The sequence below is a fragment of the Komagataeibacter sp. FXV3 genome, assembly GCF_015155755.1.
Lineage (GTDB): Bacteria > Pseudomonadota > Alphaproteobacteria > Acetobacterales > Acetobacteraceae > Komagataeibacter.
This window is the reverse complement of the sequence record NZ_VWPI01000067.1, coordinates 1-49,851: the sequence shown is the minus strand read 5'-3', so window position 1 is coordinate 49,851 and position 49,851 is coordinate 1. Positions and strand designations below refer to the sequence as shown.

The following is a 49,851-nucleotide window of genomic DNA, read 5'->3' as shown; positions in this document are numbered from 1 at the left end:
CGGGGGCTGGGGCCACCGCCTTCTTTGCGGATCGGGCCGGGGCGGAGGGCGTTTTTTTGGCGCTCAAATTACTCTCGAACGTATCAGCAGATGAATATGGCCCCGTCCGATTGCCACCGTGTCGCGCTGTATCAGGCTGCCGTCCCTGATGTACCTGCAGCAATGCAGGGAAGGGGAGTGCGGCATGTCCGGGTCAGATACCCTGCTGTGCCACATTCCCTGTGCCTACCCATATTTGCAACGGAAATCAAGGGGACGTGAGGATTGTCCCCGCAATTTCAGAACGGATGGGCCAGGCAGCCACAGATGATGGTCAGCACGCCGATGCCGGTATTGAGCATGACCAGCGAACGGATCGAGTCGAACGTGCCCTGCTGCGGGCGCAGCGCGCGGCGCGCCTTCTGGTAGGGACCGAAATAGATGCGGGCGAAAATGCCGGCCATGATCAGCCCGAACAGCTGCATGAGGTTGATCGGCCATGGCACCACCGCAAACCCGCCATCGTGATAAATCAGGAGCCAGCCCGTAATCAGCACCGTCGGCATGGTATGCCATACGATACGGAAAAAACGGTTGAGCGTCTGCAGGTGGACGGAGGCGCGCTGCGTTCCATCCAGCAGGTTGAGGCTGGGCTTGAGCACGAAGGCCGCATAGATCATGCCGCCAACCCAGGCCGCCATGCCGGTTATGTGGAGTGCGAGCACAAGGCTCCAGACTATGGAATAGGACATGACGCCTCCTTGCGGGGGATGAATGGGTAAAGAAAGCAGTCCCTGCCACGGGGGCAGGATGCGGAATGCTTGTTTCCCCATTCCTGTATCATGCGCAAGGCCAGTCATGCAGCCAAAGTTGCCAGAAGGGAAATGACATCATGACCATGGATGACACAGCACGGACGGCCGCACGCCACCTGCTGCTGCCCACGCCTGATGAAATGGGGCGGATCGATGCCGCGGCCGCCCGCCACGTGCCGGTGGCCGTGCTGATGGAAAACGCGGGCCGGGCCGTCGCCCGCGCCATCCGGCGGCACATGCGCCCGTGCCGCGTGCTGGTGCTGTGCGGTCCCGGCAATAACGGCGGTGACGGTTACGTGACCGCGCGCCGACTGGCGGAAGAAGGCTGGCCGGTATCGGTTGCTGAAATGGCACCGCCCCATCCCGGTGGGGATGCCGCCGCGGCCGCCGCGCTGTGGCAGGGGCCGGTCGTGGCGTTCACGCCCGAAAGTGCCGCCCGTTTCGACCTGGTGGTCGATGCGGTGTTCGGCGCGGGGCTGAGCCGCGATATCGGCCAGGACGTGGCGGATGTGCTCAATGCCGCCCCCCGTCTGGTTGCCATTGACATGCCGACGGGCGTGGACGGGGCGACGGGTGCTGTCCGGGGATATGCGCCACAGGTCGAGATGACGGTCACATTCTGCCGGCTCAAGCCCGGGCACCTGCTGCTGCCGGGGCATACGCTGTGTGGCCGGACCGTGCTGGCGGATATCGGCATCGGGGAAGGCGCGGTGGCGTCGGTGCCGATTCGGACATGGCATAACGAACCGGGGCTGTGGCGCACGCCCGCGTGCGGGCCGACGAGCTATAAATACAGCCGCGGTGTTGTCAGCATATGTGGCGGGCGTGAAATGCCGGGTGCGGCGCGCCTGTCGGCGGCGGGCGCGCGGGCGGCGGGCGCGGGTCTCGTGCGGCTGGCGGTGGGCGACAGCGCGGAGGTGTACCGCATGACCGCGCCGCCGGGGCTGATTGTGGATTCCGGCGCGCTGGATGACCTGCTGCGCGATACGCGGCGTCACGTCTGGGTCTGCGGGCCGGGCCTGTCGGTGGCGGAAGTCGCGGCGACCTTCCCGGCGCTGGTGCATGCGGGGCGGGACGTGATTGCCGATGCCGGGGCGTTCACCATGGCGGCGGGGCAGCCCGACCGGTTGAAAGGGGCTGCCATCATCACCCCGCATATAGGCGAGTTTTCGCGCGTGTTCGGCAAGCCGGGGCCGGATCGCGTGGCGGCGGCACGACATGCGGCGGCGCGGACGGGGGCCGTGACCGTCATGAAGGGGCCGGACACCATCATCGCCAGTCCCGACGGGCGTGTCGCGATCAACAGCCACGCCACCCCCATGCTGGGCACGGCGGGGTCGGGCGATACGCTGACGGGAATCATCGCGGCCCTGCTGGCGGCGGGCATGCCACGCTGGGATGCGGCGTGTGCAGGGGTGTGGATGCATGGTGATGCGGCGCTGCATGCCGGCGAATGGCCGGTAGCCGAGGATTTTGACCGCCATCTGGGTGCGGCAAGGGCACGCGCGGAAGCGGAGGCAAAAAAAGTTTTCGGCTGAAAACGCCATTCGGGCCGCGTGGGATATTGCCCCATGGCCAATGGTGCGCTAAAGCCCCGCGCTTACAGCCTGGGCACAGTGCGGGCGTGGTGGAATTGGCAGACACGCCAGATTTAGGTTCTGGTGACGCAAGTCGTGGGGGTTCAAGTCCCTCCGCCCGTACCAAGATCCCGGCAAGTCGCGTTATGCGAGCAGACGTGGTGGCCTGACCGGCCTATTGCGTTCTTTGACACGTTCTGACCGAGAGGATGGCCTGGCAGATGCAGGTTACTGAAACGCTTTCCGATGGCCTGAAGCGCGGGTTTACCGTTACGGTGCCTGCCACGGAAATCGAGAGCAAGCGCACCGCGCGCCTGAAAGAAGTTGGACAGTCCATGAAGCTGCCGGGCTTCCGCCCCGGAAAGGTGCCGATGAGCATCCTGCAGCAGCGTTTTGGTGAATCTGTTCAGGGCGAGGTCCTGGAGCAGGTTGTAAGCGACGCGACCCGCACCCTGCTGGATGAGCGCGGCCTGCGCCCGGCCATGCAGCCCAAGGTTGACCTGGTTTCCGGCAGCGAGCCGGGCAGCAAGGAAGACCTGAAGTTCACGGTCGAGTTCGAGGTCCTGCCCGAAATCACCATCCCCGACCTGTCGGACCTGTCGCTCGTGCGTCTCAAGTCCGAAGTGAACGCCGAGACCGTGGACAAGGCCCTGACGGAAATCGCCAGCCGCCAGCGTGAGTTCGAAAAGGTCGAGGAAGATCGCCCCGCCGCCAATGGCGACGTGGCCGTGGTTGACTTCGTGGGCAAGATCGACGGTACGGCGTTCGAAGGCGGTTCCGCTGATGATGTCAGCGTCGAACTGGGTGGCGCAGGCTTCATCCCCGGCTTTGCCGAGCAGATCGAGGGCATGAAGGTCGGTGACGAAAAGGTGATCACCGTGACCTTCCCCGCCGATTACGGCGCGGAACACCTGGCGGGCAAGGAAGCCAGCTTCGACATCAAGCTCAAGGAACTCCGCCGTCCGGTCGAGGCCAAGATTGATGACGAACTGGCCAAGAAGCTTGGCTTCGACGGGCTGGAGCAGGTGCGTGAACTGATCTCCAAGCAGGTTGGTCAGGAATACGAACAGCTGTCCCGCCTGCGCCTGAAGCGTGAACTGCTGGACAAGCTGGCGGAAAAGACCGATTTCGAAGCCCCTCCGGGCATGGTCGATGCCGAGTTCACCCAGATCTGGAACCGCATCGAGGAAGACCGCAAGGCCGGTCGCCTGGATGAGGAAGACAAGGACAAGGACGAGGACACGCTGCGCGCCGACTATCGCAAGATTGCCGAACGCCGCGTGAAGCTGGGTCTTCTGCTGGCGGAAATCGGTCGTGTGAACAACATCACCGTGACGCAGGAAGAAATCGTGCATGCGGTGCGCGCCGAAGCCGCGCGCTACCCCGGTCAGGAACAGGCCGTGTTCGAGTATTTCTCCAAGAACCCGCAGGCCGTTGACGGCCTGCGTGGCCCGATCTTCGAAAACAAGGTCATCGACTATATCGTCGAGCTTGCGAAGGTCGAGGACAAGGAAGTGACGCCGGAAGAACTGGCTGAAATGCCGGAAGCTGACGTCTGATCCGCTTTCGCGGCATAGGTGGCGCATGCGGCGCGCGGAAGGGGACTTCCGTGCGCCGTATGTGTTTGCGGACAGGTGAATACGCACAGTTTGTCACCCCCGTTCATGGCAAAATGACAGGGGTGGGGTGGTATCTGGCGTGTTTGTCTCTATTTTGTCATAAGTAACCGGGAAGGGTCCGGCTGCGTCCGCGTTGTCCGCGCATCTCTTGCCGGTGATCGCGCGCAGGGCGGATCCTTGCTTTTCAGGACGGGAATATGGCTATGAGGGATCGGGATCCCGTAGAGATCTTCAATAACGCTCTGGTGCCCATGGTGGTGGAGCAGACCTCCCGCGGGGAACGGGCATTCGACATCTATTCCCGCCTTCTGCAGGAACGGATCATCTTTCTGACCGGACCGGTCTATGATCAGGTTTCCGCCCTTGTGTCGGCGCAGCTGCTTTATCTGGAAAGCGTGAACCCGAGCAAGGAAATCTCGTTCTACATCAACAGCCCCGGCGGCGTGGTGTCGGCGGGACTGGCGATTTACGACACCATGCAGTACATCCGCTGCCCCGTCAGCACGGTGTGCATCGGGCAGGCGGCGTCCATGGGGTCGCTGCTGCTGGCCGGTGGGGAAAAGGGACGGCGATTCGCCCTGCCGAATTCCCGCGTCATGGTGCACCAGCCTTCGGGCGGCGCGCAGGGACAGGCCAGCGATATCGAGATCCAGGCACAGGAAATCCTGACCATCCGCAAGCGCCTGAACGAGATCTACAAGGAGCATACCGGCCGCACGCTTGAGGAAATCGAGCAGAAGCTGGAACGCGACAGCTACATGTCGGCGGAAGAAGCGCAGGCATTCGGTATTGTCGATGAAGTGGTCCGTCGTAACGTTGCATCAAAACCTGCGGAGTAATCTGCACAAGGAAGCGCGCGCGCAGGTGCGCTTCCTGCCCCTGTGGGTGAAAATCACCTGCGGCGTGCCGTGCCCCCGTGGCCCGGTCGCAAGGTATGGAGAAGTTCCCCCGCGTGGGAATAGGAGCGGTTATGAATAACAAATCCGGCGATTCCAAAAATACGCTTTACTGCTCGTTCTGTGGCAAGTCGCAGCACGAGGTCCGCAAACTGATCGCCGGTCCCACCGTGTTCATTTGCGATGAATGCGTCGAATTGTGCATGGATATCATCCGTGAGGAACACAAGACGCATCTGGTCAAATCACGCGATGGCGTGCCGACACCACGGGAAATCTGCAAGATTCTGGATGATTATGTCATCGGGCAGGGCCACGCGAAAAAGGTGCTGTCGGTTGCGGTGCATAACCACTACAAACGCTTGGCCCATGCCCAGAAGAACAATGATGTCGAGATTGCGAAGTCCAACATCATGCTGATCGGGCCGACGGGTTCGGGCAAGACGCTGCTGGCGCAGACGCTGGCCCGCATTCTTGACGTGCCCTTCACCATGGCCGACGCCACGACCCTGACCGAAGCCGGTTACGTGGGTGAGGATGTGGAGAACATCATCCTCAAGCTGCTGCAGGCGGCGGATTACAACGTGGAAAAGGCACAGCGCGGCATCGTCTATATCGATGAGATCGACAAGATCTCGCGCAAGTCGGACAACCCTTCGATTACCCGCGATGTCAGCGGTGAAGGCGTGCAGCAGGCGCTGCTGAAGATCATGGAAGGCACCGTCGCTTCCGTGCCGCCGCAGGGCGGACGCAAGCACCCGCAGCAGGAATTCCTGCAGGTCGACACCACCAACATGCTGTTCATCTGCGGTGGCGCGTTCGCGGGGCTGGACAAGATCATCAGCGCGCGTGGCAAGGGTTCGGGCATCGGCTTCGGCGCCGATGTGCAGTCCCCTGACGAACGTCGCATGGGCGCGGTGCTGCGTGACGTGGAGCCTGAGGACCTGCTGAAATTCGGCCTGATACCTGAATTCATCGGTCGTCTGCCCGTGGTTGCGACGCTTGAGGACCTTGATGAGGCTGCCCTGATCGAGATCCTGACCAAGCCCAAGAACGCGCTGGTCAAGCAGTATGCCCGCCTGTTCCAGATGGAAGACGTGCAGCTTACCTTTACCGAGGACGCATTGCGCCAGGTGGCCCAGCGCGCCATTGCGCGGCGGACCGGTGCGCGTGGCCTGCGCGCCATTCTGGAAAGCATCCTGCTGTCGACCATGTTCGAACTGCCCGGCCTGAAGAACGTCGAGGAAGTCGTGGTCAACAAGGAAGTGGCCGAAGGCAAGGCACAGCCTGTCTATGTGTATGGGAAGAACCAGCCGGCCGAACAGTCTGCCTGACGGCAGGGCCGGTTTACGCCGAAATGCCATCGCCGGACTTGTGGTGATGGCGCGTCGTGACAACATGAAGTGAAGTTGTCGCATATGCGGCGCAACGGATGGGCAGGCCGCAATGTTTGGGTGCCCGTCCGGGATCGTCCATCAGGAGGTCAAAAAATAACATGTCTGAAACTGACAGGCTGAATCCCGTCCCCGACGGGACGGAAACGACGGACAACAACATGGTAGCCAATCCGCCCCCCGCCCAGCGTGAGACGGAAGAAACGACCAGCGCACATGATACGATTGCGGTGCTGCCGCTGCGGGATATTGTCGTTTTCCCGCACATGATCGTGCCGCTGTTCGTGGGACGCGAAAAATCAGTGCGGGCGCTGGAAGCGGTGACGCGCAGCGACAAGCAGATCCTGCTGGTCGCGCAGAAGAACGCGGCACAGGATGACCCGACGCCAGACGATATCTATCGCTACGGCACCGTGTCCACCATCCTGCAACTGCTCAAGCTACCCGATGGCACGGTGAAGGTGCTGGTCGAAGGGGGACGTCGCGCCCACATCACCGCCCTGCATGAGGTCGATGGCCATTTCGAGGCCGAGATCGAGGACGTGCCGGAACAGGAAACCGACGGCAAGGAAGCCGAGGCCATTGGTCGCACGCTGATTGGCCTGTTCGAGCAGTACATCAAGCTGAACAAGAAGATCGCGCCAGAGGTGCTGGTCTCCCTCAACCAGATTGATGACCTGTCGAAGCTGGCGGATACCATTGCCAGCCATCTGAACCTGAAGATTCCCGAAAAGCAGGAAATCCTCGAAATTCAGGACGTGAATGCGCGTCTGGAACGGGTTTTCGCGCATATGGAAGCCGAAATCGGCGTGCTGCAGGTGGAAAAGCGCATCCGCAACCGCGTGAAGCGGCAGATGGAAAAGACACAGCGCGAGTACTACCTGAACGAGCAGCTGAAGGCGATCCAGAAGGAACTGGGTGAAGGCGAGGACGGCAAGGACGAGACCGCCGAGCTTGAGGAAAAGATCGCCAAGACCAAGCTGAGCAAGGAAGCGCGCGAAAAGGCGGTGGCCGAGCTGAAAAAGCTGCGGAGCATGAGCCCGATGTCTGCCGAATCGACGGTGGTGCGCAACTACCTCGACTGGATCCTTGGCATTCCATGGAAGAAGCGTTCCAAGGTGCGCCATGACCTGTCCGAGGCCCAGAAGGTTCTCGATACCGACCATTACGGTCTGGAGAAGGTCAAGGAACGCATCATCGAATATCTGGCGGTGCAGAGTCGCGCGCAGAAGCTGAAGGGGCCGATCCTGTGCCTGGTGGGACCGCCGGGCGTGGGCAAGACCTCGCTGGCCAAATCCATCGCGAAGGCGACAGGGCGGCAGTACGTCCGCATGTCGCTGGGTGGCATGCGTGACGAGGCCGAGATCCGTGGTCATCGCCGGACCTATATCGGTTCCATGCCGGGCAAGATCATTCAGGGAATGAAGAAGGCCAAGACTTCGAATCCGCTGTTCCTGCTGGATGAAATCGACAAGCTGGGTGCGGACTGGCGTGGCGATCCGTCCTCCGCGCTGCTTGAGGTGCTGGATCCGGAGCAGAATTCGACCTTTGGCGATCACTATCTGGAAGTCGATTACGACCTGTCGGATGTGATGTTCATCACCACGGCCAACAGCCTGAACATGCCCCAGCCACTGCTGGACCGCATGGAGATCATCCGTCTGTCCGGTTACACGGAAGACGAGAAGGTCGAGATCGCCAAGCGCCACCTGCTGTCCAAGCAGACGGAGGCGAACAACCTGAAGCCGGGCGAATGGTCGGTGTCGGATGATGCACTGCGCGAACTGATCCGCAGTTACACGCGTGAAGCGGGCGTGCGTAACCTGGAACGTGAAATCGCGACCCTGGCACGCAAGGCCGTGACCGAAATCGTGACGGGCAAGGCCAAGACCGTGGCGATCACGGCCGATAACCTTGAAAAATATGCTGGCGTGAAACGCTTCCGCCATGGCGAGACCGAGTCGGAAGACATGGTCGGAGTCGTGACCGGGCTGGCATGGACCGAGGTGGGTGGGGAAATCCTGACCATCGAAAGTGTGATGGTGCCCGGTAAGGGCAACATCAAGCTGACCGGCAAGCTGGGCGATGTGATGAAGGAAAGTGTCGCCGCCGCCCTGTCCTATGTCCGCAGCCGCGCCGTGACGTTCGGTATCAGCCCGGATCTGTTTGAAAAGCGTGACCTGCACGTGCATGTGCCCGAAGGGGCCACGCCCAAGGACGGTCCGTCCGCCGGTATTGCCATGGCGACATCCATCGTCAGCGTGATGACGGGTATCCCGGTGCGTCGCGATGTGGGCATGACGGGCGAAATCACGCTGCGTGGTCGTGTCCTGCCCATTGGCGGGCTTAAGGAAAAGCTGCTGGCGGCCCATCGTGCGGGGCTGACCACCATCTTCATTCCCAAGGACAACGAGAAGGACCTGGTGGACATTCCAGAAGTCGTGACCAGTGCCATGACCATACTGCCGGTCTCGCATGTGGATGAGGTGATCGGGCAGGCGCTGGTGCACAAGCCGGAGCCGATCGAATGGACGGAACCGGTGGCATCGGGCACCAAGGAAGGCACGGCTACCCCTGCATTGACGCATTAAGCAGGGTTGCGTGGTCGCAAAATTGTCATGATGGAGGGGAATGACGGATTTTCTCTGTCGTTCCCCGAATTCTGTCGGTTGACGTGAGAAAAAACAGCGGCATAGTGCGTGCAGAAATGCGGCGCGACTTTTAAATGATTGCGTAGGCGCACAGTACAAAGAAAGGCGTAAAATGGAGAAGCCACTTAACAAGCAGGAACTCGTCGCTGCGGTAGCCGAGGAAGCCGATCTGGCCAAGGCAAAGGCTGGCGAAGTGGTTGATGCGGTTTTCGGTGCGATCGAAAAGGCGCTTGCAAGCAAGCAGGAAGTCCGTCTGGTTGGTTTTGGTACGTTCGTGACCGCCACCCGCAAGGCGGCCAAGGGGCGCAACCCCCGCACGGGTGAGCCGCTGGACATTCCGGCTTCCACGTCCGTGCGTTTCAAGCCGGGCAAGAACCTGAAGGAAGCTGTCAGCAAGTAAGGCTGACTGTTTTTTCAGGAAAAAAAGAAGGGGCAATCCATTTTTTGGGTTGCCCCTTTTTTTGCAATCGCTTAGTAGGGTCGCGGGCGATTAGCTTAGCGGTAGAGCATCTCGTTTACACCGAGAGGGTCGGCGGTTCGATCCCGTCATCGCCCACCATATTTCCCATGCTTTTATATAAGCAGGGATATGCACCACGCGGGTGTAGCTCAGTTGGTTAGAGCGCCGGCCTGTCACGCCGGAGGTCGCGGGTTCGAGCCCCGTCACTCGCGCCATTACGGCACAATCCATATGTTTCCGTACCACGCCAGATGCAGCCGCACTGGCGTTTTTTTGTGCCCATATTTTTACACGGGAAAATGAAAACAATAATTCGTGCCATATAAGTAACGGTCACGTAATATTGACGGAAATGGTCCGGTATACATCCTCACAGTAATGTTCACCCAAGAACACGGTTAAGTAACTGTTCCCCCCAGCATGTTGGGTCTAGCATCCCCGAAGCCATACATAAGTCGATCAAGACAGCCGATGGCGCATTAACAGGTTGGGAACACGGAAGATGCATTCCGTTATCGCTGATTATTTGCCCGTACTCATATTCGGGTGCATTGCGGTGGTGATCGCAGGCGCGATGCTTGGCAGTTCACTGCTGTTTGGCCACCAGAAACCCTATGCCGAGAAAACGTCCGCATACGAATGTGGTTTCGAGGCATTTGATAATGCACGTCATCGTTTTGACGTGCGGTTCTACCTGGTGGCGATCCTGTTCATCATTTTCGATCTGGAGGTCGCGTTCCTGTTCCCGTGGGCGGTCAGTCTGTCACGGATCGGGTGGTTCGGTTTCGCGTCCATGATGGGCTTCCTGGGCATTCTGGTGGTCGGCTTCATTTATGAATGGAGCAAGGGCGCGCTGGACTGGGATTGAGCATGACAAGGGGGAGGCGCGCCAATGGGTAGCAACGATACATCCGGGCCGGACCGGCCTGCCGACAGTATTGCATGGAACCGGGAAATGCTGCCGCCGGGGCCGCAGCAGGACGCGGTGATCAAGGGCATTACCGGTGAAATCACCGAAAAGGGTTTTGTGGTCGCAAGCCTGGACAAGCTGGTGAACTGGGGCCGGACCGGCAGCCTGTGGCCCATGTCCTTCGGGCTGGCATGCTGTGCGGTGGAAATGATCCACGCCTACATGCCGCGCTATGATCTGGACCGCATGGGCATCATCCCGCGCGGATCGCCACGCCAGTCGGACGTGATGATCGTGGCGGGCACGCTGACCAACAAGATGGCGCCCGCCCTGCGCCGGGTTTACGACCAGATGGCCGAGCCACGCTGGGTCATTTCCATGGGGTCATGCGCCAATGGCGGCGGGTATTACCATTATTCCTATTCGGTGGTGCGGGGCTGTGACCGTATCGTGCCGGTGGATGTGTACGTGCCCGGCTGTCCCCCCACGGCGGAGGCGCTGATCTACGGCATTCTGCAACTGCAGAAGAAAATCCGCAGGACAGGGACAATCCGCCGTGGCTGATCCCGCAAGCATCCCCCCCGTGGCCGTGCCGCGCGCCGTGTCGGGCCCGCTGGGCGCCATTGCCTTCCGCCTGTCCACAGCCGTGCCGGGCATCATGTCCGCCGGGATCGAGAAGGGTGAACTGGTGGTGCGCGCCACGCGCCATCGGCTGCTCGAACTCATGACCATGCTGCGTGATGACCCGCGTTACGCCTGCCAGCAGGTGATGGACATATGCGGCGTGGATTTTCCTGAACGGGCCGAGCGGTTTGATGTGGTCTACAACCTGCTGTCGGTTACCCATAACCACCGCATCCGCGTGATCGTGACAACGGACGAGACATCGCCCGTGCCATCAGTCCACCAGCTATGGCCCGCGGCCACGTGGTGGGAACGCGAATGCTACGACCTGTTTGGCGTGCTGTTTACCGATCAGCCCGACCTGCGGCGCATCCTGACCGATTACGGGTTTGAAGGGCATCCGCTGCGCAAGGACTTCCCCCTGACCGGTTATGTCGAACTGCATTACGACGAGGAACGCCGTCAGGTGGTCTATGGGCCGGTCGACCTGGTGCAGGATTTCCGCAATTTCGATTTCGAATCCCCATGGGAAGGCATCCTGACGCTGCCGGGCGATGAAAAGGCACATGCCGACCGCCAGGACATGAAACGACAGGGATAGGCGACAGATGAGCGACGTAACCCTTCGTAGTGATACGGACATTCCCGACAGCATGCTGCCGGAGGACCATGATGGTGAGGTCAAGCGCCATGTGGTGGAAATTGATTCCCATGCGCTGAACTTCGGTCCCCAGCATCCTTCCGCCCACGGTGTGTTGCGGCTGGTTCTGGAAATGGAGGGCGAGGTCGTCGCCCGCGCCATTCCCCATGTCGGCCTGCTGCATCGTGGCACGGAAAAGCTGATCGAATACAAGACGTATCCCAAGGCGCTGCCGTATTTCGACCGCCTCGATTACGTCTCGCCCATGTGTGAGGAGCAGGCCTTCGCGCTGGCGGTGGAAAAGCTGCTGAATATCGAGGCCCCGGAACGCGCCAAATGGATCCGGGTCATGTTTGCCGAGATCACGCGCATCCTGAACCATATCCTCAACCTGACCTCCTTCGGGCTGGACTGCGGCGCGCTGACACCCGCGCTGTGGGGATATGAGGAACGCGAAAAGCTGATCGAGTTCTATGAAGCCGCATCCGGCGCGCGCTTCCATGCCAATTACGTTCGCCCCGGTGGCGTGGCGCGCGATCTGCCTGCGGGACTGGAGGAACGTATTGCCGACTGGGCGCGGACCTTCCCCAGATGGATTGATGACCTTGAATCACTGCTGACCAGTAACCGCATCTGGAAACAGCGCACGGTGGGCATCGGTGTTTTCACCACCGAACAGGCGCTGGCCTGGGGTTTCAGCGGCCCGTGCCTGCGGGCATCGGGCGTGCCATGGGACCTGCGCCGCAGCCAGCCTTACGACAATTACGACAAGGTTGAATTCAACGTGCCCGTGGGCCGTCAGGGCGACTGTTATGATCGCTACCTGATACGCGTCGCCGAAATGCGCGAGAGCGTGAAGATCATCAACCAGTGCCTGGAACAGATCCGCCCCGGCCCGGTCAAGATACGCGACCACAAGATCACGCCCCCGCCGCGCCGCGAAATGAAGCGGTCGATGGAAGCGCTGATCCATCACTTCAAGCTGTTTACCGAAGGCTACCACGTACCACCGGGTGCGACCTACACCGTGACCGAAACGCCCAAGGGGGAATTCGGGGTGTATCTGGTGGCTGATGGCAGCAACCGGCCGTATCGCTGCAAGATCCGGCCCACGGGTTTTTCCCATCTCCAGGCAATCGACGAGATGTCGCGCCGGCACATGCTGGCGGATGCCGTGGCCATTATCGGGTCGCTCGATCTGGTATTTGGCGAGATTGACAGGTGACCGACATGTCCGTCCAGCCCAACGCGCCTGAGGGCGTGGAACCCACCCATTTTGAATTCGACCACGAGAGCGAACAGCAGATTGCGACCGTTCTTGCCAAATATCCGCCCGAGCGGAAGGCAAGCGGCGTGCTGCCGCTGCTGTATGTGGTGCAGAAGCAGATGGGCCGCCAGACCGGCAGCGCGTGGATCCCCCGCGTGGCCATGGATGTCGTGGCCGAACGTCTGGAAATGGCCCCGATCCGGGTATACGAGGTCGCGACCTTCTACCTCATGTTCAACACCAAGCCGATCGGCCGGTACCACCTGCAGGTCTGCACCACCACGTCGTGCTGGCTGCGTGGGTCGGATGACGTGACGGCGGCGTGCAAGGCGGCGACGGGCATCAAGGCGTTTGGCGAGACCAGCGCCGACGGCCTGTTCACCCTGACCGAGGTCGAATGCCTGGGTGCGTGCGCCAATGCCCCGATCCTGCAGGTTGATGATGATTACTACGAAGATCTGGACGGCCCGCGTACCGAGGAACTGATTGCCGCACTCAGGCGCGGTGAACGTCCCAGGCCCGGCCCCACCATCGACCGCCTGAACGCCGCCCCCGCCGGTGGGCGCAAGGTGCTGGTGGATGACGTGGCGCGCAAGCCGCAGGGGCAGGGGTAGAGAACATGTTGCAGGACAAGGACCGTATCTTCACCAACCTGTATGGCCAGAACGACTGGACGCTGGCCGGTGCCCGCGCACGCGGTGACTGGGACGGCACGGCCGACATACTGGCGCGCGGGCGTGACGCCATCATCAGCGAGATGAAGGCATCCGGCCTGCGCGGGCGCGGTGGCGCGGGTTTCCCCACCGGCGTCAAATGGTCGTTCATGCCCAGGAAGAATGACGGGCGGCCGCATTACCTCGTCATCAATGGTGACGAGTCAGAACCCGGCACCTGCAAGGACCGCGAGATCCTGCGCCATGACCCGCACAAGCTGGTGGAAAGCGCGCTGATCGCTTCCTTCGCCATGGGGGCGCATGCGGCCTACATCTACATCCGTGGCGAGTTCTATAACGAGGCCATGCACCTGCAGCACGCCATTGACGAGGCGTATGCGGCGGGCCTGATCGGAAAGAATGCCTGCGGGTCGGGCTGGGATTTCGACTTCTACATCCACCGTGGCGCGGGTGCGTATATATGCGGTGAGGAAACCGCCCTGCTGGAAAGCCTGGAGGGCAAGAAGGGCCAGCCGCGCATGAAGCCGCCTTTCCCGGCGGCGATGGGCCTGTATGGCTGCCCCACCACGGTCAACAACGTGGAAAGCATTGCCGTTTCCGCCACCATCCTGCGCCGGGGGGCGGCATGGTTTTCGGGACTGGGGCGGCCCAATAACGCGGGCACCAAGCTCATGGCCATATCGGGTCACGTCAACACGCCCTGCGTGTTTGAAGAAGAGCTGGGTGTCCCGATGAAGGAACTGATCGAAAAGCACGGCGGTGGCGTGCGCGGCGGGTGGGACAACCTGCTGGCGGTCATTCCCGGCGGCTGTTCGGTGCCCATGCTGCCGCGTGACGTGTGCGATACCGTGCTGATGGATTACGACAGCCTGCGCGCCGAAGGTTCGGGCCTTGGCACCGGCTGCATGATCGTGATGGACAGATCCACCGACATCATCGCCGCGATCGCCCGGTTCTCGAAATTCTTCAAACATGAAAGCTGCGGCCAGTGCACCCCATGCCGCGAGGGCACGGGATGGATGATGCGCATCATGGAACGCATGGTCGAAGGTCGCGCCGAAATCGAGGAAATCGACATGCTGGAACAGGTCACCCGGCAGGTGGAAGGGCACACCATCTGCGCGCTGGGTGATGCGGCGGCGTGGCCGATACAGGGGCTGATCCGCAGGTTCCGGCCCGTCATGGAAGAACGCATCCATGCCTACAAGGCCGCCCATGGCGGCACGCGGCCCGTGCAGGTGCCCGTGGGCCTGGTTGAAGCTGCGGAGTAGGAACAGTGGTAAAAGTAACCGTTGACGGTATTCCGGTGGAAGTCGCGGCAGGTTCCTCCGCGCTGCAGGCGTGTGAGGCGGCGGGCAAGGAAATCCCGCGTTTCTGTTATCATGAACGCCTGTCGGTGGCGGGCAACTGCCGGATGTGCCTGGTTGAAGTGGCGGGCGGGCGCAAGCCGGTCGCCTCATGCGGCTTCCCCATAGGGGAGGGGATGCAGATCTTCACCGATACCGAGGTCGTGCGCCGCGCCCGCCGCGCGGTGATGGAATTCCTGCTGATCAATCATCCGCTGGACTGTCCCATCTGTGACCAGGGCGGTGAATGCGACCTGCAGGATCAGGCCTTCGGTTATGGCGCGGACCATTCCCGCTACCGTGAAAACAAGCGCGCGGTAACCGACAAGTATCTTGGCCCATTGGTCAAGACGGTCATGACGCGCTGCATCCAGTGCACGCGCTGCATCCGCTTTTCGACCGAAATCGCGGGCGTGCCCGAACTGGGCGGCATTTCACGTGGCGAAAACCTCGAGATCACCAATTATGTTGAAAAGGCCCTGACATCCGAACTGTCGGGCAACCTGATCGACATCTGTCCCGTGGGCGCGCTGACATCGCAGCCTTATGCGTTCACCGCCCGTTCATGGGAACTCAAGCGCACGGATTCCATCGATGTGTGTGACGCGGTGGGAACCAATATCGTCATGCATGCACGTGGGGCGGCGGTGCTGCGCATCGTGCCGCGCATCAATGACGAAGTGAACGAGGAATGGCTGTCGGACAAGGGACGGTTCGTGGTCGATGGCTTCCGCCGCCGCCGCCTTGACCGGCCATGGGTGCGGGTGGATGGCAGGTTGCAGCCCGCAAGCTGGCAGGATGCCTTTTCCACCATCGCGATGCGTCTGAAGAACGTGCCGGGCGAACGCATTGGCGCGATTGCAGGCGACATGTGCGATGCCGAAAGCATGATGGCGCTGAAGGACCTGATGGAAACGCTGGGGTCGGGCAATATCGACTGTCGGCAGGACGGGGCGAAATACGACACGTCACGCCGTGACTTCTACACATTCAATACGGGCATTACCGGCATAGAGGACGCGGACGCGCTGCTGATCGTGGGATCTGTCCCGCGGCAGGAAGCGCCCGTGCTGAATGCGCGCATCCGCAAGCGCTTCCTTGCCGCCGGGCGCGGTGGCTTTCCCATCGCCATGATCGGCGCGCCCAATGCCGACCCGACCTATGCGGCCGAGGTGCTGGGCGCAGGCCCCGACACGCTGGCGGACCTGGCGGATGGTAAACTGCCTTTTGCCGATGCACTGAAAAACGCGAAAAAACCCATGATCATTGTCGGCCACGGCGCGCTGACGCGTCCCGACGGGCAGGCGATTGCAAAGGCATGCTGGGACCTAGCGACGCAGGTGGGGGCCATGACGCCCGACTGGCATGGCTTCAACGTGCTGCACACGGCGGCCAGTCGTGTCGCGGGGCTGGATCTTGGTCTTGTGCCCGCGCCGAAGGGCCGTGACGTGGCGGGCATGCTGGATGGCGGGGTGGACGTGCTGTGGCTGCTGGGCGCGGATGAATTCGCGACCGACCGCATCGGGCCGGAAACCTTTGTCGTCTATCAGGGCCACCATGGCGACGCGGGCGCGGCGCGGGCGGATGTCATCCTGCCCGGCACGCTGTATGCCGAAAAGCCCGGCACCTACACCAATACCGAAGGGCGGGTGCAGGAAGCGTTCCGCGCTGTCATGCCGCCGGGGGATGCGCGGGAAGACTGGCGCATCCTGCGCGCCTTTTCCGAAGTGGTGGGGCGCAAGCTGCCCTATGACACAATCGAGGCCCTGCGTGCGCGCATGATGCGGGCCAGCCCGGTATTCGGGGCGCAGTGGGCGCGTCATGCCACGGCCGACACCACGCCGCCACAGGCGGGTGCCGTGGCCATGTCCAGTGACCCGTTCCACCCGGTCATTGCCGATTATTACCTGACCCATGCCGTGTGCCGCGCCAGTCCCACCATGGAAACCTGTTCGGGGATTTACGTGCACCCTGCAAACCAGGCGGCGGAGTAGGATCATGGCGGATTTCTTCTTTCACACCATGCCGGGCCAGCTTGTGCTGATCGTGCTGGAAACGCTGGCGGTGCTGGTGCCGCTGCTGCTGGGGGTTGCGTACCTGACGCTGGCCGAACGCAAGGTGATGGCCGCCATGCAGCTGCGCAAGGGGCCGAACGTGAACGGCCCGTTTGGCGTGCTGCAGGCCTTTGCCGACGCGATCAAGATGCTGACGAAGGAAACGGTGATCCCGTCAGGCGCCAACCGGATGCTGTTCCTGTTCGCGCCGTTCCTGACATTCTCGCTGGCCATGGTGGCGTGGGCGGTGATTCCCACGGGTAACGGGCTGGCCATCGCGAACATCAATGTGGGGGTGCTGTACCTGCTCGCGATTTCATCGCTGGGTGTTTATGGCATCCTGATCGCGGGGTGGGCGTCCAATTCCAAATACGCCTTCCTTGGCGGGCTGCGCTCTGCGGCACAGATGGTCTCTTACGAAGTGTCCATCGGGCTGGTGATCGTGTCGGTGCTGCTGGCGGTGGGCAGCCTCAACCTCAATGACATCGTGCTGGCGCAGCGCAACGTGTGGTTCTGCCTGCCCATGTTCCCGATGTTCATCGTCTTTTTCATCTCGGCGCTGGCCGAGACCAACCGCGCGCCATTCGACCTGCCTGAAGGCGAGAGCGAACTGGTGGCGGGCTTCTTCGTCGAATATTCGGCCCTGGCGTTCGGCCTGTTCTTCCTGGGTGAATACGCGAACATGTTCCTGATGTCGGGCATGGTCAGCATCCTGTTCCTGGGTGGCTGGCTGCCGCCGCTGGGGATCGCGCCCTTTACATGGATACCGGGGCCGCTGTGGCTGATCGCGAAGATCCTGTTCTGCCTGTTTGTCTTCATCTGGGTGCGCGCGACATTTCCCCGCTACCGCTATGACCAGCTCATGCGGCTGGGCTGGAAAGTATTCCTGCCGTTTTCGCTGGCATGGATGGTGCTGAGCGCGGGGTTCCTGATGGTAACGGGCCTTCTGCCCGGAGGAGCAGGCTGATGGGTACATTAAGCAAAGCCGCCCGTTCCATGCTTCTGTCCGAACTGGTGTCGGGCATGAGCGTGACGCTGAAGGCGTTCTTCAAGCCGAAGGCCACGATCAACTACCCTTATGAAAAGGGCGTGCTGTCGCCGCGCTTTCGGGGCGAACACGCGCTGCGTCGTTACCCCAACGGGGAAGAGCGCTGCATCGCATGCAAGCTGTGCGAGGCGACATGCCCGGCGGAAGCCATCACCATCGAGGCCGAACCGCGTGACGACGGATCCCGCCGGACCACGCGCTACGACATCGACATGACCAAGTGCATCTATTGCGGCCTGTGCGAGGAAGCTTGCCCGGTCGATGCGATTGTCGAAGGCCCGAATTATGAGTTCGCGACCGAAACCCGCGAAGAACTGATGTACGACAAGGACAAGCTCCTGGCCAATGGCGACCGCTGGGAAAGCGTTCTCGCCCGCAGGCTCGAACTTGATGCCCCGTACCGCTGACACCGCACGGCGGGCGCGGCCAAGCGCGCCCCCGCCATGCCAGCAGGAGGAAACATCCATGCTGCAGGAAGCTCACCCATGATGACCCAGATTGTCTTCTACGTTTTTGCGGCGGTTCTGGTCCTGTCCGCCACCATGGTGGTGTGCGCGCGCAACCCCGTGCATTCGGTGCTGTTCCTGATCCTTGCGTTCTTCAACGCGGCGGGGCTGTTCCTGATTGCGGGGGCCGAATTCCTCGCGATGACACTGGTGATCGTCTATGTCGGCGCGGTCGCGGTCCTGTTCCTGTTCGTGGTGATGATGCTGGATGTCAATTTCGCGCGGATGCGTGAAGGCGTGCAGCGTTACGCGCCCATTGGCGGCATGGTTGGCGGCGTGCTGCTGGTTGAACTGATCATGGCGTTCACCCACTGGCGTGTCGCCTCCAACATCGACCAGATCGGGCACCTTGTCCCGTCGTCACCCACGCGCACCAATACGGCGGCGCTCGGTGACGTGCTTTATACCCATTACATCTTCCTGTTCCAGTCCTGCGCGCTGGTGCTGCTGGTGGCGATGATCGGCGCGATCGTGCTGACGCTGCGTGACCGGCCCACCGGACGCCGCCAGAACATCGACCGCCAGCACGACCGCACGGCCGCCGACAGCCTGGAAATGCTTCAGGTCCCGCTGGGTGTGGGCGTTGCGGCACAGGGCGGTTTCCTGCGCCCGCATACATCATACGACGTGGCGGCGGTGCCGGGTACCTATGGCACGCAGGCGTGGCGCGAACAGGAAACGGAAGAAGAAACACAGACCGCGCTGGTGGTCATTGCCCCCGCGACAGGCACGAAAGGACAGGACAATGCATAGCGCGATTGAGGGGATCGGCCTTGCGCCCTACCTGAGCATTGGCGCGATCCTGCTGGTTCTGGGCGTGTTCGGCATTTTCGTGAACCGCAAGAACGTCATCATCATCCTGATGTCGATCGAACTGATCCTGCTTTCGGCCAATATCAATTTCGTGGCGTTTTCGGCTGCCACCGGCGACCTGTCGGGACAGGTGATGACCCTGTTCGTGCTGACCATCGCGGCGGCGGAATCCGCCATCGGGCTGGCCATTGTCACGGTCTATTTCCGTAATCGCGGCTCGATCGAAGTCGATGATATCACGATGATGAAGGGGTAAGGGAAATGCAGACGGCATCCTTCCTGTTTGAAGTGGCGGTGTTCGCGCCCCTTATCGGCTTCCTGGTGGCGGGCTGTTTTGGTCACCTGATGGGCGACGGGGCGGCGCGGTTCACCACCATCGGCCTCATGATCTGTTCGGCGCTGGCGGCCATTGGCGTGCTGGGGTTCGAGATGGGCGACGTGGGCACGTTTGTCGTGCCGGTGGCCGACTGGGTCCACGCGGCGGGCTTCCGGGCCGACTGGCAGCTGCGCATGGACATGCTTTCGGTCAGCGTGGTGGCCATGGTCACCGTGGTCTCGCTGCTGGTACATGTGTACAGCGTGGGCTACATGGCGCATGAGGCGCGGCCGGTTTACCGCTTCTTTTCCTACCTGTCGCTGTTTACGTTCGCCATGCTCATGCTGGTGACATCGGACAACCTGCTGCAGCTGTTCTTTGGCTGGGAAGGGGTGGGGCTGGCGAGTTACCTGCTGATTGGCTACTGGTATGACCGTCCGTCCGCCTGTGCCGCCGCGATCAAGGCGTTCGTGGTCAACCGTATTGCCGACCTGTTCTTCCTTGTCGGCATTTCGCTGATTTTCATCCGGCTGGGCAGCGTGTCGTATGACGATATTTTCGCCGCCATCCCCTACCATGTGAACGATACGTTCGTGCTGTTCGGCACGCATCCGCTGTATGAAGTCATCGCGACGCTGCTGTTCATCGGGGCGATGGGCAAGTCCGCCCAGCTGTTCCTGCACACATGGCTGCCCGATGCGATGGAGGGACCAACCCCGGTTTCCGCCCTGATCCACGCGGCGACCATGGTGACGGCGGGCATCTTTTTGATGGTGCGCATGTCGCCGCTGGTGGACCTGGCGCCGGTCACCCGCGACCTGATCGTGCTGGTTGGCGGCACCACCAGCTTTTTTGCCGCGACCGTGGGGCTGGTGCAGCCCGACATCAAGCGCACGATTGCCTATTCCACCTGTTCGCAGCTTGGTTACATGTTCGTGGCCGTTGGCGTGGGGGCGTATCAGGCATCCATGTTCCACCTGACCACGCATGCGTTCTTCAAGGCGCTATTGTTCCTTGGCGCGGGCTGCGTGATCCATGCGGTGCATGATGAACAGGACATGTTCCGCATGGGCGGGCTGTGGCGGAAGATTCCCTTCACCTATGCCGCCATGTGGATTGGCAGCCTTGCGCTGGCCGGTATCTTCCCCTTTGCCGGGTACTGGTCGAAGGATGCGATCCTTGAAGCGGCATGGATGTCAGATGGCGGCATGGGCCATTATGGCTGGGTCATGGGATGTGTCACCGCGTTCCTGACCGCGCTGTACAGCTGGCGCCTGATCTTCCTGGTGTTCCATGGCAAGCCGCGTGATGCGCACCTGCATGACGGCGCGCATGAAAGCCCGGCATCCATGATGGTGCCGGTCGGCCTGCTGTCCGTGGGCGCGGTAATTGCGGGTATCGTGCTGGAACCGTTCTATGTCGGCAGCCACCAGGCGGCGTTCTGGAACGGGGCGATTGCCGCCATTCCCGGCCATGACGTGATCGAACGCCTTGAACAGACGCCGGGCTTTATCGCACTGGTGCCGACATTCGCCGCCGTTCTGGGCATTGCCGTGGCTTATGTCTGCTATATCGCAAGCCCCGGCATTCCGGCGTCACTCGCGCGCAGCCTGCGTCCGCTTTACCTGTTCCTGCTGAACAAATGGTATTTCGACGAACTGTATGACGTGGCCATCATCCGCCCCTATCGCGCGATTGCGCGCCTGTTGTGGAAGGGCGTGGACGAGGACGTGGTCGAGGGCATACCCGAAGGGCTGGCCCGCCTGACCGCAGGCAGCGCGGGGCAGGCCGTGCGCATCCAGACCGGGTCCATGGCGGTCTATGCCTTTTCCATGCTGATCGGGCTGGTGGTGCTGCTGACCACCATGCTGTTCTTCCGCTAACCCCAGGCATGTCAGGGCCAATACCAATGAACTGGACACTTGCACTGCCCGAAATCGTGCTGGCCCTGTCGGGGCTGGTCATCCTGCTTGCCGGGGTGATGCAACGGCGCGGGCAGGCCTTTTTTTCCTGTGCGATGATGACGCTGCTGGCCCTGGTGGTCACGGGCATCCTTGTCGTGCTGTCGCCCGATGGCACCGGGTATAACCATATCTTCATCAATGACGGCTTTGCCCGTTTCATGAAGGTGCTGAGCCTGACGGGGGCAGCCCTGTCTGTGGTGCTGAGCGTGGGATATGCGCGGGAAATGGAAATCGACAAGTTCGAATTCCCTGTCCTGATCGCCTTTTCCACGCTGGGCACGATGATCATGGCGTCATCGGGCAACCTCATGACGCTGTTTGTCGGGCTGGAACTGTCCTCGCTGTCCATCTACATCCTGTGCGCCTTTGCCCGTGACCGGGTGACGGCGGCGGAAGCGGGGCTGAAGTATTTCGTGCTGGGGTCGCTGGCGTCGGGGCTGCTGCTGTATGGCATCTCGCTGGCCTACGGTTTTGCCGGGACGATGGAATATGCCGGCCTGCAGCAGGCGGTGCGTGGCAGCGCGGTGCTGCCTGCCGGGCTTATGGTGGGCATCGTGTTCGTGCTGGTGGGGCTGTGCTTCAAGCTGTCCATGGTGCCGTTCCATATGTGGACGCCCGATGTGTACCAGGGCGCGCCCACTTCGGTCACCGCCTATATGGCCGGTGCGCCCAAGATCGCGGCATTCGCCGTGCTGCTGCGCGTCATGGCCGGTCCGTTTGGCAGCATGACGCCGCAATGGCAGCTGCTGATCGAGGTCGTGTCCGCAGCCTCCATGGTATTCGGCTCGCTTGCGGCCATTCCGCAGGGGAACATCAAGCGGCTCATGGCGTATTCCTCCATCGGGCATATGGGCTACGCCATGATCGGCATGGCGGCCGGCACGGCGGAGGGCACGCGCGGCACGCTGGTCTATCTGGTGACTTACCTGTTCATGAATGTCGGCGCGTTCGCAGGCATTGTCGCCATGCGCCGCAAGGGGCGCGCGGTCAGCCGGATCAGTGACCTGTCCGGTCTGGGGCGCACCGATCCGGGCATGGCGCTGGCCATGGCGGTGTTCATGTTCTCCATGGCGGGCGCGCCGCCGCTGGCCGGGTTCTTTGGCAAGCTCATGGTGTTCTATGCCGCGATCAACGCGCATCTTTATGGCCTTGCGGCAATTGGTATCGTCAGCAGCGTGATCGGGGCGTATTACTATATCCGGATCGTCAAGATCATGTTTTTCGATGCCGCCGCCCCGGCGCTGGACCGCTCGCCTGTTTCCGTCTCGTTCGTATCGGTGGGAATGGGGCTGGTGACCACGTTCTTCGTGGTGGGGCTTGGTCCCGTTGCGACAGCAGCACAGGCGGCGGCGAGCGCATTGTTCAGGTAACGCATGACCCAGCCCGCCCTTTATCCTTCCGTTATCACGATCCCCCGTGACAATGGCCCCGCATGGCGGATGGAGGTACATGAAAGGCTGGGATCGACATCCGATCTGTGCAAGGCGCGGCTTGAGGCGGGCGAGGGGGCGGATGGTGTCGCCATCCTCGCGCTGGAACAGACGGCGGGGCGTGGCAGCCGGGGGCGTGCATGGTGTGATCCCGGTGGCAACCTTGCCCTGTCGGTCATGCTGGTGGGGCAGGGGGCTGCGGTGCCGGTGGGGCTGTGGCCGTTCATTGCCGGGCTTGCGCTGCATGACGCCGTGGCGGCCTACGTGCCCGCCGGTCATGCGCTGGAACTGAAATGGCCCAATGACCTGCTGCTTGATGGGTGCAAGATGGCCGGTATCCTGATCGAGAGCGGGATCGGGGCCGGGGTGTCATGGCAGGTGATCGGTATCGGGGCCAACCTGCTGGGCAGGCCCGATATCGCAGGCCGCACGCTGGCCTGCCTGGCGGACTGCCGGGACGATGTACCGGCAGCGCCCGAGGTGGCGCACAGGCTCCTGCACCATCTGGGCCTGTGGCTGTCGCGTTACGAAGCACATGGATTTTCCACCATCCGCACCGCATGGCTGGAACGGGGACACGCAATCGGTACCCCCATACGGGTTACGGCAGGAAACCAGCAGTTTACCGGCACGTTTGCAGGGTTGGAAGATGACGGCATCCTGTTGCTGCGCACACCTGATGGGGTGCGTCGCGTGGTGACGGGCGAGGTGCTGCTGGCCCCCGTGGAACGAGAATAATCGGTCCCGGCAAAGGAAAGAGATTTAAGTTGGCGGGATTACATGATAATCCCATGCATGATTTTATGGCGAAAGGTGTCGAGCACCGCCCACCCGACGGGGAAAGGCGATGGATGGCTCCACCCACGCCAGCAGGGCAGGCGGACCGGCGACATGCTGGCAGCCAGACAGGATCTTGGCCCCGACCGGGCTGACAACAGGGCACGAACAACGGCACGGAACGGGCGTTCCGCGGCCATTTTTCAAACACATCTGAAACCATGGTAACTGACACAGGATTTATTGATGAATGATATGACAGGCGTTTCATTCCTTCCGTTAGGCGGGACAGGCGAAATCGGCATGAACCTCAACCTGTACCGACAGGGTGAGGCATGGCTGGCGGTGGATTGCGGCATCGGCTTCAGCGGCAATGACACGCCGGAGGCGGAAATCATCCTGCCTGACCCTGTCTTCATTGCCGAACGCAAGGATGCGCTGGCCGGGCTGGTTGTCACCCACGCGCATGAAGACCATCTGGGCGCCATTGCCCATCTGTGGCCGCAGCTTGGCTGCCCGGTCTATGTCACCCCGTTTGCCGCCGCCGTGCTGCGCCGCAAGCTGGGGGAAGCCGGGCTGCTGCAACAGGTGCCCATCCATGTGATCGCCCCGGGCAGCGCCTTTACGGTCGGGCCGTTTGATCTGCGCTTCGTCTCGGTCACGCATTCGGTGCCGGAATCACAGTCGCTGGTGCTGCGCACGCCGCAGGGCATCATTGTCCATACCGGTGACTGGAAGATCGATCCCGACCCGCAGGTGGGGCCGCCGACCGACCTTGAAACCTTTGCCGAACTGGGGCGCGAGGGCGTGCTGGCCATGGTGTGCGACAGCACCAATGTCCGCACCGAAGGGCCATCCGCGTCCGAAGCCGATGTACGGCGCGAGATGACGCGCCTCATCGCCTCGCTTGAGGGGCGGATCGCGGTGACCTGCTTCGCCAGTAACGTCGCCCGCGTGGAAACGCTGGCCATGGCGGCAAAGGCCGCGGGCCGTCGCGTGGCCGTGGTCGGGCGCAGCCTGCGCAACCTGGAGGTCGCGGCGCGTGAATGTGGCTACCTGTCGGATGTGCCGCACTTCCTGTCGGAACAGGACGCCAATTCCATCCCTGACAACCAGATCCTGCTGATCGTGACCGGCAGTCAGGGCGAACCCCGTTCCGCCCTGTCGCGCATCGCGGCCGACACCCACCCCAACATCGCGCTGGGTGAGGGCGATACGGTCATCTACAGCAGCCGCATGATTCCCGGTAACGAACAGGCCGTGATACAGGTGCAGGATAGCCTGACTCGCCGCGGCGTGCACGTGATTACCGACAAGGACCATCTGGTGCACGTATCGGGCCATGCCACGGGTGGTGACGTGCGTAAGCTGTATGACCTCGTGCGCCCGCGTTTCCTGATCCCGGTGCATGGCGAATGGCGTCACCTGACCGCCAATGCCGCCATTGCGCAGGAACTGAATATCGAACCCGTGCTGCTGGAAGATGGCGATATCCTCGACATCCGCGCCGATGGGGTCGAAATTGGCGATACTGCTCCCACCGGGCGGCTGGTGCTGGATGGCGGGCGTATCCTGCCCATGAATGGCGGCGTGCTGTCGGCGCGGCGGCGGATGCTGTTCAACGGCATGGTGCTGGGCAGTTTCGCGGTGGATGACGAGGGCTACCTGATCGGGGACCCGAAGGTCAGCGCGCCCGGCCTGCTGGATGCCGAAGATCCCGAAACGCAGCGCGTGACCGAGGAATTCGGTAATGCGCTGGACGAAATCCCCGATGAACTGCGTGAAAACGACGCGACCTTCCGCGAAGCGGCCAAGACCGCCCTGCGCCGTGCGCTGGGCCGCAAGCTGCAGAAGCGTCCGCTGGTGGATGTGCACCTGCTGCGGGTGTAGTTGATAAAAGTTTCTGGGTGCCGCTTTTTTTAAAAGGCGGCGTTTCCTTAAGCTTTTTGAAAACAGCTTCCCCGAAAACTTTTTTAATTACCTTCGGGGCGTTTCACAGACCGCAAATGATTATGGCAGGGAACGGATGGACCGTTTCCTGCCATTATTTTTTTGGTACGTTTTCCCTAAACCCGGCGTCTCGTGTGCAACCAGATTTGCCTGCGCAGCTTAGCCCCGGCACGGGCTTGCCGCCATGCCCCCTCACGTGGATGTTTACGCACTTACGGCCTTTGCGCATCACGCTTCGGTGTGGCGCGGGGGGATATCACGCACATGCCCCATTCCACGGGCGTTGTGATTGGTCTAGGGTCCGCTGCATTATCGGTTCTCATACTTCAAGGTTCATACGGATATGCGTCTGTCCCGCAGTTTTCTGCCGACCCTCAAGGAAAATCCGGCCGAGGCCCAGATCACGTCACACCGGCTCATGCTGCGTGCGGGCATGATTCGCCAGACGGCGGCAGGCATCTATGCCTGGCTGCCAGCCGGCCTGCGGGTGCTGCGCCATATCGCGAATATCGTGCGCCAAGAACAGGACGCCGTGGGCGCGCAGGAACTGCTGATGCCCACCATGCAATCCGCCGACCTGTGGAAGCGTTCGGGCCGGTATGACGCCTATGGGCCGGAAATGCTGCGCATCCGTGACCGGCATGAACGCGACATGCTGTTTGGGCCGACCAACGAGGAAATGATTACCGACCTGTTCGGTCAGGCGGTCAAATCCTACAAGGAACTGCCGCAGGTGCTGTACCAGATCCAGTGGAAGTTCCGTGACGAGGTCCGCCCCCGCTTTGGCGTGATGCGCGGGCGCGAGTTCTACATGAAGGACGCCTACAGCTTCGATCTTGACCACGATTCCGCGGTCGATACCTATCGCCGCATGATGCTGGCCTATCTGCGCACGTTCCAGCGCCTGGGCGTGCGTGCGATCCCGATGCGCGCCGATACCGGGCCGATCGGTGGCGAACTGAGCCACGAATTCCTGATCCTGGCCCCCACGGGGGAAAGCGGCGTGTTCTTTGACAGCGCGCTGGAGGACCAGGACTGGCTGGGCGAAAATGTTGACCTTAACGACCGCGCGTCGCTTGAAAAGTTCTTTACCGGCATGACGTCGTTCTATGCCGCGACGGACGAGATGCATGATGCGGAGGCATGGGCAAAGGTGCCAGCCGAGCGCCAGCGCGAGGGGCGTGGCATCGAGGTCGGGCATATCTTCAACTTCGGGCGCAAATATACCCAGTCCATGGATATCGCCGTAAGCGGTCCCGACGGTGCGCCGCTATATCCGGAAATGGGGTCGTATGGCATTGGCGTCTCGCGCCTTGTCGCCGCGATCATCGAAGCCAGCCATGATGACAACGGCATTATCTGGCCTGCATCCGTAGCCCCTTTCCGGGCCGCCATCATCAACCTGAAGAATGGTGATGCGCAGTGCGACGCCATCTGTGAAAAGCTGTATGCGGCAGCGCCTGATGACCTGCTGTACGATGACCGTGCCGAACGTGCGGGCGCAAAGTTTGCCGATGCCGATTTGCTGGGCCATCCATGGCAGCTGATCGTGGGCCCGCGCGGGGCGAAGGATGGCAAGGTGGAAGTGAAAAACCGTCATACCGGTGAACGCACCGAGGAAACGGTCGAGGCCGCCCTGACCCTTATCGCGAAAATACGCGGCTGATGTTTGGTCCCTTCGAGCGGATGGTCGCCGGGCGTTACCTGCATGCCCGGCGGGGGGAACGGTTCGTTTCCGTCATCGCGATCTTCTCGCTTGTGGGGATCGCGCTGGGTGTCGCCACGCTGATCATCGTCATGTCGGTCATGAACGGGTTCAAGGCTGACCTGCTGGGCCGTATCCTCGGGCTGAATGGCGATCTCAGCGTATTCGGCGTGACACGTACCATCAGCGATTATGATGACGTGGCCGGGCGCGTGCGTAAGGTGCCGGGCGTTGTGACGGCAGCACCTCTGGTGGAATCGCAGGTGCTGCTCAATTCCGGCAGCTACAATGCGGGCGGGCTGGTGCGCGGCATGACGCGGGCCGACCTGCAGGCGCTGCATGAGGTCAGCGATAACCTTGTCGCCGGTTCCATGGACGATTTTGGTGGTGATGACACCATCATCGTCGGCACCACGCTGGCGGAACGCGCGGGGCTGACGGTGGGCGGCAGGCTGACGCTGGTCTCGCCGCAGGGGGCGGCAACCGCATTCGGCACCATGCCGCGCGTGCGCGCCTATCGCGTAGTGGGCATATTCGATGCCGGGGTGAATGACTATAATGCCAGCTACGTGTTCCTGCCGCTGCATGCGGCACAGGTATATTTCCAGCTACCGGGACAGGTGACGCAGGTGCAGGTCATGACCCGGGACGCGGAAAACGTCGGCCCCATCCGTCAGGCGATCGAGAAGGTCATGGATGGCAATGTGCGCGTCATGGACTGGACGCAGAGCAACAATGCCTTTTTCGGCGCGGTGCAGGTGGAACAGAACGTGATGTTCCTGATCCTGACGCTGATTATCCTTGTCGCCGCCTTCAACGTGATTTCGTCGCTGATCATGATGGTCAAGGACAAGAGTGCCGATATCGCTGTGCTGCGCACGCTGGGGGCGACGCGCGGGGCGATCATGCGCATCTTCCTCATGTGCGGGGCGTCGGTGGGGGTGACGGGCACGTTTGTGGGAACCGGGCTTGGCATCGTGTTCTGCCTGAATATCGAACATATCCGCCAGCTTCTGCAGCGCATTACCGGCACCAACCTGTTCAATCCCGAGGTCTATTACCTTGAACACCTGCCCGCCAGGCTGATCTGGTCGCAGGTGATCGAGGTGATCGTGATGGCGCTGGTGCTGTCGCTGCTGGCGACGCTGTATCCGTCATGGAGGGCGGCAAAAACCGACCCGGTGGAGGCCCTGCGCCATGAGTGACGCCCTAGACAATGCCCCGTCGCTGCGCATGGATGGCGTGGCGCGCCGTTACATCAGTGGTGAGGAAACGCTGGATGTGCTGCGTGGCGTGGACCTGACGCTGCACCCCGGTGAGATCGTGGCCCTTGTCGCCCCTTCGGGCACCGGCAAGTCCACGCTGTTGCATCTGGCGGGCCTGCTGGAAAAGCCGGATGCGGGTTGCGTCATGGTGGCGGGGCAGGACGCGGGCGCGCTGACGGATGCGCAGCGTACCCAGATCCGGCGCGACCGGATCGGGTTCGTGTACCAGTTCCATCACCTGCTGGCCGAATTCAGCGCGCGTGAAAACGTCATGCTGCCGCAGATGATCGCGGGTGTCGCGCGCAAGGCGGCGCGTGCACGGGCGGACGAACTGCTGTCCATTTTCGGGCTGGGGCACCGGCTGGATCATCTGCCGGGCAAGCTGTCGGGGGGGGAGAAGCAGCGCGTGGCCATTGCCCGCGCGCTGGCCAACCGCCCGCATGTCCTGCTGGCGGATGAACCGACGGGCAATCTGGACGTGCATACGTCTGACGCAGTGTTTGACGCGCTACTGGAAACCGTGCGGGCCCATGGGGTCGCTGCCCTGATCGCAACCCATAACATGGACCTTGCCCGCCGTATGGACCGCATCGTGACCCTGCGTGACGGGCTGGTTGTGCCGGTGGTACCCGCCACCTGAAAAAACGCCAGAAAGTTTTTGGTGAAGCTTTTTTCAAAAAGATTCAGGGAACGCTGCCTTTTTGAAAAAAGGGAACACCCAAAAACTTTTGTTATTTTTCAGGGATAACAGGCTGGCCCTGCGCGCGGGGCGTGCGAATCAGATGCGGTGTGGGGTAGGATAGGCCCATGTCCCATGCCGATTTTGTCCACCTGCGTGTCCACTCCGCCTATTCCCTCAGCCAGGGGGCCATCCGCGTGCCCGAACTGGTGGCGCTGGCCCACGACATGCGCATGCCCGCCGTCGCCATTACCGATACGGGCAACATGTTCGGCGCGCTGGAATTTTCGCAGTATTGCGGAAAAAAGGGCGTGCAGCCCATTATCGGCTGCCAGATCGGCCTGCCGTCGCGCAGCGACAAGCCCGGCAGCCCGGCCGAACCCGTGGTGCTGCTGGCGCGCAATGCGGAAGGGCTGGCCAACCTGCAGTTCCTGTCCTCGGCGGGGTTCCTGCAGCATGAAACGGATGAACCGACCGTCACCCTCGATGTGCTGTGCGAACGCGCGGGCGGGCTGTTCCTGCTGACGGGGGGCAGCCGGGGACCGCTGTTCCACATGCTGGCCGAAGGGCAGGAAAGGGAGGCAGCACGCCTCATGGACCGCCTGCACGAAGCCTATGGCAGCCACATGGCGGTGGAACTGCACCGCCATGGGCAGGCGGCGGAACGCGCGGTGGAGCCGGGCATGATCGCCATGGCCGACCGCATGGGCCTGCCGCTGGTGGCGACCAATGAATGTTTCTTCCCCAGGCCGGACATGTACGAGGCGCATGACGCGCTGCTGTGTATCGCGCAGGGCCGTACCATGGCCGAACGCGACCGCTGGCGGGTGACACCCGAACACTGGTTCAAACCGCCGGAGGTCATGCGTGAACTGTTCGCCGACCTGCCCGAAGCCTGCGACAACACGCTGGACATCGCGCGCTGCTGCGCCATTGCGGTCGAAACGCGCAAGCCCCTGCTGCCGGTCTGCCCCAAGGTGGAAGAAGGCCAGACCGAAGAACAGACATTGCGGCACATGGCCGTGACCGGCCTGAAAAACCGCCTGTCGCGCATGACTGTCGATGACGACACGCGGACGAAATACGAAGAACGCCTGGCATTCGAACTCGATATCATCGCACAGATGGGTTTCCCCGGTTATTTCATGATCGTGGCCGACTTCATCCAGTGGGCCAAGGCGCATGACATACCCGTGGGGCCGGGCCGTGGTTCGGGTGCCGGGTCGCTTGCGGCATGGGCGCTGACCATTACCGATATCGACCCCATTCCCTTCAACCTGCTGTTCGAACGGTTCCTCAACCCCGAACGCGTGTCGATGCCCGATTTCGATATCGATTTCTGTCAGGACCGGCGTGACGAGGTCATCCGTTACGTCCGCAGCGAATACGGCCCCGACCGCGTGGCCCAGATCATCACGTTCGGTAAACTGCAGGCGCGTGCGGCGGTGCGTGACGTGGGGCGCGTGCTGGGCCTGCCATTCGGCATGGTCAACCGCGTGGCGGAACTGATCCCCAACAATCCCGCGCAGCCCGTGACCCTGAAACAGGCGATCGAGGGGGAGCCGCGCCTGCAGGAAATGCGCGACGAGGACGAGGCCATCGCCCGCCTGCTGGAAATCGGCCAGCAACTGGAAGGCCTGTTCCGCCATGCCAGTACGCATGCGGCAGGCGTTGTGATTGGTGACCGCGAACTGGTGGAACTGGTGCCGCTGTATCGCGATCCCAAAAGCGACATGCTGGTCACGCAGTACAACATGAAGTTCGTGGAGCAGGCGGGACTGGTCAAATTCGACTTCCTCGGCCTGACCACGCTGACCATCCTGCAACGCGCGGTGCAGTTCCTGCACGGCATGGGGGTCGAGGTCGACCTGTCGGCCCTGCCGCTGGATGACGGACTGACCTACGACATGCTGGCGCGCGGCGATACGGGCGGCGTGTTCCAGTTCGAAGGTGCCGGCATGCGCGACGTGCTCAAGCAGATGCGCCCGACCCGGCTGGAAGACCTGATCGCCGCCGTGGCGCTGTACCGTCCCGGCCCCATGGCCAACATTCCCGATTACTGCAGGCGCAAGCATGGGGAGGCATGGGAACCCCCGCACGAGGAAATCCGCGATATCCTGGAAGAGACCTACGGCATCATGGTCTATCAGGAACAGGTCATGCAGATCGCCCAGAAGATGGCGGGCTACAGCCTGGGGGGCGCCGACCTGCTGCGGCGCGCCATGGGCAAGAAGATCCGCGCGGAAATGGACCGCCAGCGCGAGATCTTTACCGAAGGGGCGATGAAGCGCGGGATCGAGCGCGAAAAGGCTGCCGAGGTGTTCGACCTCATGGCCAAGTTTGCCGATTACGGGTTCAACAAATCCCATGCCGCCGCCTACGCGCTGGTATCGTACCAGACGGCGTGGATGAAGGCGAACCATCCCGTCGCCTTTATCGCCGCATGCATGTCGCTTGCGCGTGAAAAGACCGACAAGCTGGCGGGCCTGCGGCAGGAAGCCGACCGGTTGGGCATTCCCATCCTGCCGCCCGACATCAATGCATCCGGCGCGGACTTCACGGTGGAAAAACTGCCCGATGGCAAGGGCTATGGCATCCGCTACGCGCTGGCCGCGGTCAAGAAGGTGGGGCTGAGCGCCATGCAGTCGCTGGTGGCGGTGCGCGGCGACAGGCCCTTTACCGACCTTGAGGACCTGGCCGCCCGCCTTGACCCGCGGCAGGTCAACAAGATGCAGCTGGAAAACCTGGCCCGCGCGGGGGCGTTCGACACCATCCTGCCCAACCGCGCGCAGGCCTGTGGCGGGGCGGAAACCGTGATGCGGCGCGCGCAGGCCAATGCGCAGGAAGCCGCCAGCGGGCAGATCGGCCTGTTTGGCGGTGGTGGCGCCATACCCGCCCAGCGTGAGCCGCTGCGCCTGCCGCGCTGCGCGGACTGGCCCGAATTCGAACGGCTGAACATGGAAGCCGACGCCATTGGCTTCCACCTGACGGGACACCCGCTGGATTCCTACGGCCCGCTCATGCGCAGGCTGGGGGCGGTCAGGGCCACGGGGCTGGAGGCGGCGGCACAGGCGGGCATTGGCCGCGTCAAGATCGCGGGCTGTGTGGTGGACCGCAAGGAACGCCCCACGCGCACGGGGAACAAGATGGCGTGGGTGCGGCTGTCCGATGCGTCGGGCGGGTGTGAAATCACCTTCTTTTCCGAAGTGCTGTCGCGGTCGCGTGAAATCCTGGTGGCGGGCAATGCCGTTGTCGTCACTGCCGACCTGAAGCTGGAGGGCGAGGCACTGCGCATCACGGCGTCCGACGTGATGGAACTGGAACAGGCGGCGGCGGAAGCCGCGGCGGAACTGCGTATCTGGTTCGACCGGGCGGACGCGCTGGAACCGATCCGCGACGTGCTGCTGGGCAATGGCAACGGGCGGGGGCGGGTGATCCTGCTGCCATCGGTCGCGGAAACGCGCGATGTTGAACTGACGCTGTCCGAACGTTACCGCGTGACCCCACGCGTAGCGCAGATGATCAAGGCCATCGAGGGCGTGGGCAAGGTGGAACAGTTCTGACCCCATGGCCCGGCGGGCAGGGATCGCCATGAACCTTGCATGTGCCGGGCCGGGGTGTCATACGCAACCCCTGCCAGTTTTTTTCATTGTCCCTGTCGACGCAATGCCGGATACAGAATGGACCAGACCAATCCCGCTACCACCCTGTCGCACCAGCATGTCACCTTTCCAGACGGATTGCAGCTGGACTGTGGCTTCCACCTTGCACCGGTGGATGTGGCGTACCGCGCCTATGGCACCCTGTCGCCCGCGCGTGACAACGCGATCCTGGTCTGCCACGCGCTGACGGGTGATCAGTACGTGGCCGACCCCCATCCCCTGACCGGCAAGCCCGGATGGTGGGGACGCATGGTCGGGCCGGGGCTGCCGATTGATACCGACCGTTTCTTTGTCATCTGCGTCAATGTGCTGGGCGGGTGCATGGGCACGACCGGCCCGCGCAGCCTGCGGGTGCGTGAAGACGGGACGGAGGAGCCGTGGGGCACCGATTTCCCCGCCATCACCATTCGTGACATGGTGCGCGCGCAGCACCTGCTGGTTGAACATATGGGCATCAGGCGCCTGCTGGCGGTTGTCGGCGGGTCCATGGGTGGCATGCAGGTGCTGGAATGGTGCGCGACCTATCCCGATCAGGTGTTCGCGGCCATGCCGATCGCGACATCCCCTTTCCATTCCGCGCAGAACATCGCCTTTAACGAAGTCAGCCGCCAGGCCATATTCGCCGACCCGCAATGGCATGGTGGCCGGTACTGGGAATGTAACGAGATCCCGGCCCGTGGGCTGGCGGTCGCGCGCATGATGGCGCACATCACATACCTGTCCGAAGCGGCGCTGACACGCAAATTCGGCCGCCGCGTGCGGGCGACCCCCGGACGCGGGGCGGTGGGGGCGCCGGGCGCGCTGTTTGGCGAGATGTTTGAGGTGGAAAGCTACCTGCGCCATCAGGGATCGACCTTCGTGCGGCGGTTTGACGCCAATTCCTACCTGACGATCACGCGGGCGATGGATTATTTCGATCTCGGCGCCGAGCATGATGGCGATATGTCGCGCCCGTTCCGGGGCACGCCCACGCGGTTCTGCATCATATCGTTTTCGTCTGACTGGCTGTTCCCTACGTCACAGGCGCGGCTTTTGGCCCGTGCGCTCAACCAGGTCGCGGCAAACGTATCCTTTGTCGAGATCGACAGTGACAAGGGGCATGATGCCTTCCTGCTGGATGAACCTGATTTTGACCGGACCATCCGTGGCTTCCTGTGCGGGGCGGCGGAACATGCGGGGATTGGCTGACCATGCGGCTTGACCAGCGCCTGATCGCGGGCATGATCCGTCCCCGGACCCGCGTACTGGATGTGGGCAGTGGCGATGGCGCGCTGCTGGACTACCTGTTCCGCAACAGCGGGTGTGACGCGCGCGGGATCGAGATCGACATGCGTGAGGTCACCCGTTCCGTCGCCCACGGCCTGCCGGTCATGCATGGGGATGCGGACCATGATCTGGTCCATTACCCCGACAATGCGTTTGATTACGTGGTGCTGCAGCGCACCCTGCAGGCGGTCGAACGCCCGCGGGAGGTACTGCGCCAGATGCTGCGCATCGGGCGGTATGCCATCGTGTCATTCCCCAATTTCGGCCACTGGCGGCTGCGCATGCAGCTTCTGCTGCGCGGGCGCATGCCCATGACCAGCGTATGGAGCACGCCGTGGTACGACACGCCCAATATCCACCCGTGCACGATCCTCGACTTTTTGACGCTGTGTCGCGATGAGGGTTATGTTGTCCAGCAGTGGATGGCCGTTGATGAAGACGGCGAGCGCGCACCATGGCGGCGTTCGATCCGGCTGGCCAACCTGTTCGGGGAACAGGCGCTGTTCCTGTTACGGCGCAAGGACGCCCCCCGTTAACAAAGTCGCCATGGTGGGAGACGTGACATTGGATACCCTTGAAGCCATCCGGACCCGGCGCGCCATACGGGCCTATGACCCGGATCACAAGATCAGCCCGGCGGATCTGCACAAACTGCTTGCGGCCGCACGCCATGCGCCCTCTGCCTTCAATATCCAGCACTGCCGTTTCGTGGTGGTGCGCGACCCGGCCCTGCGCCGCGCGCTGCGCAAGGTGGCGTGGGACCAGCCGGATGTGACCGATGCCTCCGCGCTGGTCGTGATCTGCGCCGACCGCGATGCGTGGAAAAAAGACCCGGCCCGCTATTTCGATGGCGCGCCCGAGGACGTGAAGCAGCGCATGGCGGAACTGATCCGCAGCTATTACGAAGGCCGAGAATGGGTCCAGCAGGACGAGACCATGCGCAGCGCGGGCCTTGCGGCGCAGACGCTCATGCTGGCCGCCACCGCCATGGGCTACCAGTCCTGCCCCATGGACGGGTTCGATTATGACGCGGTGGGGCGCCTGATCAACCTGCCGGCGGACCATGTGGTGGCGATGTTTGTCGTCATTGGCAAGGGCGTGGAACAGGCCGCGCCGCGCGTGGGCAAGCTGCCCGATGGCGAAGTCATCCTGACCGACCGTTTTCCCCCGTCGTGAACCGGGCCGCCCGTGACGGGCGGGCATAAGGCGGGGGCTGCATGAAAAAGCTTGCGGTTCCCCCCGTAACAATATACAGCCTCAGGCTTGGGAACGGACCGCGCCTGTTCCTTGTGCTGGTTTGATTGCACGTGTCCTTGACGCGGGGGACACGAACAGAAGCAGACTGGACCGGCCTTTATTCCTTACATGATATCCTTGCGACGACAGACCGAGTGCCCCCGTGCATATAAGGGCCGGTGTCGGGTATGTCTGTCAGTTCGCCATCCGGGCATGCAGGTTCCTGCACGCCCCACGGCCCTGTTTTTTTGCGCCAGGAGGCGCCATTCATGACAACGTTTGCCGATCTTCATCTTGCAGAGCCGCTGCTGCGGGCACTGGACGAGGAAGGCTACGCCACGCCCACCCCCATTCAGGCCGGCGCCATTCCCTATCTGCTGGAAGGGCGTGACCTGCTGGGGCTGGCACAGACCGGAACGGGCAAGACCGCGGCCTTCGCGCTGCCAATCCTTGACCGTCTTTTCCGTGAAAAAGGCCGTGCCCACCCAAAGGGCGCGCGCGCGCTGGTACTGGCGCCGACCCGCGAACTGGCATCCCAGATCGGGGAAAGCTTCGCATCCTATGCCCGCCACATGCGCTTCAGCCACGCTGTCGTGTTTGGTGGCGTGGGGCAGGGACGCCAGATCGAGGCCCTGCGCCGCGGCGTGGACGTGCTGGTTGCCGCCCCCGGCCGCCTGCTGGACCTGATGGGGCAGGGGCATGTCGACCTGTCCGGGCTTGAGGTCCTGGTACTGGACGAAGCCGACCGCATGCTGGACATGGGCTTCGTGCGCGATATCCGCAAGATTGTCGCCGCCCTGCCGACCGATCGCCAGACACTGCTGTTCTCGGCCACCATGCCCAAGACCATTTCGGATCTGGCGCACGGCCTGCTGCGTGACCCCGCCACCGTGCAGGTCACGCCGCCGTCCAGCACGGTGGACCGTATCCGCCAGGCGGTGATGTTTGTCGATACCGGCAACAAGCGCGAGGCGCTGAAGCTGCTGGTGGACTCGCCCAAGGTCGAACGCGCCGTGGTGTTCACGCTGATGAAGCATGAAGCCAACAAGGTCGCGGCCTTCCTGAGCGAACACGGCATCACGGCTGAAGCCATTCATGGCAACAAGTCGCAGGGCGCGCGTGAACGCGCCATGTCGGGTTTCCGTTCCGGCAACGTGAAGGTGCTGGTGGCGACCGACATCGCGGCCCGTGGTATTGACGTGGATGACGTGACCCACGTGTTCAACTACGACCTGCCCAACGTTCCCGAAAGCTATGTCCACCGCATTGGCCGCACGGCGCGCGCCGGGCGTGAAGGCTGGGCCGTTTCCCTGTGTGATGCGGAACAGCGCGCATGGCTGCGTGATATTGAAAAGAATATCGGCAAGAAGATCCCGGTTGTGTCCGAACATCCTTACCATTCGGAATCAGCCGAGAATTCCACCATGCGTCCGCCCGTGCTGGGTGGCGGTGGTCGCGGCCGTGGGGGCGGCGGTGGCCGTTCCGGCGGCGGGCGTCCCGGTGGTGGTGGTCGTCCCGCCGGTGGCGGTCGTCCGCCCGGTGGTGGCCGTGGCGGTCGTCCCGGTGGCGGTGGCCGTTCCGGTGGCGCGGGTCGCCGCGCGGTCTGACACCACACGTATGACAGAATGAACAAGGCATCCGGTCCGATGGATCGGGTGCCTTTTTTCGTCTGTCGCAGACTGTCCGTTCATATGTAAAACAGGATATTTTACATAATAAATCATATTGCATTATTTATTATGTAAAATGTATTCATGTTTTTTGTCGGGTCGTTATTGTATGCGGCGCACGATACCTGTTTTTTTAACTGACACCTGAAAATAAATCCGTATTCCACATAATGCCTTGCGGTCCCGACGGCACGTCATTTAATGTGCCTTCCCATTAAGGAAATCACAGGAAAGAGATACCTTTTAAGCGGAACTTTTTGCCATAAGGAATAAATCGTGCCTGGCGCGGGGCGCAATAATGGTCAGTAAAATGTCCTGGCGCGTCTGTTGCATGCATGCGTATCAGCAGGTTTTTATTCAGGTCGGTCTGGTTGCAAAATATGCTAAGGGAATTGTGGCTGAAGTGGGGCGGCAAAGCGTTCATGGCCACGCCGCGCAGGACGAAGTGGCTTGTCTGCTTCCTGCTGACGGGTGGGGCGTTTCTCTGCCTGTCTGTTGGCGACGTTACCCTTGCGCCCGCACAGCAGGCCTATATTTCCATTGGCACGATCAGCCTGTTCTTCTTCCTTAACCGCAAGAAGGGACGGCACGTTACCTGCATCCTCATGATGCTGTCCCTGTTCGTGTCCTTCCGTTACCTGATCTGGCGGCTGGGCAGCACGGTGCAGTTCACCGGTCCGCTGCAGATTGTCATGTCGATCGCCCTGCTTCTGGCTGAGGGATACGCGCTGTCCACCCTGTGCCTGAGCTATTTCCAGATGTCATGGCCCCTGGGCCGCAAGCCGCACAACCTTCCGGACAACACCGATGAGTGGCCGGTGGTGGATGTCTATGTCCCATCCTATAACGAGGATCTGGAACTGGTGCGTTCGACCGTACTGGGGGCGATGGACCTGCACTGGCCCGCAGATAAGCTGAATGTCTATATCCTGGATGACGGGCGGCGGAAGTCCTTTTACGATTTTGCAAGGGAATCCGGCGCGGGTTACATCATCCGTTCAGAGAACAACCACGCCAAGGCCGGCAACCTCAATCACGCGATGAAGATCACCAAGGGGGAGTTCGTGGTCATTTTCGATTGTGACCATGTGCCCACCCGGTCCTTCCTGCTCAAGACCATTGGCTGGATGGTGGCGGATCCCAAGCTGGCGCTGCTGCAGACGCCGCACCATTTCTATTCCCCCGATCCGTTCCAGCGCAACCTTGCCGCGGGCTATGACGTACCGCCTGAAGGCAACATGTTCTATGGGCTGGTGCAGGATGGCAATGATTTCTGGGATGCGACATTCTTCTGCGGTTCATGTGCCGCCATCCGCCGTTCGGCGCTGCTGAGTGTCGGCGGCTTCGCGACCGAAACGGTTACGGAAGATGCCCATACCGCGCTGAAGATGCAGCGCAAGGGGTGGGGGACGGCCTATCTGTGCCAGCCATTGGCCGGTGGACTGGCCACCGAACGGCTGATCCTGCATATCGGCCAGCGCGTGCGCTGGGCGCGTGGCATGCTGCAGATCATGCGGCTGGACAACCCCCTGATGGGCGGTGGCCTGCGGTGGGAACAGCGGCTGTGCTACCTGTCGGCCATGTCGCACTTCCTGTTTGCCATCCCACGGGTAACCTTCCTTGTCTCACCGCTGGGGTTCCTGTTTTTCGGGCAGAACATCATCGCGGCATCCCCCTTTGCCATCATGGTCTATGCGCTGCCGCATATTTTCCATTCCATCATGACCCTGTCCCGGATCGAGGGGCGGTGGCGCTATTCCTTCTGGAGCGAGATTTACGAGACCTCGCTCGCGCTGTTCCTTATCCGCATCACCATCGTCACCCTGCTGCAGCCGCACAAGGGCAAGTTCAACGTGACGGACAAGGGCGGGCTTCTGGCGCGCGGGTATTTCGATTTCAGCGCGGTGTACCCCAACGCCATCATGGCGCTGATCCTGTTTGCGGGAATGGTGCGCGGCATACTGGGCATGATTTTCCAGTACCATCAGAAACTGGCGTTCCAGTCCTTCTTGCTCAACACGTTATGGATCACCATCAGCCTGATCGTGGTGCTGGCGTCCATCGCGGTGGGGCGCGAGACGCGACAGATCCGGCACAAGCCCCGCGTGCGGGCCAAGCTGCCTGTCGAGGTCTGTTTTGCCGATGGCGCGGCATATCATGCCCATACGACGGATATTTCGCTGGGTGGGGCGGGGGTAACCCTCAACCTGTCGACACAGCTTGAGACCCCGATGGACATCATCCTGCGGTACAGCAAGCCCGATGACGGGATCGAGGTGGCGGTGCCTGCCACCATTCTCGGGCAGCGTGGTTCGTGGCTGCATCTGCAATGGAAAAATGAAACGCTGGAGCAGGAACGCCAGATTGTCAGCTTTGTATTCGGTCGAAGCGATGCATGGCATAACTGGGCCGATTTCAAGGATGACCGACCGTTGAACAGCATATATCAGGTCATAAAAAGCATAGGCGGCCTTCTGTCCCCGCCTTACCTGTGGGATCTCAGCCCGGCGCAGGAATCTGAAGAAAGTGATGAAAGCGTGCACAAGGAAGAAACGCTGGAAAAAAAGAGCCTTGTGGTGCCGCCTGTCCATCGGGGCATTGGCTATGGCGTGACCATGATGGCGGCAGGGATGGGCATGTTGCTGTCGGTGATGACGCCCGCACGGGCGCAGGAGCCCGTCTCCCCCCCGCCCGTGCCGCCGGCAGCCGTGGCACCTGTCGCCGCGCCGCCTGTATCCCCACCGGTTTACAGTACGACGGGCGTGTCGCGCCTGACCCCGCTGGGCGATACCAACAGTGGCGATATCCCGCCCGTGGGCAGTGTGGCGGACCCCAGGCTGGCGGACCGGGTGGCCGATACCGAAATTACGCGCACCATTCCGTTTCATGACCTTGGCCTTGAAAACGGCCCCCTGACCCTGCGTGGTTTTTCACCATTGCAGGGTATTGACGTGGTGGTGCCGGCCAACCGCGTGGTGACCCATGCAACGCTGAAACTGTCAGGGGCGATTTCGCCCTCGCTGCTGCCCGAAGCCACGGCGCTGACCGTCACCCTGAATGAACAGTATGTCGGCACGATCCGCATCGATCCCACGCACCCGACCTTCGGTCCGATGGAAATCGAGGTCGATCCGCTTTATTTCACGGGTGACAACAAGCTCAATTTCCATTTTGCCGGTGAATACAGGCGTGACTGCAACGACCTGTACAATGACGTGCTGTGGGCCCAGATATCGGATCAGTCCAGCATTACCCTGACCACGGCGCGGATCGTGCCCGAACGTGACCTGAGTCGGTTGCCGGTACCCTTTTTCGATCCCAATCTGAAGGTGGCCATGCGGGTGCCGGTGGTCATGCCCGCGTCATCACCGGGGGAGGACATCATGCGCGCGGGGGGGCTTGTCGCCTCATGGTTCGGCAAGCTGGCTGACTCGCGCCTGCTATCTTTTCCCGTGTCGCGCAGCATGCCGGCATCGGGCAATGCCATTGAAATCGGGCAGAATATTCCTGTTGATGACCAGGGACACATGCCTGCTGGCCCGACGCTGCTGGAAATCGCCAATCCCAATGACAGGTGGGGCACCGTCCTGATCGTAACCGGGCGCACGCCGCACGAGGTTGAGGTCGCGGCCCGTGCGCTGGTGTTTTCGCCCGATACGCTGGGCAACATGTCATCTGCCGTGGTGCAGGATGTTACCCTGCGCCCCCGCGCGCCATATGATGCACCAGCTTTCATCCCGACGGATCGCCCGGTGCGCTTTGGTGAACTGGTGACAGCGGGCGACCTGCAGGCTGGCGGGTTTGCGCCCGGTACGCTGCATGTGCCGTTTCACCTGCCGCCCGACCTGTATACGTGGCATGGCCTGCCTTTCCTGATGGATCTGTGGGTGCGCACGCCGGATAACCCGGTGGTGGATATCAGCGCGTCCCGTCTGGATGTCAGTCTCAACAACTCCTACCTGCAAAGCTATTCGCTGCTGGGCAACAGCCTGTGGCGCATGTGGTCGGAACGGATGGTTACCCAGCATGCAGGCGCGGTGGGGCACGTCACGGCGCTACCGTCATGGCTTCTGTTTGGGCAAAATGACCTGCAGTTCAACTTTGATACCCGTCCGGTGGACCGTGGAGCCTGTCGCCGTACGCCCGATAACCTGCGTCTGGGGATTGATTCGGATTCCGTGCTGGATTTCCGGCGCGGGGTGCATTTCGCGACCCTGCCCAACCTCTCCTATTTTTCTGAAATCGGGTTTCCGTTTTCGCGCATGGCCGACCTTGGGGAAACCACGGTGGTTTTGCCGCCCACGCCGGATACCGACACGATCGGGGCCTATCTTGACCTGATGGGCTTCATGGGATCGGTGACATGGTATCCCGCCGCAGGGGTGCATTTTGCCACGACGGCGGATATCGCGCAGAATCCGCCTTCGGGCGATATCATCCTGCTGGCGCCAGTGGGGCAGATGGGGGCGGCAACTTCCCTGCTGTCACGTTCGGCATACCAGATTGACGATGGCCATATCCATGTCGGTCAGGATATGGGGCTGCAGGGTATCTGGTACATGTTCCAGGACCGTGACGGCAGCGGACTGCGCAATGGGGTGACCGCCAACCTGAATGCCCCGGTGCGCAACGCCGCGATGATGATCGGGGCGGAATCCCCCTATGCAAGCCATCGTTCTGTTCTGGCGCTGCTGGGGGATGATGGCGCGCATATCCATGACCTGGTCACCAGCCTGCATGACCGCAAGGCCCTGTCCAGCCTGCAGGGTGACCTGGTGCTGAAGAACGGTGACAAATTCACGACCTATCGCACATCGCCCACCTATACGGTGGGCAGGTTGCCGCTGTGGATGTGGGTGGACTGGTTCCTGTCGCGGCACCCGATCCTGATGTACCTGTGTGGTGTGACGGGCGCGATCATGCTGGGAACTGGCGCATGGCTGTGGCTGCGGGCCCGGGCGCGCCGACGGGTGCGTGAACAGGCCGAGGCCGATGAAGCGGTACGCATGGCGGAACATGCATCTGAAGACTGATCGGGCGGGGCGCAGGCAACGTATGTGCCTGCGCCCGTGTCGTCCGCAGCCTGTGGTACGGATCATGGGGCAGTGCAGGGACGGCGGACCCATGGTTCGCGGCGCAGGAAAGGGGGGAGGGATCTGGCATCCGTATGATGGAACAGGCCATTCCCGTATGGAATATCACTACTGTCACGTCATCGTTTGATGGGTGCGCGGCATTGTGACGGCATCATATTTTCAGGGAATGTGGCGGAGAGGGTGGGATTCGAACCCACGGTACGCTCACACGCACGGCGGTTTTCAAGACCGCTGCCTTCAACCGCTCGGCCACCTCTCCATATCGTCTGTTTAGCTAGGTATTCCGCCGCCGTCTAGATGTTACCATGCACAAAAACCGCTGCATTCATGTGGTTACTGTGCCGTCTTTTGTGCCGACATGCATTACCCGGTCCAGTTCATCCGCCGTAAGGGCCGACAGGTAGATTTCAGTTGTCTTGACCGATGTGTGTCCCAGATGGCGGCTCAAACGGTAGATGTCGCCGCCTGCCTTGAGCCAACGGATAGCGAAGGCATGGCGGAGGTCATGGATACGAAAGCGGGTGAAGGAGATGCTCTCGACTTCGCATCGCGCCATCACCCGGCGCATGACCTGTCCATAGTTTGAGGCCGCATTTCGATAAGGCTTTCCATACCGGTTCGGGAACAGGCAACCGGTAAGAGGTGCTTGCTCCAGCAACGCGGTTGCGTCTCCACCTGGCGTGACCCATGCGATCGTGCGTGGCCGACTCGTCTTGGTGCGGAGCAGTCGGATCTGTTGGCGTTCATGGTCCACGTTATCTCCCGTCAGGCTGACAGCTTCATTTTCCCGCATGCCCGTCTGTTCCAGAAGATCGAGAATCGCGGCCATGCCGGGTGGACAGGCGGCCCTGAACCGCGCCACCGAATCCGGGCAGGGCGGCGTAATCGGATCGCGCCGTTCGCGGATGATCGTGCGGTCAAAGGACAGGGCCGGGTTGCTGGTGATCCAGCCCCACGCCACGCAGGCCGACAGCAGGCGGGAAAGGGCAGTCAGGTCTCGGCGAATCGTAGCATTGGTCACGCTGCCTGACCGGCTGGATACGAAATTGGAAATCAGGCGCGTGGTGATGTCGCGCACACGAACGCCCTTGAATGTATCTTCCAGACTGCGGATTGAGATGGTGTAGCGTCGCATGGTCTGGGGCTTGACCGAGGTTGCCAGCACTTCGGTAATCCAGCGGATGACGGCTTCTTCAAAAAGCTGATCGCTGTCCCCGGTTACGGCCTCGCGCTCGAGTTCCGTTTTCCACTGCTTGAGCCTGCGCCGGGCTTCCCGCGGGTCAGCCGTGCGTAGGCTGCTTCTATGCTCGCGGCCGGCAATCTGGAGCCGCCCCCAATACGTTTTGCCTCGAAGGTAGATGTTGGCGTTGGTGCGGCCTGACAAACCCGGGCCTCCTGATTGTTGATCCATGCGTGGATCTTGATGGGATCGAATGTCCAGATCCGGCCGAACTTGGCCGCACCGGGTATCTGCCCGGCTGCGGCCAGCTTCTGGATCTGGCGGGTGGAAAGGGTGGTGACCCGGGCGACATCGGCCAGACGCACCCGCTGCGTGATCTGGGGGATGGTGTCCATGCTGCTATCGCCCCGCGATTTCCGTAGCGATGAGTGCTGCGAGGTATTGCCGTTCCTCGATGGTAGCGTTCGGGTTCAGCACGGCCCAGGTCCGGGCCAGCATACAGAGCGATCGCGAGGTTGTTGGTTCGGTCAAAGGGATGTTGCGCGCCTTGCGGTCATAGGCATGCGGCTCAGGGTTGAATCGGGGGAGGCGGGGAACTTCATCACCCATGCTGAGGTCAGTCACGATGTTTTCTCCTTCTGGAGCACGAAGGGCGGCAGGCCCTCGCGCGTGCGCCATGCGTTGATATGGGCCAGCGTGTCCCGGCAGGCGGGTGGCAGCCGGTTGGTGCGGGCCCATGCCGCGATTTCCTGTACGGTCGCGCGGATATGGCCTGCAGTTGCTGCCTGCTGGTGATGGAGCATCTGCAGGGCCGCGATGCTGAACGCGCCATCGCGCGTGCGGAGGGTGAGGGGCAGCCGGGCCGGAGTGGCTTCCTGCTGTGCGGCCTGCTTGCGTCGGGCTGCCTCGCGCAGGCTTTCAGCATCGGGGTGTGGGTCGTCCTCCTGCAGCACGCGGATCAGGCGCTGACGGATGGAGGTGCCATGCACCCCGAACACCCTGCCGATATCCGTCCAGGACCGTGCTTCAGTTCGCATAGAACGGATCAGGGCATCGTCCTGCGGGGTATAGCGCCGGTCGGTTTTGCGGGCAGCCATTACGCATGTCCCGGCGTGTGATGAATGTTGGCGATCGGCCGCAGTTCATTGCGGCGGAAGGCGGCGCCATCGGCGATCTGCTGCATGAACCCGACGATTTCTTTATCCGAGTAGCCCTGCTGCGTGTAGCTGCGGGCCATGCTTAGCAGGTGGCCCTGCAGGCGCAGGCAGAATGCGGCTTCGTTATCCGCTGCCCCCAGTTCCGCAATCAGCGCACCCATGCCGCGGGGCGTGATCGAGATGTTGTCGAGATCATCGCTCATGACGAGGCTCCCATGGCCAGCGTGTCGCGGGCGAGGGCGGCTAGCATGTTCTGGGCACAATCCAGCCGTTCGGAGGGTTCGAGCAGGTCAGGGGCAAACAGGGACAGGGCATGCGCTCGGGCGGTATTGCCTGCCGGGGTATGGGCTTCCAGCGCAGTGATCCGTTCCATCAGCGCTCGGCTTTCTTCCTCAAATGGGGCGCATGCGAGTGTGGCAGCATCCTCTTCCTGCCGAGTTTTAGCCTCAGTCCAGAGCCTGTTGCTTCGGGCCTCAAGCACACAAAAGCGATTGCAGTCATTGATCAGGGCAACGTCTGGGCTGACGCCGGACTGCGGAGCAACGGAAGCCAGATGGCGGGTAAGGGCAACCAGATTGTCGGGATCGCCTTCCATCTCACGGCCTGAGCGCAGACCACCGTCGTCCTCGATGATCGCCTGAGCCATGGCGGCAAAACCCTGTAGCGTGGTGGGTTTGCAGAGCATGAGATCGTTGATCTTGTGACCTCGTTCCCCAAACAGTTTATCCATTGCTTCATTGCTGGCTTTGGTATTTGGGGCCTGGGCATATGCTGCTTCAACATGCCGCCCGAACGCCGTGGCTGCCGTTGCCTTCGCTATGATCGACGCATCCCGGCCGGTAGGCGATGGCAGATGCCCATCCAGAATGGCTGAGACCAGCATGCGGGGGATGTTTTCCAGTGCAGGGCACTCGTCCCCTTCGGCAATGGAATCCTCAAGCGTGCGCGTGATCCGTGCCAGGTTGACTACATCTTCCGCCGACTGGACGGTCTGGGCTTGTGTGGCGTCCACATTGGCCCAATAGTCCATAAGGACCTGCGGGCCATTATCGACAGGCCATTCGTCAGCAGGAAAATCCCTGATTTCGATAAACTGCCGTTCCATCGTATCGGCCAGATCGCGTAGGGCCGATGGCGTGACTTCCGCTGGCGTGCCGAGGATGCGCTGGATTTCATAAAAAGGGTCCACCGGCGCCAGCGCATCGACATTGATACCGAGGGCAATGAGATGCTTCAGCGTGCCGCAGACGCCGCGCTGTAACTGCGCCGTATATTTGTCGATATCCTCCCGGCTGAGGTTGAAGCCCTCCAGCATTCCCAAAGGGTCAATCATGGCGCTCAGAATGGCAGCCACGTCATGCAGGTTGTTGGGCTGCTTCGTGGACATAAGGTCGACGAGAGAATCGCGCTCCCTGTCATAGCGGCTAAAGGAGGCTCCCCTGCAACCTTCTGTCTTTTCCAGTTCATCGAGAATATGACGCACCGTGGCCAACCGTCGTCCGATCTGGGTCGGCGTGGCAAAAGCAGGCAGATCGGCGGCAACCGGGGCCGCAGCCTGCTCCAGAACCCGGTCAATCTGGTCCTCCACAACAAAGGCGGGCGCAGGCGTCTGGACGCACTTCGGGCGTGAGAGGGTTTCGGACATTTTTCGATTTCCTTGGATACTTGTGTCAGGCTGGTAATGGCAGCCGATGGGGATTGATTACTTGTTCAGGGTGGACGGTCAGGGGAACGGGGTAGGGACCGATCCGCCCTGCACATCCTCGATAATCATGATCCGACGCTGGACTGGCGACGGTGTGGGCTTGGTGCCGTTCACGGCATCCAGCACCGCGTTCTCGGCTACGCTGAGCAGTTCCCGCGGCGGCCGGGGCAGTCCCGCCTTCATCCATGCCCATGCACCGGCTGACTTGCCCCACTGGCGCGAAGCCTGCCGGCACGCGCCGATGCGGGCGTTCAGTTCGGTCGGTTCCATGGTGGCCAGCGTATTGCGGGGCAGGTCCGGCTGCCGGGGCGCGCGGAAGTAGCCGGTGACCAGTTCGCGCTGCACCGTCCATGCCAGATCGTCCGTGAAGGACTTCACCAGCATCAGGTAACCGCTTTCGGTCAGCAGGGTCAGGCCATTGGGGGCGGTAAACCCAAGCTCTCTGGCTTCGTCCGGATTTCGGACGAAGTAATCTTCCCCCTCAACAAAGCGGCGCTTGTTTTCATTGAAGCGCTTGCGGGCCGTGTCTTTGGGGCGGCCATGCAGATCGTCAATCATAGCCAGCGTGACGACGCGCTGGCCCAGATATTCCAGAATGGAGACCGGTCGGCCATTGATCGTGACGTTGCTCATACCGCACCCCCTTCACGTAGGGCAGGGAACAATGACAGCAGCCGTTCACGCGCCTTGCCACCATAGAACATTTCATGTTCCACGGAATTGTCGTTCAGCGTTTCCGCCATGTCCTGCGCGATCTCGTACACCCGACGGTCGTCCAGGTTGAGGGCGAGCAGTTCCAGCACGTTTTCCCACATCAGGCACAGCTTGCTGCACTGGTCATCGGCCAGCGCAATCAGCTTCTCGCGCGACAGGTGCTGGATGGCCTCGCCAAAGTCGATTTCAGCGTGGGACAGGGGAGCGGATGTTTGGTTCGCCAGATTGGGAGAACCAATGTCCGCATCCGTCCGTTTTGCGGACGCATGCTGGAGCACAAGGGATTTCCTTGCCGCCGTCCGCTTCGCCCTTTCATCGCTGCGTGTCTTTTCAAGAATGGTGACCAGTTCACTGGCCATGGTCCGGACCCGGCCTGCCGCGCGATCTTCAAGCCACCGCTTGAGATCCGGCGGCAGGCGGAAGTGCACTCGCGCACCCTCGATCCGTCCGTGTCGTCCTGACATATAAGCCTCTCCCGACTCAAAATGAGTGTCTCACCAGCGTCTGGAGGTATATCGGCCACGGGATTTCCGTGGGGTCAGCCGCTCCGTCAGCAGGTAGTGGGCTTAAAGTCTCCTAAAGAGACGCCTTGCGTCAAGGGAAAAGTCTCCAAAAGAGACAAATATCACTCATGTCGAATTCACTTCCCTTTTGATGGAAGGAACACAATATGAACATACTCAGAGGAGAAACCGATGGCCGCTACCGAACGAATCATCTTCCAGCCGTATATCTGGGGAAAGCCCAAACGGGGTGCTGCCCAGCTTGAGCCAGGCACGCCCATCGTGTGCCGGTCGGTAGAGGAAGGCAGGCGCAGGACTGATAAGGTCGCCGCTCGCGGCACGTCTATGGCCGGAGCAATCTTGGTCCGCATGGAAGTGGACGAGGATGCTGGGGACTACGGTGAGCCGGAGATCCTTGAGAGCGTGGGGGATGTGCCGGAGATGGAGGATTAGGCATAAAAAACCCCGCCGGAGCGGGGCGGGGGATTATTCTATTTCTCTGCGGACAATCTTACCAAGGGCCTTCGGAACCGATCCCGGCGGCAATTGCGGCGCTTTTGTTTGCAAATAATTAGTAAACTTTCCGCCCATTATATACACGTTCTTCAGCCAAATGCGGTAATCACCCAACGCTCCCATAGGATAGCATTTAGCCGTCTGAGGATTGGAGCGAGCTTGTGGGTGGCTGTCTGGGTAACGGTGAGGAAAGCTATTTGGAGCACCATATTTTAAATGGAGATCCTTGTCTTTCCAGTGTTTAGACCATGCAATGCCTATCGAAATATCTGGAACGGTTTTAGGGCCAACAGGTATTCCTGCCATAATCATTTCGTATATTAAAGTATTTGCTTCATTGAAAATGCAAAAATACCCATCAGGGGCAGACTGGTAATTTAAGGCAATACGTTCATGCCACGCTACCATATTTACGTTTTCCGCTGCATTTGGATTGTATCCAACACGGCGGTATATTTCTTCGGTCAGTTTACTGCCAGCAAGTTTTCTAAAATTGCTCTGGGCTTCTGGTTGGCAGTTAGGACCCGCCCCAAATGCATAGTATTGCAGAACGGCCAAACACACATGGACGGGATAGCAAAAATGCACTTTCCCCGCATGAGGAACTTCAATATGCGGCAGATCTGGAGGTGTCTCACCATCTTCTGACAAAAGTTCTCGAATGGCAGCAATCCGAGGCTTGTAAGGTAACTCGTTCTATTGAGAGCTGATTGTCCCGATATGGGCATTCTTGACACCGCAGAGAAGAGCCAGTCCTCGCTGGTTTAGATAGGGTGTTCCATCAGAAAGAACGCCCATTCCCAGCGTGTCTTCCTCTGCTTCCATGGCAGAAAATAGCATCGGTTGGCGCCGTTTTTCATTGATTCTCTCTTTGCTAGAATTCTGCGATAGTATATTGATTTTCTTAGTCAATTTGATGATTCCCTCTAAATCGAAATGAAATTATTTGCTTAAAAAATATGCAAATTATGCGACTATTGCCGCATAACCCATATCCAAATTCCGTATATCAACCACGCGGTCGGTTCTGCTATCGTTCCGTGAGAACGAAAGAGAAACAATGAACGGGAACGCGGCTAAAGACCTATGGACACCGGGGAATGGATCAGGCTGCATTGGTATCAATTCGGGCTTTGAGGAGCGCCATCAGGCCCAAGCGCTCTTCCTCGTTCATCGCGCGCCATATCTTGAGAAGGATCCGCTCAAAGTCATCATGAGCAGCATCCTCGGCACTCTGGATCGCAGGAACCGGAAAGCCCGCAAGGTAGTCCAGGGAAACATCGTAATACTGCGCTAAGGCGGTGATCGTCTTGATGCTTCCATCCTTTTTTCCGGCCTCGATGTCGGAAAGATAAGAACGGCTGATCCCCACGGCCTCACCAACGTCAATCTGGTTGAGACCCTTTTCCTCGCGGATATGCCGTAGCCGTGTGCCAATGGTGTCACTCATTGGGACATCATTTCATCATTTCCAAATTAATGTGCCGCCCTAAGAGACGTTTTTGCTTGACCTGCATGGTCTCCATAAGAGACATATTGGGTATGAAACCAGCAGAACTCATCTCCCGAGCCGGTGGGGCATGTAAACTGTCCCGTGCCCTCGGGATGAAAACGCATTCCGCCGTGCTGAAGTGGAAGGCGATCCCCGTCTGTCACCTGATGTTGATTTTCACTGAGAACTGACCCGGGTAGGGCGGAAATTTTCATCGAGATTTGACCCATGCCTTCACACTCCCCGGCAGCATCTGCTGGGGGTTTGAGGAGTGATTGACATGGAGCTTCTGAGT

General features: G+C 61.3%; 42 protein-coding genes and 4 tRNA genes. 35 read left to right on the top strand and 11 right to left on the bottom strand.

Annotated elements, in window-relative coordinates; all coding sequences use genetic code 11:
* Positions 1 to 278 precede the first annotated feature (278 nt).
* The gene (locus F1542_RS06740) at positions 279 to 731 is read right to left on the bottom strand and encodes a CopD family protein (RefSeq protein WP_193732362.1); all 453 of its coding nucleotides are present in this window, start codon (positions 729 to 731) and stop codon (positions 279 to 281) included.
* 140 nt (positions 732 to 871) lie between these two features.
* Here F1542_RS06740 and F1542_RS06735 point away from each other — a divergent pair, with 140 nt between their 5' ends.
* The 33 genes from F1542_RS06735 to bcsA all read left to right on the top strand — a co-directional run bounded on the left by F1542_RS06735 (position 872) and on the right by bcsA (position 42,226).
* A complete protein-coding gene (locus tag F1542_RS06735; protein WP_193732361.1) occupies positions 872 to 2,332 on the top strand; it encodes an NAD(P)H-hydrate dehydratase in 1,461 nt (486 codons plus the stop codon).
* A gap of 80 nt (positions 2,333 to 2,412) precedes the next feature.
* A tRNA-Leu gene (locus tag F1542_RS06730) sits at positions 2,413 to 2,497 on the top strand.
* A 95-nt stretch (positions 2,498 to 2,592) separates the two neighbouring features.
* Positions 2,593 to 3,930: a trigger factor gene (gene tig / locus F1542_RS06725; protein ID WP_193732360.1), complete on the top strand. Its 1,338-nt coding sequence runs from the start codon at positions 2,593 to 2,595 to the stop codon at positions 3,928 to 3,930.
* Positions 3,931 to 4,193: 263 nt separating this feature from the next.
* The gene (locus F1542_RS06720; protein ID WP_010506376.1) at positions 4,194 to 4,829 is read left to right on the top strand and encodes an ATP-dependent Clp protease proteolytic subunit; all 636 of its coding nucleotides are present in this window, start codon (positions 4,194 to 4,196) and stop codon (positions 4,827 to 4,829) included.
* 131 nt (positions 4,830 to 4,960) lie between these two features.
* A complete protein-coding gene (gene clpX / locus F1542_RS06715; RefSeq protein ID WP_010506375.1) occupies positions 4,961 to 6,220 on the top strand; it encodes an ATP-dependent Clp protease ATP-binding subunit ClpX in 1,260 nt (419 codons plus the stop codon).
* A gap of 161 nt (positions 6,221 to 6,381) precedes the next feature.
* Positions 6,382 to 8,871: an endopeptidase La gene (gene lon / locus F1542_RS06710; protein ID WP_193732359.1), complete on the top strand. Its 2,490-nt coding sequence runs from the start codon at positions 6,382 to 6,384 to the stop codon at positions 8,869 to 8,871.
* A gap of 172 nt (positions 8,872 to 9,043) precedes the next feature.
* Positions 9,044 to 9,331 carry an HU family DNA-binding protein gene (locus F1542_RS06705; protein WP_007399823.1) on the top strand — a complete coding sequence of 96 codons (288 nt, stop codon included), beginning with the start codon at positions 9,044 to 9,046 and terminating at the stop codon, positions 9,329 to 9,331.
* Between the two features lie 84 nt (positions 9,332 to 9,415).
* Positions 9,416 to 9,490, top strand: a tRNA-Val gene (locus F1542_RS06700).
* Positions 9,491 to 9,529: 39 nt separating this feature from the next.
* A tRNA-Asp gene (locus F1542_RS06695) sits at positions 9,530 to 9,606 on the top strand.
* A gap of 287 nt (positions 9,607 to 9,893) precedes the next feature.
* Positions 9,894 to 10,259, top strand: coding sequence for an NADH-quinone oxidoreductase subunit A (locus F1542_RS06690; RefSeq protein ID WP_193732358.1), 366 nt, complete (start codon positions 9,894 to 9,896; stop codon positions 10,257 to 10,259).
* 24 nt (positions 10,260 to 10,283) lie between these two features.
* Positions 10,284 to 10,865 carry an NADH-quinone oxidoreductase subunit B family protein gene (locus F1542_RS06685; protein ID WP_141260759.1) on the top strand — a complete coding sequence of 194 codons (582 nt, stop codon included), beginning with the start codon at positions 10,284 to 10,286 and terminating at the stop codon, positions 10,863 to 10,865.
* On the top strand, positions 10,858 to 11,526 hold the full coding sequence (locus F1542_RS06680) for an NADH-quinone oxidoreductase subunit C (protein ID WP_193732357.1): 669 nt from the start codon (positions 10,858 to 10,860) through the stop codon (positions 11,524 to 11,526). Before F1542_RS06685 ends, F1542_RS06680 begins: the two co-directional genes overlap by 8 nt.
* 7 nt (positions 11,527 to 11,533) lie before the next feature.
* Positions 11,534 to 12,790, top strand: coding sequence for an NADH-quinone oxidoreductase subunit D (locus F1542_RS06675; protein WP_193732356.1), 1,257 nt, complete (start codon positions 11,534 to 11,536; stop codon positions 12,788 to 12,790).
* Between the two features lie 5 nt (positions 12,791 to 12,795).
* Entirely contained in the window at positions 12,796 to 13,446 is a 651-nt protein-coding gene (locus F1542_RS06670; protein WP_193732355.1) for an NAD(P)H-dependent oxidoreductase subunit E, read from the top strand.
* Between the two features lie 5 nt (positions 13,447 to 13,451).
* Positions 13,452 to 14,777, top strand: a complete 1,326-nt coding sequence (gene nuoF, locus F1542_RS06665; RefSeq protein WP_193732354.1) for an NADH-quinone oxidoreductase subunit NuoF — start codon at positions 13,452 to 13,454, stop codon at positions 14,775 to 14,777.
* A 5-nt stretch (positions 14,778 to 14,782) separates the two neighbouring features.
* On the top strand, positions 14,783 to 16,846 hold the full coding sequence (gene nuoG, locus F1542_RS06660) for an NADH-quinone oxidoreductase subunit NuoG (protein WP_193732353.1): 2,064 nt from the start codon (positions 14,783 to 14,785) through the stop codon (positions 16,844 to 16,846).
* A 4-nt stretch (positions 16,847 to 16,850) separates the two neighbouring features.
* Entirely contained in the window at positions 16,851 to 17,873 is a 1,023-nt protein-coding gene (gene nuoH / locus F1542_RS06655) for an NADH-quinone oxidoreductase subunit NuoH (protein WP_193732352.1), read from the top strand.
* On the top strand, positions 17,873 to 18,361 hold the full coding sequence (gene nuoI, locus F1542_RS06650) for an NADH-quinone oxidoreductase subunit NuoI (RefSeq protein ID WP_010506357.1): 489 nt from the start codon (positions 17,873 to 17,875) through the stop codon (positions 18,359 to 18,361). Before nuoH ends, nuoI begins: the two co-directional genes overlap by 1 nt.
* 78 nt (positions 18,362 to 18,439) lie before the next feature.
* Positions 18,440 to 19,213: an NADH-quinone oxidoreductase subunit J gene (locus tag F1542_RS06645; RefSeq protein WP_193732351.1), complete on the top strand. Its 774-nt coding sequence runs from the start codon at positions 18,440 to 18,442 to the stop codon at positions 19,211 to 19,213.
* A complete protein-coding gene (gene nuoK, locus F1542_RS06640; protein ID WP_010506353.1) occupies positions 19,206 to 19,529 on the top strand; it encodes an NADH-quinone oxidoreductase subunit NuoK in 324 nt (107 codons plus the stop codon). The genes F1542_RS06645 and nuoK overlap by 8 nt, the downstream gene beginning before the upstream one ends.
* A gap of 5 nt (positions 19,530 to 19,534) precedes the next feature.
* Complete coding sequence (gene nuoL / locus F1542_RS06635; protein WP_193732350.1) at positions 19,535 to 21,472, top strand: NADH-quinone oxidoreductase subunit L; 1,938 nt, start codon at positions 19,535 to 19,537, stop codon at positions 21,470 to 21,472.
* 26 nt (positions 21,473 to 21,498) lie between these two features.
* Positions 21,499 to 22,923: an NADH-quinone oxidoreductase subunit NuoN gene (gene nuoN, locus F1542_RS06630; protein ID WP_193732349.1), complete on the top strand. Its 1,425-nt coding sequence runs from the start codon at positions 21,499 to 21,501 to the stop codon at positions 22,921 to 22,923.
* 3 nt (positions 22,924 to 22,926) lie between these two features.
* The gene (locus F1542_RS06625; RefSeq protein ID WP_193732348.1) at positions 22,927 to 23,721 is read left to right on the top strand and encodes a biotin--[acetyl-CoA-carboxylase] ligase; all 795 of its coding nucleotides are present in this window, start codon (positions 22,927 to 22,929) and stop codon (positions 23,719 to 23,721) included.
* A 285-nt stretch (positions 23,722 to 24,006) separates the two neighbouring features.
* Positions 24,007 to 25,650 (top strand): ribonuclease J, encoded by a 1,644-nt coding sequence (locus F1542_RS06620; protein WP_193732347.1) that lies wholly within the window; start codon positions 24,007 to 24,009, stop codon positions 25,648 to 25,650.
* A gap of 403 nt (positions 25,651 to 26,053) precedes the next feature.
* Positions 26,054 to 27,376 carry a proline--tRNA ligase gene (proS, locus tag F1542_RS06615; RefSeq protein ID WP_193732346.1) on the top strand — a complete coding sequence of 441 codons (1,323 nt, stop codon included), beginning with the start codon at positions 26,054 to 26,056 and terminating at the stop codon, positions 27,374 to 27,376.
* Positions 27,376 to 28,620 (top strand): lipoprotein-releasing ABC transporter permease subunit, encoded by a 1,245-nt coding sequence (locus F1542_RS06610; protein ID WP_193732345.1) that lies wholly within the window; start codon positions 27,376 to 27,378, stop codon positions 28,618 to 28,620. Before proS ends, F1542_RS06610 begins: the two co-directional genes overlap by 1 nt.
* Positions 28,613 to 29,320 carry an ABC transporter ATP-binding protein gene (locus F1542_RS06605; RefSeq protein ID WP_193732344.1) on the top strand — a complete coding sequence of 236 codons (708 nt, stop codon included), beginning with the start codon at positions 28,613 to 28,615 and terminating at the stop codon, positions 29,318 to 29,320. The genes F1542_RS06610 and F1542_RS06605 overlap by 8 nt, the downstream gene beginning before the upstream one ends.
* A gap of 167 nt (positions 29,321 to 29,487) precedes the next feature.
* Complete coding sequence (dnaE, locus tag F1542_RS06600; RefSeq protein ID WP_193732343.1) at positions 29,488 to 32,922, top strand: DNA polymerase III subunit alpha; 3,435 nt, start codon at positions 29,488 to 29,490, stop codon at positions 32,920 to 32,922.
* Positions 32,923 to 33,039: 117 nt separating this feature from the next.
* Positions 33,040 to 34,209, top strand: coding sequence for a homoserine O-acetyltransferase (locus tag F1542_RS06595; RefSeq protein ID WP_193732342.1), 1,170 nt, complete (start codon positions 33,040 to 33,042; stop codon positions 34,207 to 34,209).
* Between the two features lie 2 nt (positions 34,210 to 34,211).
* The gene (metW, locus tag F1542_RS06590; RefSeq protein WP_010506332.1) at positions 34,212 to 34,823 is read left to right on the top strand and encodes a methionine biosynthesis protein MetW; all 612 of its coding nucleotides are present in this window, start codon (positions 34,212 to 34,214) and stop codon (positions 34,821 to 34,823) included.
* Between the two features lie 28 nt (positions 34,824 to 34,851).
* A complete protein-coding gene (locus F1542_RS06585; RefSeq protein ID WP_193732363.1) occupies positions 34,852 to 35,463 on the top strand; it encodes a nitroreductase family protein in 612 nt (203 codons plus the stop codon).
* 329 nt (positions 35,464 to 35,792) lie between these two features.
* Complete coding sequence (locus tag F1542_RS06580; RefSeq protein WP_193732341.1) at positions 35,793 to 37,130, top strand: DEAD/DEAH box helicase; 1,338 nt, start codon at positions 35,793 to 35,795, stop codon at positions 37,128 to 37,130.
* A 485-nt stretch (positions 37,131 to 37,615) separates the two neighbouring features.
* Positions 37,616 to 42,226: a UDP-forming cellulose synthase catalytic subunit gene (gene bcsA / locus F1542_RS06575; protein WP_408886242.1), complete on the top strand. Its 4,611-nt coding sequence runs from the start codon at positions 37,616 to 37,618 to the stop codon at positions 42,224 to 42,226.
* A 232-nt stretch (positions 42,227 to 42,458) separates the two neighbouring features.
* On the opposite strand, the gene F1542_RS06570 is transcribed toward bcsA, so the two are convergent.
* Both F1542_RS06570 and F1542_RS06565 read right to left on the bottom strand, forming a co-directional pair.
* Positions 42,459 to 42,548: transfer RNA gene (locus F1542_RS06570), tRNA-Ser, on the bottom strand.
* Between the two features lie 66 nt (positions 42,549 to 42,614).
* Complete coding sequence (locus tag F1542_RS06565) at positions 42,615 to 43,673, bottom strand: site-specific integrase (RefSeq protein WP_193732339.1); 1,059 nt, start codon at positions 43,671 to 43,673, stop codon at positions 42,615 to 42,617.
* 29 nt (positions 43,674 to 43,702) lie between these two features.
* Here F1542_RS06565 and F1542_RS06560 point away from each other — a divergent pair, with 29 nt between their 5' ends.
* Entirely contained in the window at positions 43,703 to 43,891 is a 189-nt protein-coding gene (locus F1542_RS06560) for a hypothetical protein (protein ID WP_193732338.1), read from the top strand.
* Here F1542_RS06560 and F1542_RS06555 read toward each other — a convergent pair.
* The 6 genes from F1542_RS06555 to F1542_RS06530 form a co-directional block, all read right to left on the bottom strand.
* Positions 43,869 to 44,093, bottom strand: coding sequence for a hypothetical protein (locus F1542_RS06555; RefSeq protein WP_193732364.1), 225 nt, complete (start codon positions 44,091 to 44,093; stop codon positions 43,869 to 43,871). The genes F1542_RS06560 and F1542_RS06555 overlap by 23 nt on opposite strands.
* Complete coding sequence (locus F1542_RS06550) at positions 44,090 to 44,566, bottom strand: hypothetical protein (RefSeq protein WP_193732337.1); 477 nt, start codon at positions 44,564 to 44,566, stop codon at positions 44,090 to 44,092. Before F1542_RS06550 ends, F1542_RS06555 begins: the two co-directional genes overlap by 4 nt.
* A complete protein-coding gene (locus tag F1542_RS06545; protein ID WP_193732336.1) occupies positions 44,566 to 44,829 on the bottom strand; it encodes a hypothetical protein in 264 nt (87 codons plus the stop codon). The genes F1542_RS06550 and F1542_RS06545 overlap by 1 nt, the downstream gene beginning before the upstream one ends.
* Complete coding sequence (locus F1542_RS06540) at positions 44,826 to 46,271, bottom strand: hypothetical protein (RefSeq protein ID WP_193732335.1); 1,446 nt, start codon at positions 46,269 to 46,271, stop codon at positions 44,826 to 44,828. The genes F1542_RS06545 and F1542_RS06540 overlap by 4 nt, the downstream gene beginning before the upstream one ends.
* A gap of 78 nt (positions 46,272 to 46,349) precedes the next feature.
* Complete coding sequence (locus tag F1542_RS06535; protein ID WP_193732334.1) at positions 46,350 to 46,964, bottom strand: ORF6N domain-containing protein; 615 nt, start codon at positions 46,962 to 46,964, stop codon at positions 46,350 to 46,352.
* Positions 46,961 to 47,509, bottom strand: coding sequence for a hypothetical protein (locus F1542_RS06530; RefSeq protein ID WP_193732333.1), 549 nt, complete (start codon positions 47,507 to 47,509; stop codon positions 46,961 to 46,963). The genes F1542_RS06535 and F1542_RS06530 overlap by 4 nt, the downstream gene beginning before the upstream one ends.
* A 231-nt stretch (positions 47,510 to 47,740) precedes the next feature.
* On the opposite strand from F1542_RS06530, the gene F1542_RS06525 reads away from it, so the two are divergent.
* Complete coding sequence (locus F1542_RS06525) at positions 47,741 to 48,001, top strand: hypothetical protein (protein ID WP_193732332.1); 261 nt, start codon at positions 47,741 to 47,743, stop codon at positions 47,999 to 48,001.
* 33 nt (positions 48,002 to 48,034) lie between these two features.
* On the opposite strand, the gene F1542_RS06520 is transcribed toward F1542_RS06525, so the two are convergent.
* Positions 48,035 to 48,715, bottom strand: coding sequence for a hypothetical protein (locus F1542_RS06520; RefSeq protein ID WP_193732331.1), 681 nt, complete (start codon positions 48,713 to 48,715; stop codon positions 48,035 to 48,037).
* Between the two features lie 454 nt (positions 48,716 to 49,169).
* Positions 49,170 to 49,514, bottom strand: coding sequence for a helix-turn-helix domain-containing protein (locus tag F1542_RS06515; protein ID WP_182355734.1), 345 nt, complete (start codon positions 49,512 to 49,514; stop codon positions 49,170 to 49,172).
* Between the last annotated feature and the right edge of the window lie 337 nt (positions 49,515 to 49,851).

Bases quoted from the DNA above. Each gene is read 5' to 3' on its own strand.
- F1542_RS06740 (WP_193732362.1), bottom strand. From the start codon at position 731: ATGTCCTATTCCATAGTCTGGAGCCTTGTGCTCGCACTCCACATAACC.
- F1542_RS06735 (WP_193732361.1), top strand. From the start codon at position 872: ATGACCATGGATGACACAGCACGGACGGCCGCACGCCACCTGCTGCTG.
- tig (WP_193732360.1), top strand. From the start codon at position 2,593: ATGCAGGTTACTGAAACGCTTTCCGATGGCCTGAAGCGCGGGTTTACC.
- F1542_RS06720 (WP_010506376.1), top strand. From the start codon at position 4,194: ATGAGGGATCGGGATCCCGTAGAGATCTTCAATAACGCTCTGGTGCCC.
- clpX (WP_010506375.1), top strand. From the start codon at position 4,961: ATGAATAACAAATCCGGCGATTCCAAAAATACGCTTTACTGCTCGTTC.
- lon (WP_193732359.1), top strand. From the start codon at position 6,382: ATGTCTGAAACTGACAGGCTGAATCCCGTCCCCGACGGGACGGAAACG.
- F1542_RS06705 (WP_007399823.1), top strand. From the start codon at position 9,044: ATGGAGAAGCCACTTAACAAGCAGGAACTCGTCGCTGCGGTAGCCGAG.
- F1542_RS06690 (WP_193732358.1), top strand. From the start codon at position 9,894: ATGCATTCCGTTATCGCTGATTATTTGCCCGTACTCATATTCGGGTGC.
- F1542_RS06685 (WP_141260759.1), top strand. From the start codon at position 10,284: ATGGGTAGCAACGATACATCCGGGCCGGACCGGCCTGCCGACAGTATT.
- F1542_RS06675 (WP_193732356.1), top strand. From the start codon at position 11,534: ATGAGCGACGTAACCCTTCGTAGTGATACGGACATTCCCGACAGCATG.
- F1542_RS06670 (WP_193732355.1), top strand. From the start codon at position 12,796: ATGTCCGTCCAGCCCAACGCGCCTGAGGGCGTGGAACCCACCCATTTT.
- nuoF (WP_193732354.1), top strand. From the start codon at position 13,452: ATGTTGCAGGACAAGGACCGTATCTTCACCAACCTGTATGGCCAGAAC.
- nuoH (WP_193732352.1), top strand. From the start codon at position 16,851: ATGGCGGATTTCTTCTTTCACACCATGCCGGGCCAGCTTGTGCTGATC.
- nuoI (WP_010506357.1), top strand. From the start codon at position 17,873: ATGGGTACATTAAGCAAAGCCGCCCGTTCCATGCTTCTGTCCGAACTG.
- F1542_RS06645 (WP_193732351.1), top strand. From the start codon at position 18,440: ATGATGACCCAGATTGTCTTCTACGTTTTTGCGGCGGTTCTGGTCCTG.
- nuoK (WP_010506353.1), top strand. From the start codon at position 19,206: ATGCATAGCGCGATTGAGGGGATCGGCCTTGCGCCCTACCTGAGCATT.
- nuoL (WP_193732350.1), top strand. From the start codon at position 19,535: ATGCAGACGGCATCCTTCCTGTTTGAAGTGGCGGTGTTCGCGCCCCTT.
- nuoN (WP_193732349.1), top strand. From the start codon at position 21,499: ATGAACTGGACACTTGCACTGCCCGAAATCGTGCTGGCCCTGTCGGGG.
- F1542_RS06625 (WP_193732348.1), top strand. From the start codon at position 22,927: ATGACCCAGCCCGCCCTTTATCCTTCCGTTATCACGATCCCCCGTGAC.
- F1542_RS06620 (WP_193732347.1), top strand. From the start codon at position 24,007: ATGAATGATATGACAGGCGTTTCATTCCTTCCGTTAGGCGGGACAGGC.
- proS (WP_193732346.1), top strand. From the start codon at position 26,054: ATGCGTCTGTCCCGCAGTTTTCTGCCGACCCTCAAGGAAAATCCGGCC.
- F1542_RS06610 (WP_193732345.1), top strand. From the start codon at position 27,376: ATGTTTGGTCCCTTCGAGCGGATGGTCGCCGGGCGTTACCTGCATGCC.
- F1542_RS06605 (WP_193732344.1), top strand. From the start codon at position 28,613: ATGAGTGACGCCCTAGACAATGCCCCGTCGCTGCGCATGGATGGCGTG.
- dnaE (WP_193732343.1), top strand. From the start codon at position 29,488: ATGTCCCATGCCGATTTTGTCCACCTGCGTGTCCACTCCGCCTATTCC.
- F1542_RS06595 (WP_193732342.1), top strand. From the start codon at position 33,040: ATGGACCAGACCAATCCCGCTACCACCCTGTCGCACCAGCATGTCACC.
- metW (WP_010506332.1), top strand. From the start codon at position 34,212: ATGCGGCTTGACCAGCGCCTGATCGCGGGCATGATCCGTCCCCGGACC.
- F1542_RS06580 (WP_193732341.1), top strand. From the start codon at position 35,793: ATGACAACGTTTGCCGATCTTCATCTTGCAGAGCCGCTGCTGCGGGCA.
- bcsA (WP_408886242.1), top strand. From the start codon at position 37,616: ATGGCCACGCCGCGCAGGACGAAGTGGCTTGTCTGCTTCCTGCTGACG.
- F1542_RS06550 (WP_193732337.1), bottom strand. From the start codon at position 44,566: ATGGCTGCCCGCAAAACCGACCGGCGCTATACCCCGCAGGACGATGCC.
- F1542_RS06545 (WP_193732336.1), bottom strand. From the start codon at position 44,829: ATGAGCGATGATCTCGACAACATCTCGATCACGCCCCGCGGCATGGGT.
- F1542_RS06540 (WP_193732335.1), bottom strand. From the start codon at position 46,271: ATGTCCGAAACCCTCTCACGCCCGAAGTGCGTCCAGACGCCTGCGCCC.
- F1542_RS06535 (WP_193732334.1), bottom strand. From the start codon at position 46,964: ATGAGCAACGTCACGATCAATGGCCGACCGGTCTCCATTCTGGAATAT.
- F1542_RS06530 (WP_193732333.1), bottom strand. From the start codon at position 47,509: ATGTCAGGACGACACGGACGGATCGAGGGTGCGCGAGTGCACTTCCGC.
- F1542_RS06525 (WP_193732332.1), top strand. From the start codon at position 47,741: ATGGCCGCTACCGAACGAATCATCTTCCAGCCGTATATCTGGGGAAAG.
- F1542_RS06515 (WP_182355734.1), bottom strand. From the start codon at position 49,514: ATGAGTGACACCATTGGCACACGGCTACGGCATATCCGCGAGGAAAAG.